The following is a 57,361-nucleotide window of genomic DNA, read 5'->3' as shown; positions in this document are numbered from 1 at the left end:
GGCGGGGGCCGCCGGGGCGGCGGAGCCGGTCTTGCCGAGTTCGGCGAGCTGGTTCTCCAGGTAGCTGGTGAGACGGCTGCGGTAGTCCTTCTCGAACGTCCGCAACTGGTCGATCCGGCTCTCCAGCACACCGCGCTGCTGGTTGATGGTCGCCATGATCTCGGTGTGCTTGCGCTCGGCGTCGGCCTGCAGGGCGTCGGCCTTGGCCTGCGCCTCCTTGACCTGCTGCTCGGACCGGGCCTGGGCATCCTTGACGATGCCGTCGGACTTGCTCTTGGCCTCGGCGAGAAGCTTGTCCGCCTCGCGGCGCGCGTCGCCGACCATCTTCTCGGCCTGCGACTTGGCGTCGTTGACCAGCTTCTCGGACTGCGTCCGGGCGTCGCCGACCAGCCGGTCCGACTCGCTGCGGGCCTTGGCCATGAGCCCGTCGGACTCCTTCTTGGCCTCGCCGGTCAGGCGGTCCGCCATCTCCTGGGCCATGGCCAGGACGCGGGCGGCGCGCAGGTGCGTCTCGTTGTTGGCGGCGCCGTCGTCCTCGCCCTTGCCGAGCGACGGGGTCGCGGCGGCGGGAGCGGGAGTGGTGGGCGCCGGGGCCGGCGTCGGCGCGGGCGCCGGGGCCTGCGCGGCGGGAGCGGCGGCACCCGATCCACCGCCGGAGGACTTGCCGGCCTCGTCAGCGGCCTTGCGCGCCTTCTCGAGGTCGCGGGTCAGCTCCTCGACCCGCTGCCGGAGGTCCTCGTTGTCCGAGACGAGTTCCGCGAGCTCCGTCTCGACCAGGTCCAGGAACTGGTCGACTTCGTCCTCGTTGTAGCCACGCTTGCCGATCGGTGGCTTGGAGAACGCGACGTTGTGCACATCGGCTGGTGTCAACGGCATGGGATACCCCTCGTGGTCGTCTCGGGTGCCGGTCCGGCGTTCACGCACCGGACCCACGACTTCATTTCTACCTTAACTGTGGCCAATCTAGTCACAACCGGCCCGCGCGTCACCAGCGGCCGTGGTCCGGGTCGGTGAACCGGGGCCGCTCTGCCGGCCGCAGCGCGGCCCCATCGCTCAGATGAAGGCCAGAATGACGACCCGCAGCACCATGAGGATGATGAACAGGACCAGGACGGACAGGTCCAGGGAGACCTGGCCGAGACGGACCGGCTTGATGACCTTGCGCAACGCCTTGACCGGCGGGTCCGTGATGGTGAACAGCCACTCCAGCACCACCGCGAGGACACCCTTCGGCGTCCAGCTACGGGAGAACGAGGCGATCATCTCCACCACGATCCGGCCCAGGAGCAGGAACCAGAAGACCTCGACCAGGTAATAGAGGATCAGCAGAATCAACGTCACGCTTCAACTCTACTTCCCCGGGCCACCGCGGTGCCCGAGGGCACCCGGTCCCCGCCGACGGGCGGACCGGTCAGCGGCGAAAGGCGCCGTTGACGGCGTCGCGGACCTCGGCCTCGGTGAGGTCCATGCCGGCGGGCTGCAGGAGGAACGTGCGCTCGCGGTCGGCGACCTTCTCCATGTGGCCGTCGAGGCCGAAGACGAGGCCGGCGGCGAAGTCGACCATGCGTCGGGCGTCTCCGGAGGCCATCGTGGACAGGTCCAGGACGACCGCGCGTCCGGCGCGGAAGTGCTCGCCGAGACTCTTGCCGTCGCCGAAGCCGCGGGGGCGCTCCACGACGGTCTCGGGAACGGTGACGAGCCCGTCCTCGACGAAGTCCTCCTCCGGCGCGAGGGCGACGGCACCGCGGGTGGCGGGCACACCGCGGAGGTTGGCGCGCGCGCCGGCCTCGGCCGCGTGGTAGCGGCGGGGGCGCGGAGCCGGCTCCTCGACGGGCGCACGGCGGGCGGCGGCACGCTCGTCGACGGGGTCGAGGTCGGCGACGCGGGAGCGGGGCGCGGGCTCGTCGAGGTACCGGTCGGCGGCGTAGCCGTAGTCGTCCCGGCGGTCGCGGGCGACCGGACCGAGGTCGTCCGTGTCGTGCATTCCGCGACCGACGCGCGCGTCGTGGTGGACGGGGCGGTCGTAGTCGTCCAGGTACTCGTCCTCGTACGCCGCGACGGGCGCCATTCCGAAGTACTCCTTGAACCGGGCGATTGCGCTCATCTTCCGGGACCTTCCTGGTAACGGGGTCGTCGCGGGCGTGTGTTCTTCGCGGGCGGGTGTCCCCGCGAGGCTGGATCTCAAACTACTGGTCGGGGGCCGAGGATCGCCGTTCCGACACGCACGCAGGTGGAACCTGCCGCGATCGCCTCCTCGATGTCCCCGGACATGCCCGCGGAGAACTCGACGGCGTCGGGGTGCCGGCGCCGCAGGTCGGCGGCGACGTCGGCGGCGTCGGCGAAGTGGGCGGCGGGCTCGCCGGAGAGCGGGGGCACCACCATGAGCCCGGCCAGACGGAGGTGCCCGAGTCCGGCGACGTGGTCGGCCAGAGCGGGCAGGTCCTCGCGGGTGACCCCGCCGCGGGAGGTGTCGCCGTCGAGGCTCAGCTGGAGCAGGACGGGCAGGGGCGTGACGCCGTCGCGCTCGTCGGCGGCGCGGGCGCGGCCACGCTCGAGCCCGTTCGCGACCTTCACGGAGTCCACCGAGTGGACCCTGTCGGCCCACCCGGCCACGGCGGCGGCCTTGTTGGACTGGATGTGCCCGACCATGTTCCACCGCACGGACGCCGCCAACTCGGCGTCGGCGGCGGCGAGGTCGCCGACCTTGGCCGCCGCCTCCTGGACCCGGTTCTCGCCGACGTCACGCACCCCGAGGCGGGCGAGGTGGACGACGTCGGTGACGGGATGGAATTTGGTGACGACGACGAGGTCGACCTCGTCGGTCCGGCCCGCCGCCGCCCGGGCCGCGTCCACGCGTTCGCGGGTCTCTGCCAGCCGCGCGGCGAGTTCTGTGGCCCTGGTGTCGGTCATGTCCGCCCTTTCGTCTCCCGGTCCGGCGGGTCGGCCGGCCCGGCCTGCTACACCTGCCGCCAGATCACGCTGGCCTGGCGCCCGGTCCGCCCCTGTCGACGATAGGAGAACAGAGACTCCTCGGCGATCGTGCAGCGGGGGTCGGAGTCGACGCGCGTCACGCCGAGCCCGGCGAGCTGGCGGGTGATGCCCTTGCGCAGGTCCACGCCCGCGGTTCCGGCGACGGTCCGGGTGCGACTGCCGGGCAGGGCCGCCTCGACCTCGTCGGCGAGGTCGTCGGGCAGCTCGTAGTGCTCCCCTGCCGCCGCCGGTCCGAGGAGCACGGTGATCCGTTCCGGACGCGCCCCGAGCGAGGTCATCGCGCCGATGAGGTGGGGGACGATCCCGCCGACCGCGCCGACGCGTCCCGCGTGCACGGCCCCGATCACGCCGGCCTGCTCGTCCGCGGCGAGCACCGGGACGCAGTCGGCGGTGAGCACCGCCAGCGCGAGGCCGGGCCGGTCGGTCACGAGTCCGTCCGTGGCGGGGACGGGCCCGCCGGTCGGCCTGGTGACGCGGGCGATCCGGGTGCCGTGGACCTGGTCCATCCACACGATGTCGGTCGCGGGCAGGCCGAGTCGGCGGGCCAGCCGCGCGCGGTTGGCTGCCACGGCGGCGGGGGCGTCACCGACGTGGTCGCCGAGGTTGAACGAGTCGAAGTCTCCGGTCGACGCGCCGCCGCGGCGGTCGGTGACCACCCGGCGGACGCGCCCCGTGCCGTCGGGCGTCACGGGGTGCCCGGTCAGTGCCGCATGAAGGGCGGGACGTCGATGTCGTCGTCCTCGTCGCGGCGACGGGACGAGGACGAGGACGAGGACGTGCCCGCCGAGCTCGCGGACGACCCGCCGGAGCCCGGGTAGGCCGACTCCTCGCGACCGCGGCCGCCGAGGGGCGTCGATCCGAGCTCCGAGGCCCCGCCGGTGTCGCCGGAGGCGCCGGGGACCGACTCGTCGTCGTCGAGGTGGTGGCGGCCGCGGCGCGGCTGGGCCGCGCCGGCGGCGACCGGCCGGGACCCGCCCTCGAACCCGGCGGCGATGACCGTCACGCGGACCTCGTCGCCGAGGGAGTCGTCGACGACCGTGCCGAAGATGATGTTGGCGTCGGGGTGCGCCTCCTCCTGCACGAGGGAGGCGGCCTCGTTGATCTCGAACAGGCCCAGGTCGCTGCCACCGGCGATGGACATGAGCACGCCCTTGGCGCCCTCCATCGTGGTCTCGAGCAGCGGCGAGTTGATGGCGGCCTCGGCAGCCTTGAACGCGCGCCCCTCTCCCCGGGAGGAGCCGATGCCCATGAGCGCGCTGCCGGCGCCGGACATGACGCCCTTGACGTCGGCGAAGTCGACGTTGATGACGCCGGGCGTGGTGATGAGGTCGGTGATGCCCTGGACACCGTTGAGCAGCACCTCGTCGGCGGTCTTGAACGCCTCCATCATCGACACCCCCGCGTCGCCCAGCTGCAGGAGGCGGTCGTTGGGGATCACGATGAGCGTGTCGCAGGCCTCGCGCAGGGCGTCGATGCCGGCGTCGGCCTGGCCGCCGCGGCGCTTGCCCTCGAACGAGAACGGGCGCGTGACCACGCCCACGGTGAGGGCGCCGAGCTTGCGGGCGATGGCCGCCACGACGGGCGCGCCGCCGGTGCCGGTGCCGCCGCCCTCGCCGGCGGTGACGAAGACCATGTCGGCGCCCTTGAGCACCTCCTCGATCTCGTCCTTGTGGTCCTCGGCGGCCTTACGGCCCACCTCGGGGTCGGCGCCCGCGCCGAGTCCTCGGGTGAGCTCGCGGCCCACGTCGAGCTTGACGTCGGCGTCCGACATGAGGAGGGCCTGCGCGTCGGTGTTCACGGCGATGAACTCGACGCCCTTGAGCCCCTCGTCGATCATCCGGTTGACCGCGTTCACGCCGCCGCCGCCGATGCCGACGACCTTGATGACTGCGAGGTAGTTGTGGGGTGAGCTCATCGAGGCCCGGCCTTCCTATGGGGGTGTCGTGCTCGGTTGCGTGCTGTCTCGACGAAACGTTCCGTGGACCCTGAAGTCTCACCCTCTAGTTGAGGGTTAAACTTGCTGGTCAGAGGCGGTTTCGGCCGTCGGAACACCACGGTAGGGCTAGCGGCCCCGCGCGTCCACGAGGCTCGCGGGCGTGTCGGGTGTACCGGGCCGTCGACGGTGCTCCGCCGGGGTGCGGACGTGGCGCCGGCGGGGCCCTAGCGGGACGTCGGCAGGGCCGGGTTGGACACGTTCCAGATCTGTCCCGGCTGCTCGAGAACCATCTGCAAAGCCACGGCCTTCTCCCGGTCGCGGCCGGCCGCTCCCCACTCGACGATCCGCCCGTCGGCGAGGGTGAGCACGATCGACGCGCGGGTGTCGACCTCCACGGCGGTGATCTCCTGACCGGCCGTGCCCCGCACCTCGGCGAAGACCGTCGCCAGGTCGCGGACGACCGCCGGCAGCTCGCCGCGGGCGTTTTCTCCCACCGTGAGCACAGGAGTCCCGGGCGGCACCTCGCCCGGGCCGAAGTCGATGCCCTGGGCGTCCACGAGATGCTGCTCGCCGTCGACCTCCACCACCACCAGCGCGGTGCGCTCGACGAGCTCGATCCGCAGTCCCGACGGGTAGTCCCGCTTGACCGTCACCTGATCCACGCGCGGGATGCCCGCCACGCGCCGGGCGACCGCGTGGGTGTCGACCTGGAGCAGCGGCGTGCCCGGTGCGACCGCCGCGCGCTCGGTGACGACCTCCGCGGGGATCGTCCGTGTGCCCTCGACGCTCACCTCACGGACGGCGAACACCGGCAGGAAGTACAGCGCGATGTAGCCGAGCAGCACCACGACCAATGCGATGCCCAGCCCGGCGTAGATCCGGTTGGTCCGCCGGCGGCGGCGCCGCAGGCGTGCGCGCACCGCCGGGTCGGAATGACGGACCCGCTCGTCGGAGCGGCGCAGGTCGGCCGCGGCGCGCCGGCGATCGGGGTCGTCGGTCGGCGGGGTGTCCCACGCCGGCACCTCGGTGGACGCCTCGGTGGGCGGTGGCCCGGGGTCGGGCCCCGGTCGCTCCGCGGCGGGATCGACGTCCGGCGCACCGGGGACGTCGTGCTCCTCGGGGAGGTCGGGCTCGTTGGTCACCGCGCGGCCCTCCTCACGGCTCCCCGCCGGTAACGATCCGCGGGCCGAGAGTGGTGATGTCGCCGGCGCCGAGGGTGAACACGACGTCGCCGGGCCGCAGGATCCCGGTGACCGTCGTCAGCGCGCTGTCGAGGTCGGGCACGTGGTGGACGGCCGCGGTGACGTTCCGGGCGATCAGCCCGCCGTCGACGCCGGGTTCGGGTCGCTCGCGCGCGCCGTAGACGTCGAGGACCACCACCTCGTCGGCGAGCGACAGTGCGCGGCCGAACTCCTCGGCGAAGATCCTGGTGCGCGAGTACAGGTGGGGCTGGAAGACGGCGACGAGCCGCCCCCCGTCCGCCTCGACGATCTCCCGCGCGGCGCCGAGCACCGCGGCGACCTCCGTGGGGTGGTGGGCGTAGTCGTCGTAGACGCGCGCCCGCCCGTCGCCGACCACGGCCTCGCCCTTGGGCTCGAAGCGTCGTCCGACGCCGCCGAACCCGGACAGGCCGGCGAGGAACCCGTCCGCGTCGAAGCCGCCGGACCCGGCCACCTCGCGGGCGGCGAGCAGGGCGGCCAGGGCGTTGAGCGCCATGTGCTCGCCCGGGGTGCCCACGTGCAGTTCGCCGTGCGACCCGCCGTCGAGGGTGAGCCGGGCCCGCGTGCCGTCGGAGTCGACGGTGATCCCCGCGAGCTCCCCCGCCACCGGCAGGTCGGTCGTCGGACCGTCAACGGTGCGGTACCCCACCACGCGGACGCCCGCGGCCGCGGCCCGACGCGCGCGCTCGGCCGCGCCCTCGTCATCGACGCACACCACGAGCGCGCCGGTGTCGGGGATACGGGCGAGGAAGGTGTCGAAGACCTCGTAGTACGCCTCGGCGGTGCCGAAGTGGTCGAGGTGGTCGGGTTCGGCGTTGGTGAGGATCACGACGTCGGGCTCGTAGTGCACGAGGGAGCCGTCGGACTCGTCGGCCTCGGCCACGAACACGGGGTCGGCGCCGCCGCGAGCGTTGGTCCCGAACTGCAGGACGGTGCCGCCCACCGCGAAGGACGGGTCGGACCCGGCGGCGAGCATGCCCGCGATGAGCATCGAGGTGGTGGAGGTCTTCCCGTGGGTGCCGCACACCATGATCGAGCGGCCCGCCCGGGCGAGGTGCCCGAGCACCTGCGACCTGGTGACGACCGGGATGCCCGCGGCCCGCGCCGCGACGAGCTCGGGGTTGTCGGCGGGGATCGCCGCCTTGGACACCACGACGATCTGCGGGGGCGAGCCGAGGGCCTCGAGGGCGTCGGCGTGGTGGCCGACGCGCACGACGGCGCCGCGGTCGGCCAGCGCGCGCAGGTCGGCCGAGTCGCGGGCGTCGCTGCCGGAGACCGCCACGCCGTGGTCGAGCAGGATCCGCGCGACGCCGGACATGCCCGCGCCGCCGATCCCGATCATGTGGACGCGCTCGAGCGTGGCCGGCACGGAGTCGGAGCCGGGGGTGGTGGTGGTCAACGCGGGGCCTTTCCGGCGGCGTCCAGCGCGATGCGCGCCACGACCTCCGCCGCGTCTCGGGAGCCGCCGCGGACGGCGGCCTCGGACATCATCTGGAGCCGGTCGGGGTCCAGCGCGAGCGGCAGGACCTCCGAGCGGAGGTGGTCGGGCGTGAGGTCGGAGTCCTCCACGAGCAGGGCCGCGCCGCCGGCGACGAGGTCGCGGGCGTTGAGGGCCTGCTCGCCGTTGCCGTGGGGTAGCGGGACGAACACCGCGGGCAGCCCGACTGCGGAGACCTCGGCGACGGTGATGGCACCCGACCGACACAGGATGAGGTCGGCGGCGGCGTACGCCAGGTCCATGCGGTCGAGGTAGGGCACGGTCACGTAGGGCGCGCCGCCGGCCGGTACGACCGGGGCGTCGTCGAGGTTCTTCGGACCGACCGCGTGCAGGACGCCCACGCCGGCCCGGGAGAACTCCTCGGCGACCTCCGCCATGGCGGTGTTGAGCGACCGCGCGCCCTGGGAGCCGCCCACGACGAGCAGGACGGGCCCGTCGGGGTCCAGCCCGAATGTCGCGCGGGCCTGCGACCGCAGGGCCGCGCGGTCGAGGGTCGCGACGGCGCGGCGGACGGGGTTGCCCACGACGCGGGCGTCGAGCCCCGACCCGGTGACCGCGGCGAGGGTCGCGACGGCGAACCGCGCGCCGAGCTTGTTGGCGATCCCCGCGCGCGAGTTGGCCTCGTGGACGACGATCGGCACGCGGCGACGCGCGCCCCCGGACGCGGGCCGCAGCGGCGCCGCCGCGGCGAGGTACACGGGCACACACGCGTATCCGCCGAAGCCCACGACGACGTCCGCGTCCGTGCGTCGCAGCACCTCGCGTGCCCCGCGCACGGCCCGGACGAGACGCCCGGGCAGGCGGAACAGGTCGCCGCCGACACTGCGCGGCAGCGGGACCGGATCCACCAGTTCGAGTGGCACGCCCCGCTTGGGGACGAGGTCGGTCTCCAGGCCGCGCGGGGTGCCCACGGCCGTGACGCGTGCGGTCGGGTCGAGGGCGGTGACGGCCTCCCCCACCGCGAGCGCGGGCTCGATGTGGCCGGCGGTGCCGCCGCCGACCACGAGGACCGAGGGACCGCCGGCGGATGCCGCGCTCATCGCTCGCGTCCCCGGTGGATGGGGCTGGGCCGGCCGGCGCCGGGGCTCTGGCGGCCCCCCGCGTCGGGGGCCGGGCGGCGCGGCTGGCGGCGCTCGGCCTCGCGTCCGCGGACGGGCCGGGCGGTGCGGCCGGTCATCGCGGTCGCCCCACGCCGACGATCGCGGGCGGCGTCGGCCGGGATCGGCATGGTCTCGTACGCCGGTGGCCGTGGTCCGCCGCGCGGCGGACGCGGCACGGGGGCGGGCTGGGCCGTGCGCCGGGCGCCGGCGGCCCGGTCACGCGGCGCGGGACCGCCGGGGCGGGTCGGCTGGCGGCGGGTGACGGGGTCGCCGTACCGCCGGGCGCCCTCGCTCGAGCGACCGGGCGCCGACGAGGCGGGGACGGGGCGCTCGGGCCGGTAGGGGCGCGGGTCGGGCAGGGAGAACCACCGATGCCGGCGACGGCTCGGGGAGCTGAGGATCGCGGAGATGGCCTCGGGCTCGTGCCGGGCGCAGTTGGCGAGCAGCCCGAGCGAGGTGAGCGTGACGACCGCGGAGGTACCGCCGTTGGAGATGAGCGGCAGCTGCAGGCCGGTCACCGGCAGCAGGCCCACGACGTAACCGATGTTGATGAACGCCTGCAGGACGATCGTCGCGGAGATGGTGCCCGCGAGCAGGCGGCGGAACGGGTCCACCGAGCGCATGGCGATCCGCATGCCGACCCAGCCGAGGGTGAGGTAGAGCGAGACGACGACCGCGGCACCGAACCAACCGAGCTCCTCGCCGATGATGGCGAAGATGAAGTCGTTGGTGGCCTCCGGCAGGTAGAACCACTTGGCGCTGGACTGCCCCAGGCCGACGCCGAACAGTCCGCCGTCGGCCAGGGAGAGCATGCCCTGGTACGACTGGTACGCCGCGCCCTGGGGGTTGGAGAAGTCACCGCGGAACGTGTCGAGGTAGGTCCGGATCCGCTCGAAGCGGTAGGCGAACGCCACCGCGAGGACGCCGAAGACGACGACGCCGACGGCGATCACCCACGCGAAGTGCCGCGCCGGGTAGCCGGAGAACCACAGGATGCACAGGAACGCGATGGTCACCGCGGTGGCCATGCCCAGGTCGGGGGCGACGACGACGAGGACCGCCACGATGAGGTACCCGACGACCGCCGGGAAGAGCAGGTCCAGCCAGTAGCCCGTCCGAACGCGCTTGGCGACCACGGACGACGCCCAGATGATGAGGGCGAACTTGGCGATCTCGGCGGGCTGGATCGAGAAGATGCCGAGGTCGATCCAGCCACGGGAGCCGTTGACCTCGGAGCCGATGCCGGGGATGAGCACCGCGACGAGCAAACCGATGGACACGAGCAGCAGCGGGAACGCCGCGGCGCGCAGCAGCTCGATGCGCAGGCGCAGGGCCAGGACGAAGCCCATCCAGCCGATGAGCACGAACATCGCCTGGCGCAGGAAGATGTCGAACGGCGTGCCACCGCCGGAGAAGGCCAGCACGTTGGAGCTGGACAGCACCATGCCCAGTCCGATGACCGTGAGCAGGGCCGTAACCACCATGACCACGTGGTACGACGTCAGGGGTGCCCGGTTGATCGCGGCCAGTGGCGCGGCGATACGCCCGAGCAGGTCGGGCCGATCGGCCCGGTCGCCGCTCTCGGCCGCGTCGGGTCCGCCGGCCGTGACGGCCCGGTCGTGAGGTGCCTTGTCTCGCAGTGCCATAGCCTCTACCTCCCGGCCACGCGGCCCACGGCGAGGACGAAGCTGCGCCCCCGGTGGCCGTAGTCGGTGAACATGTCCATCGACGCGGCAGCCGGGGCGAGCAACACGGTGTCGCCTCCGGTGGCCATCCGCGCGGCCTCGGCGACCGCGCGGTCCATCGTCTGCTGCGGCTCGTCGGGACCCGCAGCGTCGTCATCGTCTCCCGAGGCCAGCTCCACGACGGGCACCGTCGGCGCGTGTCGTGCCAATGCCCCGGCGATCCGCCCGCGGTCGCGGCCGATGAGGACCACCCCGCGCAGGACATCGGCGACCTCGGCGACCAGTGGCTCGACGTCGGCGCCCTTGAGCAGTCCGCCGGCGATCCACACCATCGGCCCGCCCGCGAGCAGCGAGGTGCGGGCGGCGTGCGGATTGGTGGCCTTCGAGTCGTCGATGTAGGTGACCCCGTCGACGACTCCGACCGGTTCGGCGCGATGGGCGCCCACCGTGAACGAACGCAGGGCCGCGGCGACGTGCTCGGCCCGCGCGCCCACGGACATGGCCACGGCCGAGGCGGCGAGTGCGTCGAGGACGCCCGCGGGCCCGGCCGGGCGCACGTCCGCGGCCGGCATCAGCGCCACCTCGTCGTCGTCGTCACCACCGCCGATCCGCGCGGTGAGCACGCCGTCGACCACGCCACACTCCCCCGCGGCGGGCGCGCCGAGGCGCACCCCGATACGCGTCGCGGCGGGCGCGTCGGCGAGCAGTCGGGCGGCGATCTCGTCGTCGGCACCGGCCACGGCCACCCGGCCGGTGAGGACCTGCGCCTTGGCCGCGGCGTACGCCTCCATGGACCCGTGCCAGTCGAGATGGTCCTCGGCGACGTTGAGGACCACGCCCACGTCCGGCCGGCAGCTCGGCGCCCAGTGCAGCTGGAAACTCGACAGTTCGGCCGCGAGCACCTCCACGCGCGGCTCGGCCAGCAGCACGTCGGTCACCGGCAGCCCGATGTTCCCGCACGCGCGCGCCGCCATGCCCGCCTCGAGGCAGATCGCCTCGAGCATCGAGGTGGTGGTGGTCTTTCCGTTGGTACCGGTCACCGCGAGCCACGTGCGGCGGGGGCCGAACAACTCGGCGGCATCTGCGCGCCACGCCAGCTCCACGTCGCCCCACACGGCGATCCCGGCGTCGGCCGCGGCGACCAGCAGAGGCGAGTCGGGGCGCCATCCCGGGCTGGTCACGACCAGGTCGATACCGATCCGGTCGACCGCCCCGGCTGGACCGGCCCCGCCGGCTCCACCGGCCCGGCCGACCGGTCCGCGCGAGGCGGCCAGGAGTTCGGCAGCGCGGTCGAGATCGACGCCCTCGCACGCGACACCGTCCGGCAGCGCCTCCCGCAGGCGTGCGATCGCCTCGGGTCGCGAGTCGGCGACCACGGGCTCGGCGCCCAGCGCGTCGAGGATGCGTACCGCGCCCGGCCCGGACACACCCGCGCCCAGGACCAACACCCGCAGCCCGTGCAGCGCCCGGACGTCCGGCCCCGGCCGCTCGGTCGACGCGGTGGTCTCGGTCATATCGGTCATGTCGGTCATCCCGCCGAGCTCGCGAGCCAGTCGCCGTAGAACAACGCGATCGCCAGGCCACACGAGATGGCCACCAGCAGCCAGAACCGGATGGTCACCGTGGTCTCGGCCCAGCCGCCGTTCTCGAAGTGGTGGTGGATGGGGGTCATGCGGAACGGCCGACGGCCCGTGGTGCGGAACGCGGCCACCTGGATGAGCACGGAGACGAACTCGATGACGAACACGGCGCCCACGACGACCATGAGCAGCTCGGTGCGAGAGACCACGGACACGCCCGCGACGATGCCGCCGAGGAACATCGACCCGGTGTCCCCCATGAAGATCTTCGCGGGGGCCGCGTTCCACCACAGGAAGCCCAGGCAGGCGCCGAGCGCCGCCGAACAGACCACCGCGATGTCGAGGGGGTCACGGACCTGGTAGCAGCCCGACAGGTCGACTCCCTCCGCGGTGGAGAAGCAGGAGTAGCGGAACTGCCAGAAGGTGAACACCACGTAGGTGCCCATCACCATCGCCATGGACCCGGCGGCGAGGCCGTCAAGGCCGTCGGTGAAGTTGACGGCGTTGGACCAGCCGTAGACGAGGACGACGATGAAGACGAGGAAGACGACGACGGGGAAGCTCACCGCGACGAAGTCCCGCACGTAGCTCAATGACGTGCTGGCGGGGGTGAGCCCGTCGTTGTTGCGGAACTGCAGCACGAGGACGCCGAACGCGAGGGCCGCGAGGACCTGGCCGGCGGTCTTGGACAGGATGCCCAGGCCCTTGTTGTGGCGCTTGAATACCTTGAGCCCGTCGTCGACCATCCCCACCACCGCCAGCGCGGTGGCCAGGCCGAGCACGAGCACGCCCGAGGCGGTGAAGCCGCCCCCACCGACCGTGACCTGCCCGATCACCCCGGCGACGATGTACCCGAGCCACACGGCGGTGAGGATCGCGACGCCACCCATGTTGGGCGTGCCGCGCTTGCTCATGTGGGACTGCGGTCCCTCGAGACGGATCTCCTGGCCGTAGCCCTTGCGCCGGAAATAGATGATGAGCAGGGGTGTGAGGAAGATGCTCACGACGAAGGCGACGATGCCTGCGATCATGATCTGGGTCATGACTGGTTCTCCTCACCACGCGACGCGAGCAGGTGCTCGGCGACGCTCCACAAACCGACGGCAGCAGAGGCCTTGACCAGGACGATGTCGCCGGGCTCCACGCGCTCGTCCAGGATCGCCACGGCCTCCTCGGCGGTGGCGACGTGCTCCGCCTCGGAACCCCACGAGCCCTCCTGGATCGCGCCCTGGAACAGCGCCCGCTGGGGACGGCCCAGGCCCACGACCACGAGCTGGGACACGTCCAGGCGGACGAGGAAACGCCCGATGAGGTCGTGCTCGATGACCGCGTCCTCGCCGAGCTCGGCCATTTCCCCCAGCACCGCCCAGGTCCGCCGGTGGCCGCCGCCGGAGCGGGCCATGACGGCCAGGGACTTCAGCGCGGCCCGCATCGAATCGGGGTTGGCGTTGTACGAGTCGTTGATGACGGTGACGCCGTCGACGGTCATCCGCACGTCCATCCGGCGTACGGAGGCGGCCTCGGCGGTACCCAGCGCCGCCGCGATCCGCTCGACGTCCATCCCGCACGCGAGGCCCACCGCGGCCGCCGACAGGGCGTTGCCCACCTGGTGTTCGCCGTGCACCCGGAGCGCGACCTCCGCCTCACCCCGCGGGGTGACCAACGTGAACGAGGCGCGCACCTCGTCGTCGAGCCTCACCCGCTCCGCACGGACGTCCGCGGACCCACCCAGCCCCACCGTGACGACCTCGGCGGAGGTCCGGCCGGCCATGGCGGCGACCCGGTCGTCGTCGGCGTTGAGGACGGCGACCCCGCCGTGCGCGGCGTCCGGCAGCGCCTCGACGAGCTCACCCTTGGTGGCGGCGATGACCTCTCGCGAACCGAACTCGCCCAGGTGCGCGGTGCCGACGTTGAGGACCACCCCGACGCGCGGGGGCGCGAGGGCCGCGAGCTCGCGGATGTTGCCGGGTGCGCGGGCGCTGAGCTCGAGGACGAGGAAGTCGGTGTCCTCGTCCGCGCGCAGCGCGGTCCACGGGTGGCCGATCTCGTTGTTGAACGAGCCCGGGGGTGCGACGACCGTGCCGGCCGCCGACAGTACGGCGCCGATGAGGTCCTTGGTGCTGGTCTTGCCCGACGACCCGGTGACCCCCACGACGACGAGCCCGTGGTCGGCGACCAGCCGGTCGACGCTGGCGCGCGCGAGGGCGCCGAGCGCGGTGAGCACGGCGGCCCCGAAGCCGTCGGTGTCGGCGGCCAGCGCCATGGCGTTGGTCTCGCGACGGTCGACCGCGGGCACGACGATCTGCGCACCGTCCACGCCGTCGACCTCGTGCGCGACGAGCGCACCGGCCGCCCCCGCGTCGAGCGCGCGGGCGACGAAGTCGTGGCCGTCGACGCGTTCGCCGGGCAGGGCGAGGAACAACCCGCCCGGGGTGAGGCGGCGGGAGTCGAACTCCACGGTGCCGGTCACGGCCGTCGACGGGTCACCACCGACCAACCGACCGCCGACTATCCCCGCGATCTCGCCGAGGGTGAGGTCGATCATGGTGTGCTGTCCTCCGTCTCGCCCGTGGGGGCGCGGTATCCGAGTCGTCTGACGAGTTCTTCCGCGGCCCTGGCCCGGTCGTCGAACGGGTGCACGACGCCGGCGACCTCCTGACCGGTCTCGTGTCCCTTCCCGGCGATCACGACGACGTCGCCGGCGCGGGCCCAGTCGATCGCGGTGGCGATCGCGGCGCCGCGGTCGCCGACCTCCTCGACGCGGGTGTCGGGCCCGGCGGCCTGTTCGGCCCCCGCGCGGACGGCGGCGCGGATGGCGGCGGGGTCCTCGCTGCGGGGGTTGTCGTCGGTCACCACCACGAGGTCGGCGATCTCGGCCGCGGCGGCCCCCATCTTGGGGCGCTTACCCGGGTCGCGGTCGCCCCCGGCGCCGAGGACCACGGCCACACGGCCCTCGGTCTGCGCGCGGACGGAGCGCAGGACCGCGGCGACCGCGCCCGGCTTGTGGGCGTAGTCCACGAGGACGCGGAAGTCCTGGCCGCGCACGACCGGCTCGAGGCGGCCGGGCACCCGCACCCGCATGAGTCCGGCCGCGGCTGCGGCGACGTCCCCGCCCAGGGCGTCGACGATCGCCAGCGCCACGAGCGCGTTGGCGACGTTGAACCGACCCATCAGCGGGAGCTCGACGTCCACGGCCAGCCCGCGGGGCCCGTGGACGGTGAACTCCTGGGTGTCGCGGTCGGTCGGGGTGGACTCCCCGGCCGTCCAGTCGGCGTCGGCGTCGGGCTCGGCGGACACGGTTACCGCGTCCGGGCGCATCCCCACCAGGCGGCGGCCCCACTCGTCGTCGATCACCACGACCGCGCGCTCGGCCGGCCACACCGCCGAGCCGGGATCCGCCTCGACGTCGAACAGCCGCGCCTTGGCGCGGAAGTAGTCGTCCATGCTCGGGTGGAAGTCCAGGTGGTCCTGCGACAGGTTGAGGAACGCGCCCACGGCGAACCGGACGCCGTCCACCCGGCCGAGCCGCAGGGCGTGGCTGGAGACCTCCGCCGCGACGGCGCGTGCCCCCGCGGCCCTCATCCGGGCGAGCAGGGCCTGGAACTCGGGTGCCTCGGGGGTGGTGAGCCGGCTGGGCAGGGCGCGGCCGTCCACGCGGCTGCCGGTGGTGCCGATGAGACCGGCGACGTGCCCGCAGCCCTCGAGGGCGGCCTCGACGAGGTAGGTGGTGGTGGTCTTGCCGGAGGTGCCGGTGATGCCGACGACGTCGAGGTCGGCGGACGGGTCTCCGGTCACCGCCGCGGACACCGCGCCGAGAACCGCGCGCGGGGCGGGGTGGACGAGGACGGGCAGGCGCCCGGCGACGGCGGCCATCAGCTCGATGCCCTCGGGGTCGGTGAGCACCGCGGATGCGCCCGCCTCGACGGCGGTGGCCCCGAACGAGGCGCCGTGGACGCGGGTTCCGGGCAGGGCGGCGAAGAGGATGCCCGGGCCGCAGTCCTGGGCCCGGATGGTCGCCCCGGTGAGGTCGAGGTCGGCCCCGGACCTGTCGCCGAGGAGCCTGGCCCCCACCGCATCTGCCAGCTGTCGCGCCGTGGTCATCGCCTGTCCTCGCCCCGCCTTCCTCGCTCGATCCCTCCCGTGAACCCGCTACACGCTACCCTGCCGGGCGCCGGTCACCGCGCCTGCAGGACCAGTTCCGGCGCGGGGGCGGACGGCGGGATGTTGTCCCTGTTGACCAGCCATGACGCGATGTCGTGGAACAGCGGGGCGGCGGACGCGCCGAGCACGCCGCGGGAGGGCGCGTCGAGCATGACGGCGATCACGTAGCGCGGGTCGTCGGCCGGCAGGATGCCGGCGAAGGTGATCCAGTAGCGCGAGTTGGAGTAGCAGGAGCAACCCGGGTCGATCTGCTGCGCGGTGCCGGTTTTGCCGCTGATCTGGTAGCCGGCGACCGCGGCCTGGGGGCCGGTGCCGGCCTGCGCCCCGGGCCCGGACTGCACGACCGCGCGGAACATGTCGCGCACGGTGCGGGCGGTCTCGGTGCTGACCACTCGTTCGCCCTCGGGGCGTTCGGTGGGGTGGCTCTCGCCGTCCGGGCCGACCCGCTCGGCGACGATCCGGGGCGGCACGCGGACGCCGTCGTTGGCGATGGTCTGGTAGATCCCGGCCATCTGCAGGGTGGTCATGGACAGGCCCTGCCCTATCGGCAGGTTGGCGAACGTGCCGCCCTGCCAGTTCTGCAGGTCGGGCACGAGGCCCTCCGACTCCCCCGCCAGTTCGATGCCGGTGCGCTGGCCGAGGCCGAACTTCTCCAGGTACTGCGAGAACGGCTCCTTGCCCACCCGCTGGGCGAGCATGAGAGTGCCGACGTTGGAGGACTTCCCGAAGATGCCGGTCGTGGTGTACGGCGTGGGCCCGTGCTGCCACGCGTCGGAGACCGTGACTCCCTCCATGCGGATGCTGCCGTCGACCGAGTGCACCTCGTCCGGGTGGGTCAGTCCGGCCTCGATGGCGGCGGCCGCGGTGATGATCTTCTGCACGGAGCCCGGCTCGAACGGGGAGGTGATGGCCGGGTTGCCGAGGTCCGCGCCACGCTCGAGCTCGGCGCCCACTCCGACGGCCGGGTTGAACGTGTTGTCGTTGGCCATCGCCCGGACCTCGCCGGTCCGCGCGTCCAGGACGACGGCAGAGGCGCTCTTCGCGCCCGAGGTGTCCTTGGCGGACTGGATCGCCTTCTGGACGTGCCACTGCAGGTCGGCGTCGAGGGTGAGGCGGATCGTGTCGCCGTCGCGCGGTTCGGTGACGTTGCGCAGGGTGCCGGGGATGACCGTGTTGTCCTGGGCCCGGTCGAAGGTCTGCCGGCCGTCCTCGCCGTCGAGCTGGTCGTTGAAGTGGGACTCGATGCCCTGCAGGCCGATCAGCTTGCCCTCGTCGCTCTTGGTGGTGGCGCCGACGACATTGGCGGCGAGCGCGCCGCCCGGGTATTCGCGGATGTCGACGCGCTCGGCGCCGATCATCGGGAACTTTCGGACGATCGCGTTGGCCTGGGTGACGTCGACGTTGCGGACGAGGTAGGTGAAGCCGCCACCGGAGGAGAGCTTGGCCTCGATCTCGTCGCGGTCGACGGCGTCGCCGAGCACGGCCTCGAACTCGTCGGCGATCTCCACGACGAGCTCGTCCCACGTCGGCTTGGTGCTGTCGAGCTCGCGGCGGGCCTCGGCGTTCTGCTGTTCGACGAGCGGCTGGATCGACAGGTCGCGGGCCTCGCGGGTGAAGGCGATGGGGTCGCCGTCCAGGTCGACGATCGCCCCGCGGGCGGCCGGCAGGACCTGGTGGACCTGCCGCTGGCTCTCGGCGCGGGCCGCGAGTTCGGTGCCCCCGATGGTCTGCACCCAGAAGAGTTTGACGAGGGCGATCACCATGATCAGCGCGAACGCGGACCGCATGAAGGTGAACCGGCGCTCGGTCGAGTTGGTGGTGAGAACCCGCCCGAACCGGTTCGGTGGCCGTCCGACGCGCGGTTCGGTGGCGCGCGGGTCACCCGAGGTAGCCCGGCGTCCCGCTTCCGGGGTGCGTCGTTCGGTCATCTCGGGGGCCTTTCGGGTGGGGTGCTAGAAGGGTTGTCCGGGCACCGGGGCGAGCGTCGCGGCACCGTCACCAGGCGCCGCCGGGGCGGGCGGCGCGGCCGGGGACACCGGGTCGGGGGCGGGGCCCGCGTCGGCGCCGGGGGCCGGCGGCGCCGGTTCGACCATGGGGGACGGCGGCGCCACCGGGGACGGCGGGCCGGCGAGCGGCGGATAAGGAACGGGGGCGACGCCGCGGGGGGTCCGGTCCTGCGGCACCTGTGCGGGCGGCGCATCGAACGCGTCCCGGTCGGACGACCTCGACGGCTCGGACGCTACCGGAGCGGGTTGGAGCGGCTTGATCGGCGCGCCGAGCTTGGCTTCCGGCTCCCCCACGATCTCGATGACGCCGTCGGATCCCCGGGTCAGGATGGGTGCGCTGGCGACGCCGACCATGCCCAGCTTCTCGGCGCGCTGCGCGAGCACCTCGGCAGAGCGGGCGCGCTCGTTGGACGCGCGGAGCGCCTCCATCCGCTCGACCAGTTCGACGTTGGCGTCGCGTGCGTTCTTGAGGTCGTAGGTGTCCTGGGTGGTCTGGGCCGACAGTAGGAGGGTGCCGCCGACGCCTGCGCCGATGAGGAGGAGCAGGACGACGAGGAAGGGCACCCTCGCGGCCAGTTCCGCGGGGCTCAGACGTTCCGCGGGGACGACCACGGTGCGACGGCCACGGACGGAGCGCGTGACCGGCCTGCGTCGGAGGCCGACGGCCCGTCCCGCCCCGGCCGGGGCGTCGGCGTCCGCGCCGGGGGCCGGGTGGGTGTCGAGCCCGTCAACGGTGCCGGGCGTGTCGATCGTGCTCGTCATGGGGTTCTCCCGTCGATACGCCGGACGCATCGCACCCGGACCGAGGCCGAGCGCGGGTTGTGGTCGATCTCCTCCTGAGAGGCCTTCTCCGCTCCCCTGGTGACGGCCTCGAACTCGGGGCCGTGGCCGGGCAGCTCCACCGGCAGGCCCGCCGGGGTGCGGGAGGCGGTGCGGGTCGCGAGTTCGCGCTTGACGATCTTGTCCTCGAGGGAGTGGTACGCCATGAAGACCGCGCGACCGCCGAACCGCAGGAGGTCGAGGTAGCCGGGCACGGCGTTCTCGACGGCCTCGAGTTCGGCGTTGACCTCGATGCGCAGGGCCTGGAACACTCGCTTGCCCGGATGCCCACCGGTCCGGCGGGCGCCCTGGGGGATCGTGTCGTAGAGCAGTTCGACCAGCTGGGAGCTGGTGACGATGGGATCGGTGTCGCGTCGGCGGACGATCGCGGCCGCGATCTGCCGGGCGAAGCGCTCCTCGCCGTACACCCGGAGGACCCGGGCGATGTCGTCGCGCGGATAGTCGGCGAGGATGTCGGCGGCGGTCGGGCCGGTGGTGGGGTCCATCCTCATGTCGAGCGGCGCGTCCACCGAGTACGCGAATCCGCGCTCGGCGACGTCGAGCTGCATCGAGGAGACGCCGAAGTCGAGGAGGATGCCGTCGATCGCCGGGCCGGCGTCGTCACGCGCATCCGGAGGTAGCGCCGCGGTGACGCTGTCGAAGTCGTCGAAGCGGGCGTGGACGGGAGTGAAGCGGCCGCGATAGGCGGTGAGCCGGCGGGTCGCCATGTCGAGCGCCTCGGGGTCGCGGTCCACGCCGAGTACACGCAGCTCGCCGAACTCGGCCAGCAGGTGCGAGGAATGCCCACCGAGACCGAGGGTGCCGTCCACGATGACGGGTGCGCGCCCCTCCTCCGCGGCGGCCTCGACGACGGGACGGAAGAGCTCGATGGTGCGCTCGAGGAAGACGGGGATGTGCCCGGAGCGCGTGGCGTCGCGGTCGGCATCGGGCCGTTCTGCCATCTCGCCTCCTCGCGTCCGGTCGTCGGTGCTCCGGCGGTTGTGGTGGAGCCCCCTGGTCCCCGTCCGGTACCCACCTGGCGTCGGGGAAGTACGTCAGGGTGGTGCCGGGCAGGGGCCGGGGGGCTCCGTCCGTCGTGCTCTCGTGTGCGTTCTCGTCCTTCCTCTCCCGGGATCAGAACTCGATCCCGAGCGAGGTGCCCTCCATCTCGGAGAACACGGGTAGGTTCTCCGCGCTGTAGCGGTCCCACGCCTCGGCGTCCCAGACCTCGAGACGCTCCCCGAGGCCGTTGACGACGCAGTCCTTGTCCAGACCCGCGTAGTTCCGCTGACTCGCGGGGATGGAGATCCGTCCCTGCGAGTCCAGTTGCTGGACTTCCGCGCCGCTCACCAGGAGCCGGAAGAACGCCATGTGCCTCTCGCTGAGGTTGGCGGTCGGCCGGACCTTTCTGACCAGCGCGTCGAACTCGCCCTCAGGGAAGACCGACAGCGTGTTGGTGAACCACCCACACACCACCACCCCGTCCGCCAGGCCTGGCCTGAATCTGGCGGGGATCGTCAGCCGCCCCTTGTCGTCGAGCTTGGGACGGTGGGTCCCGTACCCGACGAAGGCTCGTTCGCGTCCGGAGTCGACGGGATCGGTGTCGGTCACCCGCCACCTCCTGGGGTCCAGGCCCATCGAGCTCCTTGCGTGCCCCACTGTACCCCACTACGCCCCACAAACAAGGCGTGCGCCCCACTTCTCCCCACTGTCTTACATCACTGCACTTCAGACGGTTTCCGCCTCGTCGACACGGACGACCCCCTGCTGTCGAGCCCTCGTCACGAACCGCACATTCAGCGACTTACTGAGGCCGATGTGACTGAAGTAGCTCATGAGGCGGCCCTGAGGGCGGCCGGTGGGGAGTGGTGGGGCGTCGGGGTGGGGCGTGGTGGGGCTCCGGGGCGGGGAGGGGTCGGGCGCGCAGCCGCCCAGCTCGCTCAGCCGCCCGGCCCGCTCAGCCGAAGCCGCCCAGCTCGCTCAGCCGCAGCCGCCCGGCCCGCTCAGCCGCAGCCGCAGCCGCACGCCAAGATGGCGTCTCGCGCGCACCGCGGTGGGTGCGAGACGCCATCCCCGGGAGCGGCTGCATGCTCGGCGCACATCCGCGCGAGCGAGACGCCATCCGAGGGAGCGGCTGTGGACTCGGCGTTGAGCCCCGCCGGCGAGACGCCGACTGCGCGAGTGGATGCCGGAGGACCCGTGGCGTCCCCGCGAGCGTGGCGTGAATGCGAGAAGCCGTACCCCGGCGGGCCGGCGGGCCGGTGGGCCGGTGGACCGATGGGCCTCGGGCCGGTGGGCCGGTGGGCCGGTGGGCCGGGAAATGGGTGAAGGGGTGAGCGCTGGTGCGCTCACCCCTTCATCTGAAGCGTGGTGGTCGGCCCGGAGGCAGTCGATCGATCAGGGCCCCTGCTCGAAGCGACGGCGGAACCGGTCCTCCATCCTCGAGGAGTAGGACCGACCATCGGAGGACTTGGAGGAGGCCCGCCCGGCCCCGGGGACACGCGGCCCGCCCGGGTTCTTGACCCCCGGCGCACCCGCTGACGGCGTCGAACGTAGCGCGAGCACCCCGGCCGCGAACATGACCAGGAACCCGACGAGGCTCAGCACGGGGAAACCGCCCGGCTTGACGTCGAGGGCCAGACCACCGATGAGAAGTGCCACACCGAGGACGGCGAGCGCCACGACCAGGCCCGCGGGACGCCGGGCGCCACTCGCGCCGGTCTTACGGACGGACGACGCGAACTTGGGGTCGTCGGCGTAGAGCGCGCTCTCGATCTCCTTGAGCATGCGCTGCTCGTGCTCGGACAGGGGCACTTCGACCTCCTTCAGATGCTCGTGATGACGAGCGTGGCCGGCTCGGTCGGTTCGCACCGACCGCGGACGGTGATCAGCCGGTCATGGTTCTCCCCATCATACGAGGGCAACGCGGCCGGGACCACCGGGATTCCCCTGGACGGGCCAGGGGGACGGCGGGTCCGCGGCCGGACGGGTCAGGCCGCGGGGCCCAGGACGCCCAGGCGCCGGTCCACCAGGTCCATGAAGCGGCCCACCGCCCACAGGAAATCGTCCGCCATGCGGGCTGAGATCGTCCGCGGGAGCCCGTCCTCGACGGCGGCAGCTAGAGCGGAATACCCGGCGAAGGCGGTCGCCCACTCCCCCAGTTCAGGCGCCTCCGCCGCGAGCCGGTGCCAGACATCGACCGGACCGCGACGCCGGGGCCCCGGGGCCAGCAACGCGCCGGCAGCGCACCGCGCGGCGCGGTACGCCTCGACGAAGCGCTCCGACGGGTCGGCCGCCGCGACCGCGCGACCACGATGCACCTCGGCGCGCCCGGCGCGGCCGAGTGACCCCGCGGCACCCCCGCGGGACGACCGCGTCCTGCTCGTGGTCCGCGTCCTCCTCGTGTCCATCTGCTGCACCTCCGCCTCCTGCACCTCCGCGTCTGCGCGCACGGTATCGCCGGGGTACGACACATCCCGGCGCCCCGGATCCGCGCCCGTGATCAAATGGGGTGGATGGACACCGTGATCACCCGGCTGGACGCCGCCGACTTCCGAGACCGACTGCCCGAGGCTCTGGGGGTCTACGTCGACGCCATGGGCTACCCGTCGCAGGTGATCCGCTCCCGGGCGGCCGCCTGGATGGAGCACAGCTACCGCGACGGCTGGTCCGGGGTGGCCGCGTTCGAGGCCCCGCGCCGGCGCCTGCTCGGACAGTCGAGGGGCCCGCTGGTCGCGATCTGTTACGGCTACCACGGCGCGCCCGGCCAGTGGTGGTACGAGCAGGTCTCCCGGGGGTTGCGCGACCGGGAGCGCGAACTCCCGTCCGACTACGTCGAGCTGACCGAACTGCACGTCTCGCCCACCCACCAGGGCCGCGGTATCGGCGGGACACTGCTGCGCAGGTTCCTGGCGGACCGTCCGGAGAGCAGGGTCCTGTTGTCCACACCCGAGGTCGAGGGCGAGGACAACAGCGCGTGGCGGCTGTACCGGTCGCTAGGCTTCACCGATGTGCTGCGGTCGTACCGCTTCGAGGGCGATGCACGGCCGTTCGCGGTCCTCGAGCGCACGTTGCCGCTCCCCGTCCCGGGGACCGACGAGTGAGCCGGCGTCATGACGTGGTGGTGATCGGCTCCGGCCACAACGGGCTGGTCTGCGCCGCCTATCTCGCCCGCGCCGGGCACGACGTCCACGTGGTGGAGAAGGACACCGTGATCGGCGGCGCCACCTCGACGGTCGAACGGTACCCCGGTCACCTGACCGATCGCGGGTCGTCGGCGCACCTCATGATCCGGCACACCGGCATCCCGGAGGAGCTCGACCTCGCGGCCCACGGACTGCGCTACATCGACTGCGATCCGTGGGGGTTCGCGCCCGCTCCGCCCGGATCCGGGGAGCCGCCGATCGTCTTCCACCGGGACCTCGACGCGACGTGCGCCAGCATCGCCGCCGCCTGCGGGGACGCCGATGCCGACGCGTACCGCGAGTTCGTCCGGCGGTGGGACGTCCTCGCGGGACGCATGATGAAGGGCTTCTCGGTGCGGCCGACCGCGCCGGGGCTCGGGTCGGCGTTCCTCGGGGCCGAGGACCTGCGCGACCCGTTCGGCGCGGTCCAGACGTTCCTGTCCTCCGGCGACGCGCTCCTGGACTCGATGTTCGACTCCGAGCGGCTCAAGGCCGCGCTCTCGTGGTTCGGGGCCCAGTCCGGTCCGCCGATGTCGCACCCCGCCACCGCCCCGATGATCGGCTTCGCGGCACTGATGCACCGGATCCCGCCCGGGCGCGCGGTGGGCGGGTCCGGGGCGCTGGCTGACGCGCTGACGTCGGCGATCCGGGCGCACGGCGGCACGGTCACCGCCGGCGCCGGGGCAACCGCGATCCGCCGCTCGGGTCCGGGCTGGCGGGTCGACACCGAGGGCGGCGACTCCCTCCACTGCTCGACGGTGGTGGCGGCGTGCCACGTCCACACGACCCTCGACCTCCTCGAGCACGAGTTGCCGGCGACGACGGTGGACGGGTGGCGGCGGCGGATCCGGCCCGGCTTCGGCCTGGGGATGGTCGTCCGGCTGGGCACCACCGACCTGCCGTGCTATCCGGACGTGCCCACCGAGACCAGTGCCCACGGGCTGCAGCTGCTCGTCACGGACCGGCGACACCTCGACCGGCGCTACGGCGTGGCCGCGGCCGGGGGGCTGGACGCGGACCCCGCCGTCCTGGCCATGAGCTTCAGCTCGCTCGACCCCTCCCTCGCGCCGGAGGGCCGACACGAGCTCACCCTCTGGTCGCAGTGGCACCCGCGCCACCTCGCCGACGGGCGGGGCTGGGCCGAGGCCGGGCCCGGGGAGGCCGACCGCATCATCGCAGCGGCGGACCGGTTCGCCCCTGGTCTGGCGGACTCGATCGTCCACCGACACATCCAGACTCCGGAGGACCTGGAGACCGAGCTCGGGCTGCTCGGCGGGAACGTCATGCACGTGGAGATGTCGCTGGACCAGATGCTGCCGATGCGCCCGCACCCCGACCTGCGCGGCCACGCGGTCCCGGGCGCCGACGGGGTGTTCCTCGCCGGAGCGTCCACCCACCCCGGCGGAGGCGTCATCGGCGCCAGCGGCAGGACGGTGGCGCGACTCGTCGGCCGCAGGCTCGGCAGGTCGGCGCTACGGCGTCGGGGGATCCGGGCAGAATGACCGCCGTGACCGTGCCCCGACCGCTCCGGCGTCCCACGACCGTGCCCTCCACGACCGTGCGCCGCTCAGCCGCCTCCGGCCGCTCGCGGCTGTCCCGACGGGTCGCTGGCCTCACCACGCTGGCCGCCCTGCTGGTCGTGCTCACCGGGTGTCTGCAGCTCAACGCGCAGATGAGCGTCCGTAAGGACGACACCGTCTCCGGACGCATCCTCGTCGCCGGGGACCAGCTGGAACAGGCGGCGGCGCTCGAGCGGCTCGGCGCGCCGTCCGGCCTCGAGCAGAAGGTCCGGATCACGCCCTACTCTGCGGACGGGTTCACCGGTCGCGAGATCTACTTCACCCAGTTGACGTTCGCGGAGATGGACGCGCTCTCCCTGGCGATCGACATCGAGGGCGCCCGCCCGTACACGCTCGGATTCCGCCGCAGCGGCGACACCGTGTCGTTCAGCGGCTCGATCGACCTGTCGATGCTCCCGGCTGATCGCGCCGGATCGACGACGACGCGGGTCGACCTGACGTTCCCCAACCGCATCAGCGAGACCAACGGGACCGTCGGCGCGGGGAACTCCGTGAGCTGGACGCCCGCACCGGGGTCCATCACCCGGATGCAGGCCTCGTCCTCGTACCCGGACCCTGCCACCCGCGGCTTCGCCGTGTGGATGATCGTGGGCGTCGGCGCAGCCCTGCTGGTGTCCATCGGGACGATCCTGGCCGCGCGGACCTCGAGGGCCCGCGCGGACCGGCTGGTGCGCTGAGGCGGTCAGATCCGGCTGGCCGCCACCCCGGGCGCGGGCGCCATCGACAGGTTTGTGAGGACCTCGCGGGTGGCCCGCGAGAAGTTGAGGGTGTTGAAGTGCAGACACGGCACGCCCTCGGAGATCAGCCGCTCACACATCCGAGTGGTCAGGTCGATCCCCACCTCGCGCACCGCCTCGCGGTTCTCCTCCGGCCCGTCCCCCGCCGCGGTGCGCAGGCGCTCGGCCAGGTCGTCGGGCAGCGCGCACCCCGACAGCTCGACCATCCGCTTGACCTGACGCAGGCTGGTGACCGGCATGAGACCCGGGATTATCGGCTTGGCGCCCTGCTCCGGATCGGCCGCGACGGCTCGGTCCCGCAGCCGGAGGTAGTGCTCGACGTCCCAGAACATCTGCGTGATGGAGTACTCGGCCCCCGCGCGCAGCTTGCCGACCAGGACCTCGGTGTCGTGGTCGAGGTCGCGGGCCCGGTAGTGCCCCTCGGGGAAGGAGGCCACGCCCACGTGGTACTCACCCACCTCGTGGATCAGCCGCACGAGCTCCTCGGCGTAGTGCAGCCCCTCCGGGTGGGCCGTCCACTCACCCAGCGGGTCCCCGGGCGGGTCGCCGCGGAGCGCGAGGATGTTGGAGACCCCCGCCTCGCCGTACATCCGGACCATGTCGGTGAGCTCGGCCACCGTGTGCCCGACCGCCGTGAGGTGGGCGATGGGGACGAGGTCGGTCTCGCGGACGATGCGCTCCACGACCCGGACGGTCCGGTCCCGCGTCGACCCGCCCGCCCCGTAGGTCACGGAGACGAACGCCGCACCGAGCTCGGAGAACACGGAGGCCGCACGCCAGAGACGCTCCTCGGCGGCCTCGTCGCGGGGCGGGTAGAACTCGACGGAGAACGGCACCCTCGGGGTGGTGGACGTCTCGATCCGCTCCACGATGCTGGGGTGCCGGCCACCGCCCGTCTGGTCGGAGTCGGGTAGCTGGGTCACCCGACCAGGGTAGCCCGACACGCGTCCGGTCCGGCCGTCGCCCGACGACTAGGATCGTCGGCGACGAGGGCGACCGGACCGGGCGCCCGGAAGGGATGGTGCCCGTGGTCATGGCGACCCGCCCCGACGACGGAGAACGCGTCCTCGCCACGCTCCGCCGCCACATCGAGGGACGGCGCACGGTCGTCGCCGCGGTCGACGAGCGGGTGGACCGGCTGGCCGGGCTCCTGTCGGACTTCGTGCTCGACGGCGGCAAGCGGATGCGGCCCCGCTTCGCACTGGCCGGGTGGGCCGCGTCCCGGCCCGACGCCGGCCCGGCGCCCGAGGAGGTCGTGACCGCCTGCGCCGCCCTCGAGCTGATCCAGGCGTGCGCCCTCGTCCACGACGACATCGTCGACGCCTCCGACACCCGCCGCGGCCGACCCACCGTGCACCGCGCTATCGAGTCGGCGCACCGCCGGGACGGGTGGGACGGCGACGCCGCCCGCTACGGGGTGTCCCAGGCGATCCTCGTCGGCGATCTGGCCCTGAGCTGGGCCGACGAGATGTTCGTGACGTCAGGCGTCGATCCGGCCGCGCTGGGCCGGGCGCTCGGCCCGTGGCACGCCATGAAGACCGAGGTCCTGTCCGGCCAGATGCTCGACATCCTCGCCGAGGCGTCGGGGGCCACGGACGAGCAGACCCCCGCCCGGGTGAACCGCTTCAAGACCGCGGCCTACACCGTCGAGAGGCCCCTGCACATCGGGGCCGAGCTCGCCGGCGCGACCGACGAGACGGTCGCCACGCTGAGGGAGTTCGGCGTCGCCGTGGGCCAGGCGTTCCAGCTGCGTGACGACCTGCTCGGGGTGTTCGGCGACCCGGAGGTCACCGGGAAGCCGTCCGGGGACGACCTACGTGAGGGCAAGCGCACCCTCCTGCTCGCACGCGCGATGACCCTCGCGCCCGGCGAGGACGCGCGCTTCCTCGCCGGAGTCCTGGGAACCGAACCCGACGGCCCGACGCTCGAACGGGCCCGCGCCGTCCTCGTGGACTCCGGAGCGGTCGCCTCCGTCGAGACCGAGATCGAGGAGCTGACCGCCCGCGCGCTGGACGCGATCGCCTCGGAGGCGATCAGCGCACACGGGCGGGACATGCTGCGGGACCTCGCGGAGGCCGCGACCCGCCGACGGGCCTGACCCGTGCCCGCTGCCACGGGACGCCGACCTGAGCGGAACTCCTCGTCGTCGTCACGCCCGCCCACCCGGACCACCTCGGCGGTGGGCTCCGCCCGCGCCGCCCTCACCGGCCCGTCCGGCCCCGCGCTGTGGCGGGGCGTCCTCGGTTCCGCACTGCTCACCGTCTCCGGCTTCGGCGCCGGCGCGCTGCCGGTCGACGGCGGCCCCGCGGTCGCGATAGGCCTGCCCGGTTTCACGTTCGGCCACGGTGAGGTCCTGGCCCTCGTCCTGTGCTGGGCGGGCGTCGCGCTCCTGGTCACGTCGTGGCTCTCGCTCGGCCCCCGAGCGGTCTCCGGACGGCTCCCCACACGCGACGCCGCGTGGGCCACCGCGCTGTGGTCGCTGCCGCTGCTGCCCGCGGTCCCCCTGTTCAGCCGCGACGCGTGGTCGTACCTGGCTCAGGGCGCGATGACCGCCGCGGGCGTCGACCCGTACGAGTACGGGCCCGAGGCCAACCCCGGCCCGTTCACCACCGAGGTCAGCTCCGACTGGCAGTCCACCGCCACCCCCTACGGCCCCCTGCACCTGCTCCTCATGCGCGGCGTCGTGGCCCTGTCGGGCGGGCATCCCGCGGTGGGCGTGCTGATCCTGCGTGTGCTGGTGCTGGTCGCGCTGGCCGGGCTCGTCGCGCTCGTGGCGGCGGCTGCTCGCCGCGCCGGGGTCGACGCGGGCGCGGCCGTGTGGATGGCCGGCGCGTCACCACTGACCGTCATCCACCTCGCGGGCGGCCTGCACAACGAGATCTTCCCCCTGGTGGCGTGCCTCGCGGCGGTCGTGCTCACCCTCGACCGGCGCTACGCGTGGGCGGGGGCCGCGATCGGCCTCGCCGTGGCGTTCAAGGCCACCGCCGTGATCGTCGCGCCGTTCCTGCTGTGGATCGCCCTCGACCGGCGCCGACGCCCGCAGGACTCCACGCGGCCTCTCGCGCGGTCGCACCGGAGTCCCCTCGTGGGCGCGGTCCTCGACACGGTCGTCGCAGCGGGCGCGGCGGTCGTCGTGTTCGCGCTGGCCACTCTGGCCGCCGGCACGGGCCTCGGCTGGGTGGACGCCATCTCCGTCTCCGACCGGGTCATCAACTACCTGAGCGCGCCTACTGCTGTGGCCCACCTCATCCACGCCGCGTTCGACACCCCCGGCTTCGAGGACGTCCTCGCCGTGACCCGGCGGGTGGGACGTGTAGTGCTCGCGGTGGCGCTGGTGGCGGTGTGGTGGCGGTACCGCCGGGACACCCGGTCGGCGCTGCGCGGCATCATGGTCGCGCTGCTGACCTTCGTGGTGCTCAACTCGCTGTCCTGGCCGTGGTACCACGTGTGGGTGGCCGCGTTCTGGTTTGTCGCCCGGCCGGGCCCGCGCGCGACGACCGCGGCGGTCGGAGTGACCGTCTTCCTCGTCCTGGGGATCGGCCCGAACGGCTCGACCAGCCTCTACAGCCCCGCGCTAGTCGGCGCGGCCCTCGTGGCGTCCGCTGCCGCGGTCTGGTGGTGGTGGCGTGCGACCGCAGCAGCGCGCACCGGCCCCGACTCCGTCAGAACGCCATCGCCTGAGCGCGACGCATGACCTCCCGTGCGCGGTGGCCGTGGAGCGCGTCGGCCGGGCGGCCGGGCAGGCTGTCGTCCTCGGTGAACAGCCACCGCAGAATCTCCTCGTCCCGATAACCCCCGTCCCGCAGGACGGCGATCAGTCCCGGAAGGAAACGCACGACCTCGTCGTCGTCCAGAAAGACGGCCGGCACCACGACGACGCCCGCCCGGCGGACGGCGAGCAGTGTCCCGTCGCGCAGCAGATCGTGCACACGGGTCACCGGGATGCCGAGGCGCTCGGACACCTCGGGCAGGTTGATGGTCTCGGCCCCGGCGGGCAGGACGTCGTCGCAGTGCGGAACGGTACTCACGCCTCCCACGTTAGACCCCGGGCCGCGTCAGGACGTCTCCGGACGTACCGCGGACGGGGCGGGAGGGGCAGAATGGACGCTATGAGCACTTACGACGGGCAGCCCCCCGGACCAGGCACCCTGCTCGACGGGCGCTACCGGCTCGACGCCGTGATCGCCCGCGGTGGCATGTCCACGGTCCACCTGGCCACGGACGAGCGGCTCGACCGTCACGTCGCCGTCAAACTGCTCGACCCCACCCTCGCCGGCGACCGCGCGTTCGTGGACCGGTTCACGCTCGAGGCCCGGTCCGCCGCGCGCCTGTCCGATCCCGGCATCGTCCAGGTCTTCGACCAGGGCGTCGAGGCGGGGACCGCGTTCCTGGTCATGGAACTGGTGCCCGGCGGCACGCTGCGCGAACTCCTCGACGAGCGCGGGCCGATGCCGCCGTACGCCGCGGCCGCCGTACTGCGCCCGCTGCTCGGCGCGCTCCGCGAGGCCCATGCCGCCGGCCTCGTCCACCGGGACATCAAACCCGAGAACGTCCTGATCTCGACGACCGGCGCGGTCAAGCTGGCCGACTTCGGCCTGGTCCGCGCGGTCGCCGAGTCGCGCGCCACCTCCAGCAGCGTGGTCATGGGCACCGCCGCTTATCTCTCCCCCGAGCAGATCTCCGGCGCCGACACGGACCCGCGCTCCGACCTGTACTCCCTGGGCGTGCTGACCTACGAGATGCTCACCGGGGAGCCGCCGTTCAGCGGTGACAACAACATCGCGGTGGCCTACCGTCGCCTCGACACCGACGTCCCCGCGCCGTCCGACCAGTCCGACACCGTCGCCGAGGACCTCGACCACCTGGTCCTGCGCGCCACCCGCCGTAGCCGCGAGGACCGCTACGCCGACGCCGACGAGATGCTGCGCGACCTCGATCGCGCCGCCAAGATCGGGCGGTTCCCCGACTACGTCGTCCCGGCGCCGAGGCAGTCCTCGTGGACGCGGGCCCGGGCGAACGCCGCGCGCGCCACCCCGGGCGGTGAATCCGAGTTCGACGCCGCCGACCGCGAGAGCGGCGAGGCCCTGCGCCGCGGCGACGGTCCGACGCCCACCCGGGTCCAGACACGCGCCGACCTCGCCCCGGCGCCCCCGGCCGGCGGGCACGCCGAGCCCGCCCGCGCGCCGCGCGGTGAGATGGAGGCCGCGCCCGACCGCGACATCATCCGGCCGCGCCGACAGCGCGGCATGTTATGGCTCATCGTGGTGCTCGCCGCCGCGATCGGACTGGCCGTCGCCGGCTGGTGGCTCGGCTCGGGGCGGTTCGTGGAGGTGCCCTCCGTCCAGGGGATGTCGGTGGGCCAGGCCACCGACGCGGTCAACGCCGTGGGGCTCGCGGCCGCGACGCGCGACGCCTTCAGCAACGACGTCCCCCCCTCCGGCCTGGTGGGCACCGACCCCGCGGCGGGTGAGAAGGTGCCCCGCGGGGACACCGTCGCCGTGTTGGTGTCGGTGGGGCGCCCGGTGGTGCCCGAGGTGGGTGCGAACCGCACCGTCGACGCCGTCTCGGCCGCCCTCCGTGAGAACTCGCTGGAGCCGGTGCGCGGCGGCACCGAGTACTCCGACTCGGTGCCAGTCGGCCAGGTGGTGTCGCTGCAGCCCGGCGCGGGCACGACCGTCGACGTGGGCACGCGCGTGGCCATGATCACCAGCTCCGGGCCGGCGCCGGTGGCCGTGCCGGAGGTGGTGGGCCTGGCCGAGGACCAGGCGCGCGCCGCCATCGAGGGCGCCGGGCTCGCCGTCTCGCAGGTCAGGAGGGTGTACGACGACGAGGTGGATGGTGGCCTGGCCGTGGGCACCGACCCGGACGCCGGGACCGACGTGTCCCGCGGCGACGGGGTCGTCCTGCTGGTCTCCAACGCACTGACCGTGCCCGACATCAGGGACGTGCCCGTCGACGAGGCGACCGACGTGCTCGAGAAGGCCGGGTTCACGGTCGTCCTCGAGTCGCCCGTCACCGATCGTCAGGTCGCCGACGGTCGGGTGGTCCGTACCGAGCCGCCCGCCGGGACCCGCCTCGACCCGTCGGGCGCTGTGCTGCGGATCGTGCCGTCCGACGCGGTGACCGTCCCGGTCGTGCTGGGCTCCCGCGCGTCCGACGCCCGCCAGCGTCTGCAGGAGGCCGGACTGCGCGCCACGATCGACGCGGGGACGTCGAGCGGCATCGTCTACGGCCAGACCCCGCTGCCCGGCCGGGTGGTGGCCAGGGGCAGCGAGGTCGAGATCGACGCCCTCGGCTGACGCGGCCCTGGGCTGACGCGGCACTGGGCTGACGCGTCGCGCCGGCGGCCGGGCCCGACGCGTCAGTGGCGCAGCATCTCCGCGACCAGGTAGGCCAGCTCGAGCGACTGCTGGGTGTTGAGCCGCGGGTCGCAGGCCGTCTCGTACCGGCCCGCCAGATCCAGGTCGGAGATGTCCTGGGCGCCGCCGAGGCACTCCGTGACGTCCTCGCCGGTCAACTCGATGTGGATCCCGCCGGGATGCGACCCGAGCGCGTGGTGCACCTCGAAGAAGCCCTGGACCTCGTCGATGATCCGGTCGAAATGGCGGGTCTTGTACCCGTTCGACGTGGAGTGGGTGTTGCCGTGCATCGGGTCGCACTGCCAGATGACCTTGTGCCCGGTGGCCTCCACCGCACGGACGATCGGCGGCAGGGCCTCGCGGACCTTGTCGTTGCCCATGCGGGAGACCAGGGTCAGTCGGCCCGGCCGGTTGTGAGGGTCGAGCTTCTCGACGTACTCGACCGCGAGCTCGGGCGTCGTGGTGGGCCCGATCTTCAGTCCGATGGGGTTCTGGATGAGCGAGGCGAACGCCACGTGGGCGTCGTCGATGCCGCGGGTGCGCTCCCCGATCCACAGGAAGTGGGCCGACAGGTCGTACAGGCCCTGCTCGGCGTCACCGGTGAGTCCCGTCCCGTCATCGGCCAGGCGCAGCATCGCCCGCTCGTAGTCCAGGACGAGGGCCTCGTGGGAGGAGAAGATGTCGGCGGACCGCAGGTTCGCGTCGGAGACGCCGCACGCGTCCATGAAGCGCAGGCCCCGGTCGACCTCCGCGGCCAGGGCCTCGTAGCGAGCGCCGGCCGGCGAACCGGCGACGAACTCCATGTTCCACTCGTGCACGCGGTGCAGGTCGGCGGTGCCCGACGCCGTCAGGGACCGGACGAGGTTCATCGCCGCGGCCGCGTTGGCGTAGGCGCGGACCAGGCGGGACGGGTCGTGCTCACGTGCCGCCTCGTCCGCCTCGATGCTGTTGACCATGTCACCCCGGTAGGACAGCAGTCCGCTGCCGTCGCGGTCGGCGGACCGGGGCTTGGCGTACTGGCCGGCGATGCGACCGACCTTGACCACGGGCATCGAGGCACCGTAGGTCAGCACGACCGACATCTGCAGGAGCGTGCGGATCACGCCCTTGATGTGGGGCTCGGTGTTGGCCTCGAACGTCTCGGCGCAGTCACCGCCCTGCAGCAGGAACGCCCGACCGTGGGCCACGTCGGCCAGGCGGTCTGAGAGGTGCTCGACCTCGGAGGCCACGCAGATCGGCGGGACGCTCTCGAGGACCTTGCGCATGGCGGCGGCGTGCTGCGGGTCCCACGACGGCTGCTGCAGCGCCGGCCGGGAGAGCGCATCGGCCAACTGCCTGTCGAGGTCCGCGGAGAGCGGCGGCAGGTCGGGGAGTTGCGCGATGTCGACGTCGACTGTCCAGTTGCTCACCCCGGCGACGATACGCCACCGCGCGCGGGCGAGGCCTCAGAGACCCAGGTGGGGCGCCTGCTCGGCGATGGCCCGGAACCGCATCGCCACATGGCGGGCGTCACCGAGTGCGTCGTGTGCGCCCCCGGGGTGCGCCGGCAGCTCCGGCCGGCCGGCGAGCTCCCACAGTTGGCGGACGTCGCGGGTGAACTTGGGCATCGCCGCCGGGAGCTTCGTCATGTCGCCCCACAGCTGGCACACCGCGACGTGGTCGTAGGCGCCGATCCACGCCCACATCTCGACCGGGCCGGTGGGCGGGGCCGTGAGGAAGTCGTAGAGCTCGTCGCGGATCCGGGCCCTCGACATCCACGCCGCGGACGACGGGTTGGGGAGTTTGGGCAGGACGTTGCGGCGGACCCACGGGCCGGCCGTCGACGAGTCGAACTCGGTGGACACCGCGTAGAACTCGCGACCGTCCTCGGCGACGACCCCCACCGACACCAGGTCGATGGTCGTGCCGTCCTCAATGAACTCGCAGTCGTAGAAGTACCGCACCTCGTCAGCGCTGTCCGTCGACGGGCTGGTCGAGCAGGTTGTGCCCTGACTCGCGGACCGCCTGGTAGCGCTTCTTCATGTCCGCGCCGTAGATGTCGTGGACGTACTCCTGGCCGGTGAGTGCCTGGATGCGACGCATGAGCTCGTCGGTGACCTCGCGCTCGGCCGCCCGGTCGCCTTCACGGCCGGCCCACGGCGAGAGGTCGAGCGGCTCGCCGAGCATAACGCGGACCTCGGTGCGCGGGAAGAAGCGGAACCTGGTCGCCTTGCGGACGTACTCGCCGGTGCCGGAGACCCCGACGGGGATGATCGGCACGCCCGCGCGCAGCGCCAGCCGGGCCGGCCCGGTCTTGCCCCGGTAGAGCCGTCCGTCCGGGGAACGGGTGCCCTCGGGATAGATGCACAGGATGCGCCCGGACGACAAGACCTCGAGACCGGCGTCCAGCGCCGCCTGTGCGGCGTCGGCGTTGGTGCGGTCGATCGGGTACTGCCCGGAGCCGGCGAAGAACCACCGGCTGAGCATCCCGCGGATGCCGGTTCCCGTGAAGTAGTCACTCTTGGCCAGGAACGTCACCCGGCGCGGCAGGAGCAGCGGGGTGAACAGCCAGTCCGCGACCGACTGGTGGTTGCCGACGAGGAGAGCGGCCCCCCGGGCCGGGAAGTGCTCGCGTCCCGTCACGACCCGCCGACTCGTCACCCGGAGGAACGGGCCGATGAGCACGTACTTGAACAGGTAGTACAGCAACGCGGTCCCCGGTCCTCTCGTGGTGCCAATCGACGAATGCGGATACTACCTGGCCGTGTCGGCGGAACCGGTCGGCACGAGGTTCTGCGGCCACAGATCGGGGTCCGGGAGAAAGCGTAGCCGGACCCGCCCGGCGCCGGCGTCGAAGGTCGAGTCGACGAGGACGCAGCGGGTCAGCAGCGGCGGCAGGCCGAGAACGGCGCGGAAACCGTCGTGTTCGAGGCGGAGCCGGTCGCCCTCGACGGACGCCGGCGTGGAGGGCGCGGTCGGGACGGGGTATTCGACGCGGTATCCCCCGTCGCCGTCAGGCGCCACCTCGGGCCGGACGGCGCCGCGCGCCAGCGCCGCCATCGCGGCCGTCCGCTCCGGTGCGCGGCCGACGACGATCACCTCGAGAGGGCCCGAGAGGAAACCGGCCACGTCACCGGCGAGCAGCGCGAGCCGGTGCGCCTCCCGGACACGGGCGTCCGCACGGGCGCCGGCGGCCATGGACGCGAAGCGCACGTTCGCCGGCCACTGCGACTCGACGAAGGCGGCCAGTTCCCCGGCCGCGGCGATGCGGCGGACGGCGGCCAGGTCCCCGTCGAGTTCAACCACGACGACGTCCCAGTAACCGGACGCCGCCGCGCGGCGCGCGTACTCCCATCCGAGCACGGCCGCCAGCGGCGTGTCGCCGCCTGCCGAGAGGGCGGCCAGGACGTCGTCATCCGGGTCGGCGGCACCGGATCGGTACGCCTCCAGCCTCGCGGTCGGGTCGTCGGCGCGGACCTCGACCGGGCCCTCGTCGGAGGTGTCGAGACGGGGGTCGACGGCATCAGGGTGCCCGGTCAGGACCAGGGCGGTCCGCCCGGACTCCGCGAGTAGCCCGCCGGTGACGCCGGCGCGTTCGGCAGGGTCGCCGCCGAGGACGACGACCACACGGGTGTGGTTCACCGGGACTCGGCCCGTCGTTTGAGCTCACTGAGCGCGTCGCCCAGGATGCGTCGCTGGGCACGACTGCGCAGACTGCCGATCACCGGCACCGTCAGTTCGATCTCCAGTTCGTAGTCCACCCGGGTGCCGGCTTCCACGGGTTCCAGACGATACGACCCGCGCTGGTCCCGCTGCAGCGTCGAGCTCTCGAGGCGCCACTCCACCGAGCGGTGATCCGCCGACCAGGAGTACACGAGCACGTACTCGTCGACGATCGCGCCCGCTCGCAGCTGGAACCGCACTCTGTCCGGGCGGCCGTCCGCGCCCGTCGACAGCACCTCGGCGGCGTCGATCGACGCGGACCACTCCGGATAGGCCGCGAAGTCGGCGATGACCGCCATGACGTCCGCCACCGACGCGTCGACCACGGTGGAGTCTCTGGTCGGCCAGACCTCGGGGGCGCCGTCGTGCTCGCTCATGCCCTCCAGCTTCACACATCCCGACCCGGGATGCGCCCACGCCGAGTCCTGAGGGTGCCGGTCGCCGTGGTCGCCGTGCCGGGGCGGCGATAGTGTGTGGTCACCGACATACGACGAACGTCACCACCGGGAGGACCCTTTGCGCGAATACGTCGCGGCACCCGCCACCTTCACCGTCCCCGACGACTGGTCCTGCGTTCAGTCGGCCTACGACCGAGCGGAACAGACTCCGGAGAACGTGGCGTTCCTCAAGCCCGTCGGCGGGCGGTGGACGGACGTCACCAACCGTGAGTTCGCCGAGGAGGTCCGCACGGTCGCCCGCGGCCTCGTGGCCCTGGGCGTCCAGGCGGGCGACAGGGTCGCCCTGCTCAGCGCCACGCGCTACGAGTGGAACCTGATCGACTTCGCCATCTGGGCGGTCGGGGCGGTCACGGTGCCGGTGTACGACAGCTCGAGCGCTGACCAGATCCGGTGGATCATGGAGGACTCCGGCGCGAAGCTGATCATCGTCGAGAACGACACCCACGCGGCGACGGCCCGCGAGGGCATCGAGGGGCTCGAGGTCTCCGACGTCCTCGTGATCGACGGCGCCGAACCGGTTCTGGAGACTCTCACCGCCCAGGGCGCCTCGGTCGACGCCTCCGTCCTGGACGAGCGCCGAGCCACGGTGCGGGCCGACTCGCCCGCGACACTCATCTACACCTCCGGCACGACGGGGCGCCCCAAGGGCGTCATGCTCAGCCACCACAACTTCATGTCCGAGACGCTCGCCGTGCTCGAGACGCCCTTCAGCCAGATCCTGCGCATCGACGCGACCTCGGTGATGTTCCTCCCGTTGGCGCACGTGCTGGCCCGCGCGATCACCTATGCCGGCTTCCACGCCGGTGTGACGATCGCGCACTCCTCCGACCTCACCAACCTCGTCGACACCTTCGGCGAGATGAAGCCGCACTACATCCTGGCGGTCCCCCGCGTCTTCCAGAAGGTCTTCAACAAGGCCCGGGCGACCGCCCAGGACGGCGGCACGGTCAAGGCGTGGATGTTCGACAAGGCGGCCGACACCGCCGTGGCGTACTCCAAGGCCAACCGGGGCGACGGCCGCGTGGGTCCGCTCCTCCGGCTGCGCCACGCCCTCTTCTCGAAGCTCGTCTACGCCAAGCTCGTCAACGCCCTCGGTGGACGCTGTGAGGTCGCCATCTCCGGCGGCGCGGCCCTCGGTGACCGGCTGACCCACTTCTTCGACGGCATCGGGGTCAACATCTTCGAGGGTTACGGCCTGACGGAGACGTGCGCCGCGATCACGGTGAACACCCCGGGCCACATGCGCATCGGCAGCGTCGGCCAGCCGCTGCCCGGGTGCGCCGTCCGTATCGCCCAGGACGGCGAGGTCGAGGTGAGCGGCCCCGTGGTGGCCTCCGGCTACTGGCAGAACGAGAAGGCGACCGCCGAGTCCTTCACGGACGGCTGGTTCCGGACCGGCGACCTCGGCTCGCTGGACGAGGACGGCTACCTGTCGATCACCGGCCGCAAGAAGGAGATCATCGTCACGGCCGGCGGCAAGAACGTGGCTCCCAACCAGCTGGAGGACGCCCTGCGCGCCGATCCCCTGGTCGCGGAGGCGGTCTGTGTGGGCGACGGCAAGCCGTTCGTCTCCGTCCTGCTGACCCTCGATCCGGAGGCCCTGGAGCGCTGGAAGTCCCACCACGACAAGTCGGGGTCACTGTACGAGCTGCTCAAGGACGCCGACATGATCGAGCACCTCGATCAGGCGTTGGCGCGGGCGAACCGCAGCGTGTCGCACTCGGAGTCGATCAAGAAGTACCACGTCCTGCCGGACCAGTTCACCGAGGAGACCGGCGAGCTCACCGCGTCTCTCAAGGTCAAGCGCAACGTGGTGCACCAGAAGTACGCCGAGCAGATCGAGGCCCTCTACGCCTGACGGCGCGGCCTGACGGTCGGGCCGAGCCGGACGGCACGACGGCCCGGACGCGTGCTCTCGCGGGTCACTCCCCCGAGAGCACGCGTTGCATGTCCCGCGCCAGGTCCTCCCACCGCCAGTTCTCGAGGACCCAACGGCGGCCACTGAGCCCCATCGAGGACGCCCGCGGACGGTCCTCGAGCAGCCCGGCCACCGCGTCGACGATCTCGCGCCGCGAGGTCCCGTCCACCACGAGTCCGGTCCGCCCATCCCGGACCGTCTCCGGTGCTCCCCCGCTACGCCCCGCCACCACCGGTACGCCACACGCCGAGGCCTCGAGGTAGACGATCCCCAGTCCCTCCACGTCCAGCCCGCCGCCGCGCGTGCGGCACGGCATCGCGAAGACGTCGGCCATGCGGTGGTGGTCGACGATCTCGTCCGCGGGGATCCGGCCGGAGAAGATGACCCGGTCCGCCACGCCGTACCGGCGTGCGAGCCCCTCGAGCGTCCGTCTGTACGGCCCCCCGCCGACGACGACGAGGACGGCCCCGGGCACCCGGCGGGCGATCTCCGGCATCGCGCGGATGAGCGCATCCTGACCTTTCCGCGGCACGAGACGGGACAAGCACACGATCACGTCGCGGTCCGCGACCCCGTAGCGGTCCCGGATCGCCCGGCGCCTGACCGGGTCCGGGCGGAACCGTTCCGTGTCGACACCGCCCGGTTGACGCACCAGCCGTGCCCGGGGGCCGAAGGCCGCGGAGACGCGCCTTCGCGTGTAGTCACTGACGTAGGTGATCGCGTCGGTCGACTCCCCGATCACGCGCAGGACCTGACGCGACCCGGGGAGCATCGACCATCCCACCTCGTGCCCGTGGGTACTCGCCACGATCCGCTCCACGGGACCCTCACGCAGGACCGGGGCCATGGCCGCGAGCGGGGCGGCCGCCCCGAACCAGATCGTCGTCGCCCCGAAATCCGAGGCGAGGCGGCGCGCCCGGGCCGCCAGGTCCGGCGTCGGCAGCAACATCTCGGTGGGCACGCGCTCCACGAGATAGGGCTTCGACGCGTCGTACTCGGCGGACTCGGCACCGCGGAACGTCGACGCGAGGACCGCGACCTCGGCGGGGTCGAGGTGGCTCAGGTACGTCTCGAGATAGGACTGGATCCCGCCGGGGCGCGGCGGGTAGTCGTTGGTGATCAGCAGGGTCTTGGTCATCGACTCCGAGCCTGCCACAGCACCTACACCGGCCCCGCGCGACCCGGCACGACCCGTGCGCCCCGGAAACGTCACGGGGCCGTTGGCGCGCGGTCAGTACCGCCGGATCGAGTGGATCGGCATAGCGTCGACCCTCTCCAGTCTGACGGGGACGCCGTAGGTCGGGGCGTGCAGCACCAGGCCGTCGCCGGCGTACATCCCCACGTGGGTTGCCTCCGGGTAGTAGATGACGAGATCGCCGGGACGGGCGTCCCGCATCGCCACGGGCGCCCCGGAGACCGCCTGCGCCTGGCTCGATCGTGGCAGGGTCTTGCCCTCCCGGGCGTACGACCACACCATGAGCCCGGAGCAGTCGAACTCGTCGGGACCGGTGGCGCCCCACGAGTACGGAGCGCCGAGCCGGGTCAGTGCCACGCGGAGCGCGGCCGAGTTGGTGTCGTCCACGGGCGGGGCGACGTAACCGGCGGGCATCACCGGCCCGCCGACCCACAGGGCCCGCTGCCCGTCCGACAGGGAGTCCACGCGGCGACGTACCTCGTCCATGAGTTCGCGCATCTCGGCCATGCGCCGGTCGAGGTGATCGGCGTGCTCTCGCGCCGCGCGAGCGGAGGCCCGCGCCGTATCCGCGGCCCTGGTGGCGTCATCCCGGAGGCGTGCGGCCGTCTCGGAAGCCGCCCGCGAGGCGTCCAGTGCGCTCGTGGTCGCGCCGGACAGCCGGCGTAGCGCGTCCAATCTGTGCACGAGGTCCCGTGGGCTCTCGGCCAGCATCGCGGCCCGGGTCGCGCCCGGGTCGCCACCTCGGTACCTCATGGCGGCGAGGTGGTCGACGAGGGACTGATCCCTCACGGCCGCACCGTCGGCCACCGCGGCTCGGCCGGCGGCTGCCCCGGCGGCCAGCTCGAGGCGATCGCGCTCCCGCTCGGCGCGGTCGAGTTCCGCGCGGGCCAGGTGGAGTTCCTCGCCGAGAGCCCCCGCCTCCTCGGACAGCCGCGCCAACTCGGCCAGGTCCTCGCCCGCCGCGGACACGGAGCCCTCCGGAGCACCGCGCGAGGCGGAGGCCGGCGCATGGACCGCGCTCTCGCTCAGAGTGGGGGGAGCGTCAGCCGCGGGGGCCGCGGTCGTCGTGGAGGCGGCGACGGGAACGGTGGGCTGAGCAGTGGCGGTGGGTTGAGCGGTGACACCGGCGACGGCCAGCAGCACCACGACCGCCGCGGCGGCGGCGAGCCTGTTCGCGCGGGCACGGGGCTTCATCTGCTCTCGTCGGTCTCTCGGATCCGGGGTTCGCCTGGGCGGGGCCGATCCGGACACCTGCGAAGGCATCCGGCACCCGAGAGGGGATGTTACATACGACACACCCCGCCCGGGTCCGGTACACGACCGGTCACAGGCGGGGTGCGTAGAAGTCGGAGACCCGACCCGCTCAGTAGTAGCGGGTGGCGCCGTAGAACGGCATCGAGTCGACCGGCGCGTAGCTCACGGAGGTACCGGAGTACGGGGCGTGGACGACCTGACCGTTGCCGGCGTAGATGCCGACGTGGGACGCGCCGCTGTAGAAGGCGACGATGTCACCGGGCTGCAGGTCGGACTTGGCCACCTGCGTGCCGCCGCCGATCTGGGCCTGGCTCGTGCGCGGGATCGAGATCCCCGCCTCCTTGTAGGCCCACGAGGTCAGGCCGGAGCAGTCGAACGAGCTGGGGCCGGTCGCTCCCCAGGCGTAAGGCGAGCCGACACGAGTGGTGGCCGCGTCCAGAATGCGCTGGCCGGTGGAGACCTCGGGCGCCGGGGTGGCGAACTCGACCGGAGCGGCCGGGGCCGCCTGGGCGGCCTGCTGGAGGCCGGCCGGAAGGGCGATGCCCTCCGGGACGTCGATGGTGACCTGGGCCGGAACACCCGGCAGCCGCAGCTCGACGGGGACGTCGACGGTCACGGGCGCGGCGGACGCGGTCCCGGAGCCCGCGACAGCGGCTCCGGCGGCGAGCAGTCCGGCGGCGGCCACGCGGCGGCCGGTCGAGCTGGTCTTGATGCTGTGGGCTCCCACGAGAGACTTTACCTCTTTCTTCCTGCGACACCGACCGGGTTAGCTGACGGGTTCGGACACGGAAGTCTGTCCTACGCTCGCCGACCTCCCGGTCGTCGAGCGATTCACCCCAGTGGAACGTGGTTCCCCGGCGCGCCCTCGGGCGCTTAGGCGTGACCCCGGCTCCCCACCGGCGGGCGGGGAATGACTTCCGAGGTCTCGAAAAGGTTACGAAACCATCTCGCCGAAGTCCAGTTCCCCGCTCACGCGGCGGTTTCCGCGGCCAGGATGTCGATGGACGTCACCATGCCCGCGGCTCGGAGGACGTCGATCGCCGTCCGCACCTCCGGGTCCAGCACGTACCCGCAGGACTCCGGAGAAAGCTCGTCTACCTGGTCCTTCTCGCCGAGCAGCAGGGAGACGATGCAGCCTTCACAGTCGCCCGCCACCGCCGGGCAGCGAGCGCAATCCATTGACACCATGATCTACCTCACATTCCGTCCTGGGCGTGTTGCCCGTTCGTTATCGCGCCGCGATCCGGCCGCGGCGGTCGGCCCGGGAGGCACCCTAGGAACCGGGTACGACACACTCCCCCGGACCGTGACCCGGACGCCGCCCCCGGACGGCGATGTCCGACCCCGCCGCTACCGTCTCCGCCATGCCCCCCTCCACCTCACCGGCACCCGTCGGCGCGCAGGGCGCGTTCGACGAGCTCGAGCCGCTGCTGTCCGAGGTGACCTTCGTCGTCGTCGACCTCGAGACCACCGGCACCAAGCCGGGCGGCGACGAGATCACCGAGATCGGCGCCGTCCGGATCCGGGGAGGCGAGGTGCAGGCGGAGCTGTCCACCTTCGTCTCGATCGACGGCGTACTGCCGGGGCACATCAGCAGGCTGACGGGGATCGCCCCGGAGGACCTCGTCGGCGCACCGTCCCTCGGCGAGGTGATGGCGACGTTCCTCGAGTTCTCGCGCGGCGCTGTCCTGGTGGCACACAACGCCAGATTCGACCTCGGCTTCCTCCGCGCCGCCGCAGCCGCGACGGGCCACCGGTGGCCGGATCCCCCGTCCGTGTGCACCCTCGCACTCGCCCGGCGGGTGCTGCACCGCGGCGAGACGCGTGGCCACCGGCTCGGGGTCCTGGCCGCACACCTGGGCGCCACGGTCGAGCCCAATCACCGCGCCCTACAGGACGCGCGCGCCACGGTGGACGTGCTGCACGCCCTCATCTCGCGGGTGGGTGACTGCGGGGTGTCCACCCTCTCCGAACTGCTGGCGTACGACGGCCGCCTGGCTCCCGAGATCCGACGTCGCGCGACCCTCACCGAGGCGCTCACCGACGGCCCCGGGGTCTACGTCTTCCGCGACGAGGCCGGCGGGCCGCTGTACGTCGGGTCATCCGGCTCGGTGCGTCGTCGCGCGCGCTCCTATTACTCCGGCGGGGACACCCGCGGGCGGATGCGCACCATGGTCGGCCTGGCCGCCTCGGTGGAGTCGGTGCCGTGCGCCCACCTCCTCGAGGCGTGGACCGTCGAGGAACAACTCATCGACTCACTGCAGCCCCCGTTCAACAGACGGTCCCGCAGCCCTCGCCGAGGCTGGTGGCTCTCCCCTCCCACCGGCCGCGCCAGCCGTCCGACGATCGTCCGGATCCCGGACGACCCCACGGCGATCGGGCCGTTCCGTCGCACCGAGGACGCACGCGCCGCGTGGGAGGACCTCCTCGAGGCGTTCGGCGGTCGGCCCACGCCCGAGCGCTGGGCGGCGCTCGCCGACGGGCGGGACCAGGCCCCGCTGCACGCGCTCGTCGAGCAGATCGACCGACTCGCCGCCGACGGCGCCTTCGAGCGCGGGGCGAGACTGCGTGACAGGCCCGCCGCCCTCATCCGGGTACTCGCCCGCCGGCAGGAGCTGGCCGCCACCGCCGCGCTCGCGGAGATCGTGCTCGTCCAACCGGCGCCCCGACGGGCCTGGGCGGTGGCGATCGTCCGCCACGGCCGGCTCGCCGGATCCGGCACGGTCCCACCCGGAGCCGCGCCGATGCCGGTCATCGACGGCCTACGGGCCGCCGCGACCACCGTGCGGCCCGCGCCCGGGCCGTTCGCCGGGGCGACCCAGGCTCAGATCCGGAACGTCCACCGGTGGATCGACTCCACGCAGACCCGCATCGTCTCGGTCGACGGCTGCTGGACGCTCCCCGTCCAGGGTGCGCACACCCTGACGGACTGGGCTGACCGGGCCGAACGCGCGGCCGCCGATCACCGCCACGCCTGACTCACCGGTTCGCGCTGAAACCGACCCACTTCTCGAGCAGACGCGCCGCCTCGCCGTCGTCGATCGCCGTCGCCGCCCGGTCCACGGCCGCACGCATCGCGGTCACCAGGTCCGCATCTCTGTCGAGCCCGTCGAACGCCACCAGGGCCGCCGCGGAGTTGAGCAGGACCGCGTCACGCACCGGCCCGGTCTTCCCCGCCAGGAGATCCCGGGCGACCCCGGCGTTGTGCACCCCGTCGCCGCCACGGAGATCCTCGATCGAGCACGTGCTCATCCCGAAGTCGGCGGGCTCGATCCGGTCCTCGTCGACCTGACCGTCGGACACCCGCAGGACCCGGGTCGGACCCGTCATCGTGATCTCGTCCAGCCCGTCCGTACCGCGGACGACCAGAGCCGATCGGCCGCGCAGCGCGAACACCTCCGCCATCACCGAGAGGAGATTCTCGAAGGCGCAGCCGATGAGGTTCGCCGTCGGAGCGGCCGGGTTCGTCAACGGCCCCAGGATGTTGAAGACGGTCGGGATGCCGATCTCCCGCCGCGGCGTCGCGGCGAAGCGCAGAGCGGGGTGGAACACGGGGGCAAAGCAGAAGGCCACCCCCACCTCGTCGAGACAACGCCCCACGTCCTCGGGCCCCAGATCGATCGCCACGCCGAGCGCCTCGAGGACGTCCGCCCCTCCGCTCTTGGAGGACGCCGCCCGGTTGCCGTGCTTGACGACGGGCACACCGCACGCGCTGACCACCAATGACGACATCGTCGAGATGTTCACGGTGCCCTGCCGGTCGCCGCCGGTGCCGACGATGTCCACGCAGGCGCGGTCCGTGGGCACGCGGCGGGAGTAGTCGAGCATCGTCGAGGCGAGCGCCTCGAGCTCGGGTCCGGTGACACCCTTCATCTTCAGGGCCACTCCGAACGCGGCGATCTGCGCATCGGTCGCGACGCCCTCCATGATCCGCGACATCGCCCACCGCGCGTCCGCCGGATCGAGGTCCACCTCCGCCGTGAGGGTGCCGAGTACTCCGGGCCAGGACCGGCCCCCGTCGATCGCCGCCGAACTGCCCACGTGTCCCGACCTCCTCTGGTCTCATAGAAAGGAACCGGCACTCGAAGGGGCCGGCCACACGGGATCAATCGTGCCACCCCGGTAGCGTCGCCGCCCGCGCCGTCCCCTGCCACGGCGGCCGCGACCGCCCGGGGAGACCAGCCTGAGAGCCCCCTGATAGCCCCTGCAAGGGGGGCGATTTCCGACCCCTGACCGTGACGTATCTGAGGCGACCTGCGGAAACGCTGAGCGGACACGCCGATTTCGGGGGTCCATGCAGACTCGCCCCACCTCAGGGGTCATACTTGGCCACGTGACGAGCGCAGTAGATAACTCAGGATCGGCCATGGCCCAGCGTGTTCATTCGCTGAATCGGCCGAACATGGTCAGTGTGGGCACCATCATCTGGCTGTCCCAGGAGCTGATGTTCTTCGCGGGCCTGTTCGCGATGTACTTCGTCTCCAAGGCGAACTCGGGAGGTGACTGGCCCTCCTACCCGACGCATCTGAACGTGCCGTTCGCCCTGACGATCACGGTGATCCTCGTGGCATCGTCGTTCACCTGCCAGCTGGGCGTGTTCGCCGCGGAGCAGGGCGATGTCTTCGGACTGCGGCGGTGGTACGTCATCTCCGCAGTCATGGGCACCGTCTTCCTCATCGGCCAGGCGTACGAGTACGTGATGCTGTACCTCGAGGGGACCACCATCTCCTCCAGCGTCTACGGGTCCGTCTTCTTCATCACCACCGGCTTCCACGGGCTCCACGTCGCCGCGGGCGTCATCGCCTTCGTCGTTCTCGTGATGCGTACGACGATGTCGCGGTTCACCCCGGCGCAGGCCACCGCCGCCATCGTGGTGTCCTACTACTGGCACTTCGTCGACGTGGTCTGGATCGGCCTCTTCGTCACCATCTACTTCATTCAGTAGTCAGCTGGCCGCAGGACGCTGTGTCCAGCAGGTCCCAACACCAAAGGGAACTCACAATGAACTCACCTCACCCAGCCGCTGCGGATACGCCGTCGCCCGACCCGGCGACGACCCCGACGCGGTCGGTCTCCACCAAGCGGCGCCGTAAGGCGACCGGCGCGCTCGTCATCGCTGCCGGCCTCCTCGGAGCGGGAGCCATCGCCACCGCCGTCGTCCCGGAGCCGCAGGTGGCGACGGCCCAGCAGGACCAGGCCGCACTCATCGCCGAGGGCAAGTCGATCTACGACGTCGCCTGCATCACCTGCCACGGGCAGAATCTGCAGGGTGTCGAGGACCGCGGCCCCTCGCTCGTAGGCGTCGGCGCGGGTTCGGTCTACTTCCAGGTGCACTCCGGTCGCATGCCGGCCGCGGACAACGAGGCGCAGGCCGAGCGGAAGAAGCCCCGCTACAGCGAGCAGCAGATCATGGCTCTCGCGGCGTACGTCCACCTCTTCGGCGGCGGTCCCGAGATCGTCACCGATCCCGACGGCACGATCGCGCAGGAGTCGCTGCGGGGCGCTTCCGGGCAGAGCACCGCCGAGGAGATCGCCCGCGGTTCCGAGCTGTTCCGGCTCAACTGCGCGTCCTGTCACAACTTCACCGGCCGCGGCGGAGCACTCTCCGGCGGTAAGTACGCGCCGGTTCTGGACCCTGCCAACGAGCAGGAGATCTACCAGGCCATGCTCACCGGCCCGCAGAACATGCCCAAGTTCTCGGACCGGCAGCTCACGCCTGACGAGAAGAAGGACATCATCGCCTACATCAAGGCCACGGATAACAAGGTCTCGCCCGGTGGCTACGGCCTCGGCGGTCTCGGCCCGGTGACCGAGGGCGTGGCTATCTGGCTTGTCGGCATCGTCGCCCTCATCGGTGCGACCCTGTGGATCGGATCCCGTTCATGAGTGAGACCCCGAAGAACCCGTCACCGGCGGACCTGGACCGCATGAGCGAGGCCGAGCTCGTCGAGCTGGGCACCCGGCTCGACGGAGTCGAGATCCGGCACCGCGAGAGCCGCTGGCCCGAGGGCGTGACCACCCGCGCCGAGAAGCGCGCCGCGCGCACCGTCACCACCTGGTTCGCGCTGTCGGCACTGTTCGCCCTCGCCTTCGCCGTCGTCTACATCTTCTGGCCGTGGGAGTACCGCGGTGAGGGTGAGGACGGCTACTGGCTGTACATGGCGTACACGCCGCTGCTCGGCGGCACGATCGGCCTGTCGATCCTGTTCCTGGGCTTCGGCGCCGTGCAGTTCACCAAGAAGTTCGTCCCCGAGGAGATCTCGGTCCAGACGCGCCACGACGGCCCGTCCGACGAGGTCGACCGCCGCACGATCGTCGCCGAGCTCAACGACTCGTGGAAGACCTCCACCCTCGGCCGCCGCAAGGTCATGGGCGGCTTCCTCGGCGCGAGCGTCGGTCTCATCGGCCTGTCCGCGATCCTGCCCCTCGGCGGCATGATCAAGAACCCGTGGAAGCGCGGAGAGATGACCCTCTCCGGTGACGGCACCCTCCACACCACCGGCTGGACCCTCGCCTCCGAGAACCGCCCCGACGGCCTGCCGCCGGAGAAGGTGTACCTCGGCCGCGACACCGGCAAGGTCTACCCCGACGGGCATCCCCCCGCCGGTGAGGGCCGCCTCGAGCGCATCCGCGTCGACGACCTCGCCGCCGGTGGCCTCGAGTCCGTCTTCCCGCTGCCCGCGAGCGCCCTGGGCAACTTCGAGGAGCACATGCACTCGATCCACGGTTCGCGTAACTCGGTCATGCTGATCCGTTTCCGCCCCGAGGACGCGGCCCGCGTCGTCAAGCGCAAGGGCCAGGAGAACTTCAACTACGGCGACCTGTACGCCTACTCGAAGATCTGCACCCACCTCGGCTGCCCCACCTCGCTGTACGAGCAGCAGACCCATCGATTCCTCTGCCCGTGCCATCAGTCGCAGTTCGACGCGCTCGAGTACGCGAAGCCGGTCTTCGGCCCCGCCGCCCGCGCGCTTCCGCAGCTGCCCATCGCCGTGGACAGCGAGGGTTACCTCGTCGCCAACGGTGACTTCGTCGAGCCGGTCGGACCCGCCTTCTGGGAGCGTCGTTCATGAGCACTAACACAAGACTCGCGTCCCTGGGCGACGGCCTCGACGCGCGGTACACCATGGCCAAGGGTCTGCGCCGGCAGATCAACAAGGTCTTCCCGACCCACTGGTCCTTCCTGCTGGGCGAGATCGCCCTGTACAGCTTCATCATCCTGCTGATCTCGGGTGTCTACCTCACCCTGTTCTTCGACCCCTCCATGTCGAAGGTGATCTACCAGGGTGCGTACGCTCCGCTCAACGGCATCGAGATGTCTCGTGCCTACGAGACCGCGCTGGACATCTCGTTCGAGGTCCGTGGCGGACTCTTCGTGCGACAGATCCACCACTGGGCGGCCCTGCTGTTCGTGGCCTCGATGGTCGTCCACATGATCCGCATCTTCTTCACCGGCGCGTTCCGCCGCCCGCGTGAGGCCAACTGGACCATCGGTTGCGTGCTGCTGCTCCTGGGCATCGTCGAGGGCTTCCTCGGCTACGGTCTGCCGGACGACGTGCTCTCGGGCACCGGCCTCCGCATCACCTCCGCGATCATCGTGGGTCTGCCCGTGATCGGAACCTGGATGCACTGGATGATCTTCGGCGGGGACTTCCCCGGCGAGATCATGATCCCCCGCTTCTACGTCCTGCACGTGCTGATCATCCCGGCCATCATCCTCGCGCTGATCGCCGCTCACCTCGCGCTGGTGTGGTACCAGAAGCACACGCAGTTCCCCGGGCCCGGCCGCACGGAGAAGAACGTCGTCGGCGTCCGGATCCTCCCGGTCTTCGCCGTCAAGTCGATCGCGTTCGGTGCCATCACCGTCGGCATGCTCATGCTCTTCTCGGGCTTGTTCACGATCAACGCGATATGGAATCTCGGGCCATACAACCCGTCGCACATCTCCGCCGGTTCGCAACCCGACTGGTACATGCTGTGGACCGAGGGCGGCGCCCGTGTGATGCCGGCCTGGGAGCTCTACCTCGGCCCGTACACGATCCCGGCGACCACGTGGGTGGCCGTCATGCTCGGCGCCATGGTCGTGCTGATGTTCCTGTACCCGCAGATCGAGGCCAAGATCACGGGCGACAAGGCGCACCACAACCTGCTCCAGCGCCCGCGTGACGTGCCGGTTCGTACCGCCTCCGGCATGATGGCGATCACCTTCTACGTGATCCTGGTCCTGATGGGTTCCAATGACCTCATCGCGTACCACTTCGCCATCTCGCTCAACGCGACGACGTGGGCCGGACGTATCGGGCTCATCCTGCTCCCGCCGCTGGTGTACTTCTTCACCTACCGTCTGTGCCTGGGCCTCCAGCGCTCGGACCGCGAGGTGCTGGAACACGGCATCGAGACCGGCATCATCATGCGGATGCCGCAGGGCGAGTTCATCGAGGTCCACCAGCCCCTCGGCGAGATCGACGAGCACGGCCACGCCGTCCCGCTCGAGTACGCCGGCGCCAAGGTGCCCACCAAGATGAACCAGCTCGGCGTCGCGGGTCGGCCCCCGCGCGGTGCGCTCACCCCCGACCCCGTCGAGGAGGCGCGTCTGCTCGACGAGGCCGAGCACGACAAGCACCACCGTGAGCACTCGATGCTCACGACGCTGCAGGAGGAGAACCGTACTCGTCGCGACGACGAGCACTGATCCCCGACTGCACCCGACCGCGGGCCGGATCTCCTTCTCCGAGGAGGTCCGGCCCGCGGTCGTCGTCCACCACACCCTCGACCCGCGGGACAGGAATGATCGAGCAGTCACACTCGTCCGGAGCGGACGGTGCGATCGTGCTCACCGATGAGTTCGACCACGCCCTCGAACTCCTCCACGGGGGGCACGACCTCTTCCTCACGGGCAAGGCGGGCACCGGTAAGTCGACCCTCATCCGTCGCTTCCTGTCGGAGACGCGCCGCCCCACCCTGGTCGCCGCCCCGACCGGCATCGCCGCACTCAACGTGGGCGGCTACACGATCCACCGACTGTTCGGCTTCCACCCCGGGTCCACCGTCGACCACGTCCGCGGTTCCTCGTACCGCCCGGGGCGCTTCGCCGGGGCCCTCGCCGGCGTCCGCACACTGATCGTGGACGAGGCGTCGATGATCCGCGCCGACCTGTTCGACATGATGGCGATCGCCCTCGAGCGATTCGGTCCGGACCCCACGAGGCCGTTCGGCGGCGTCCAGCTCGTCCTGGTGGGCGATCTCTTCCAACTCCCACCGGTCGTCACCGACGCCGAGCGACCCGACTTCGACGCGGCGTACACGACCCCCTACTTCTTCTCCGCCGAGCGCTTCGACCGCGGCCGCTTCCCCACCGTCGATCTCACCCGCGTCTTCCGACAGTCCGGCGACCCGGAACTGACCGCCATCCTCAACTCGATCCGCGAGGGCACGCTCGTCGGCACCGCGCTGGAGCGGCTCAACTCACGGACCGACCCGGCCTTCACGCCTCCGGACGACGCGCCGTGGCTGACACTGACGACCACCAACCGGATGGCCGCCGCCCACAATCGCCGACGTCTCGACCGTCTTCTCGGGGCGGAGCTGACGACGGAGGCGGCCGTCACCGGCGACCTCACCGGGTTCGAGCCCCCGAACGAGGCGAAGCTCGTGTACAAGGTCGGTGCCCAGGTCATGATGCTCACCAACGACCCGGCGGACCGCTGGGTCAACGGCTCTATCGGAAGTGTGCTCGACGCGTCGCCGGGGAGACGGGAGGGGCGGGGCGAGGACGGACCCGTCGTCGTCGTCGGATTCTCCGATGGGGAGGTGGCCGAGGTCGTCCCACACACCTGGGACGTCACCCGACCCGACGGCTCCAACGGCGCGGTCCGCCACGAGGTCATCGGCTCCTTCAGGCAGCTGCCGTTCACCCTCGCCTGGGCCATCACCATCCACAAGAGCCAGGGTCAGACGCTGGACAGGCTCATCGTGGATCTCGGCGGCGGCACCTTCGCGCCCGGCCAGTTGTACGTCGCGTTGAGCCGGTCGCGGTCCCTGGACGGTCTCGTCCTCACCCGGCCGGTCAGGCCGGGGGACCTCAGAACCGACCGCCGGATCCTCCGGTTCCTCCGCGACCCCGAGGGAGATGTCCACGGCCACCGCTATTGTGCTGTCGCGGCGCTCACCGTCGGGGGCGACAGCGCCCGTTCCCGTCCGCGGCCGGTGGAGCTCGCGGTGGTGTTCCCGGACGGTAGCGCGGTGACCACGCTGGTCAATCCGCAGCGCGATCTGGGCCAGGCGCGGGCGGACTACGGGATCTCCGCCTCCGACGTGCTGCTCGCGCCGACCTTGCCCGAGGCGTGGGCGTTGATCGCACCGCTCGTGGACGGCTACACGCCGATAGGCGTGAACCTGGACGCCACGTTGGAGTGTCTCGACTCGGAGCTCGAGCGTCTGGGCAGCCCGGTGGCGATGCCGCTCGGGGTGGATATCCCCTCCGGCGCGCTCATCCCCGGCGAGCGTGCGCGTCATCGGGCCGGCTCGGCGATCCGCCGTGCGCGGGTCGCTCTCGAAGTCCGGGACCGGCTGTGGCTCGACGAGGCCGGCGCCGGGGTGTTCGATGTGGTCGGCGCCGGGTCGCAGCGGGTCGACCCGCACGGCGACGAGGCCGGCCCGGGCGCGGTGGGTCCGGCGGAGCCGGCGCGGGGCGGGTACCTTCTCACCCGCGACGGCGACGTCCACCCACCTTCCCCGGCGTCACTCCCCCAGTTGTCGGCGATGCTGCGCATCAGCGCGGAGGTGTCGGCGGCACTACTCGACCCACCGCACCGCGGTGGCCACCCGGGTGCTGGCGACGACGACGAGGTGGTCAACACCGGCGACCGCGACCTCGTGGTCGGGGCGCGCGGGCTCGTGGCCGACCAGATCCGTCGCGCCGCGCAGCGGGTGCCGATGACCGCTGCACTGCTCGACAGGCTTCGGCTGGCCTCCGAGGTGGTGGGCTCGGATCTCACGCGCGGGCTGGAGGCCGCGCCGGCGGTCGACGTGGCCGAGGTGCTGCGCCCCGGGGCGCGCGTGTGCTTCAGCGGCAGTGCCCTCGACCGGGACGGTACGGTGGTGGCTCGGAACGAGATGGAGGGCATGGCTCGCCGACGCGGCCTCGAACTGGTGTCCGCGGTGACCAAGTCCCGCTGCGACGCGCTGGTGATCGCCGAACCGGGCAGCCAGTCGACCAAGTCACGGGCCGCCCAGCGGTGGGGTACGCCGGTCATCCCGGTCGCTGACTTCCTCCGCTGGGCCGGCCGCTGACGCTGGCCGGACCCGGCTCGGCGGCCGCGGAGAGCAGCCCCGCGGGGGCCGGCCGGCCCCCGCGGCCCGCCCGCGCGACTCGCCCCCGCGTCCCGATTCAGGGCGCGATCTGCAGCGGCTCCCCGGCCATGTCGGCCACGGCGCGGAACGCCATCGTCATCCCGGAGCCGAGCGGGACGCCCGGCCCGGGGTAGGCCTCCCCGGACACCGACGCGGACGAGTTGCCGGCGGCGTAGAGACCCGGGATGGGACGTCCGTCCGCGTCGAGCGCGGCGCCGTTCGCGTCGATCACCGCACCGCCCTTGGTGCCGAGGTCACCGAGGACCAGGCGGACGGCGTGGAGTCGGTCCCCGCCCACGGGACGCAGGCACTGCTCGGCCGTGGAGGCACCCAGGAAAAAGCGACCGTACGGGTCCTCCCCGCGGGCGAAGTCGGCGTCGCGGCCCCGCTCGGCGAAGCCGTTGAACCGGTCCACGCTCTCGCGCAACGCGGCGGGATCGAGTCCGGTGGCCTCGGCCAGTTCCTCGACGGATCCCGCGGTGTGCCACAGGCCGGCACCGCGCAACGCGTCGGGCTCGGGTGCGGGGATACAGATGGCCGGGTAGCCGCCGGCCTCGGCGTCGTCGAACACCAGCCAGAAGTCGTCACCGGCCCCGTCGGCCATGCGGGCGTGCATCTTGCGCCCCATCTGGTCGTACGGCAGCAGTTCGTTGGCGAATCGCCGGCCGGTGCCGTCGACGATGATCCCGGAGCGGAAGCCCAGGGTGAAAGCGGCGTGCCCGTTGGGGAACAGCGTGGCGGGGCACCACCAGGACTGGTCGAGCAGGTCCAGCTCCGCGCCGACCTGCTCGAACATGCGGACGGCGTCTCCCGAGCCCGTGGCGGGGTGCGACGAGGACCAGTCGGCGGTGGGCATGTCCTGCCAGCGGCGGCGGAGGTCCGCCGACCGTTCGAAACCGCCGGCGGCGACCAGTACCCCACGGCGTGCGCCCAGCACCTGCCGGCCGGAGGCACCGTTCACGACCACCCCGACGACACGTCCGTCGTCGTCACGGACCAGTTCCTCGGCGGCGGTGTTCAGTCGGGTCTCCGCGGTGCCCATCGCGTCGAGTGCGAGTACGAGTCGCGCCACCCAGGCCCTGCCGCCCTCGAGCTTCGTGGTGTCCTCGTCCGCGCCGAACTGGTCAGCCGGAACCGGCGGACGGATGTCGGTCGCCCGGTCGCCGACCTCCTCGCCCTTGATGGGCTTGGGGTAGATGCTCCGGCCGAGTTCCTGGCGCCCCGGGGCGTCGAAGTAGTCGGGGAAGGCCTGGAAGCGGGTCGGGATGCCCAGCTCGTCCTGCAGGAACTCGACGACCTGCGGCCCGGTGTTGAGGAACGCGTCCTGGACGTCGGCGGCGGTGCGGTCCCCCACCACGGCGCGGAAGTAGGTGCGCCCCCGCTCGACGGAGTCCTCGACCCCGTCCCGGGCGAGGACGGAGTTTCCAGGGAGCCACACGGCGCCGCCGGAGTACGCGGAGGTCCCCCCGAAGCGGTCGGTCTTCTCGATCAGGCAGGTCGACAGACCCCGGGCGGCGGCGGTCGCGGCACCGAAGAGGGCTGCCACCCCCGACCCCACGACCACCACGTCGAATTCCGCGTCGAATGTGTTGTCCTGCGCCGTCACGGCAGCCCCTCATCATCATCCAGCTCTGGTGGAACACGTTCCAGTTCCTGCCGTGACCCTAACACCGGCGCGGTGTGCGACACCCTCGATCGCCGATCGGTGGGGAAGGAGGGGGAGGCGGTGCAGGATCTGGGTGTGACCGATCGAGACGACAGCACCGGCGCCGGCGTGGAGCACACCGAGGACGGTCGACACATCGTGGTCGGGGGCCGGCGGTGGCGCGCGACGGATCCGTCCATCCCCGATAAGCTCCGCTCGGAGCTCGTCCGGGCACTGATGACCGGTCGCCGGCTGGTCAAGACCGAAGGCGATGCCGCCCGGGTGATGGTGCACGACGCCAAGGTCGCGCTCGGTGAGCGCGGCGACCCGTGGTGGGCACCCACCCGGGAGGGGACACGCGATCGACTGGCCGCGACGATCAGGACGCTCCTGCGCTCGCGCGGCCAGGGGTCGATCTGCCCGTCGGATGCGGCCCGGGTGGCGGGTGGGGATCATTGGCGCGACCTCATGCCCGTCGCCCGGGAGGTCGCGTTCGACCTCCGCGAGGAGGGCGTGGTGGCGGTGACCCAGCGTGGCGAGCGGGTCACCGGACGTGAGGTGACCGGGCCGATCAGGCTGATCGCCGACGACGGCCTGGAATTCACTCCGCCGACGGGGTGACGTCGCGGCGTCGGATGGGCCGGCGGACGGGTCAGAGAGTTCGAATTCTTGTAGGCTACTCACCAGTAGGAGTACACCAACCCGACGCTCCGCTCCCCTCCACGGTGGCCTGCCACCGGAGCAGAACGTCCAACGGAAAGGCACGCCCTTGCGCCGCACTGTGTTCAACGAAGACCACGAGGCCTTCCGCCAGACCCTCCGTGACTTCATCGAGTCCGAGGTGACCCCCCACTTCCAGGAGTGGTTCGAGGCCGGCATCGTCCCGCGTGAGTTCTACTACAAGCTCGCCGACCTCGGCCTGTTCGGCATCAACGTCGACGAGGAGTACGGCGGCGCGGGGATCAATTCCCACAAGTTCGAGGCCATCCAGTCCGAGGAGACCGCCCGCGCCGGCGTGGACTTCGGCGGCTCGGGTGTCCACGTACTGCTCGGGCTCCCCTACATCAAGGCCCTGGCGACCGAGGAGCAGAAGCAGCGCTACCTGCCCAAGTTCGTCTCGGGCGAGGAGATGTGGGCGCTGGCCATGACCGAGCCCGGCACCGGGTCGGACCTGGCCGGCATGAAGAGCACCGCCAAGCTCTCGGAGGACGGCACCCACTACGTTCTCAACGGTGCCAAGACGTTCATCACCGGCGGCGTCCACGCCGACCGCGTGATCGTGGCCTGCCGTACCGCTCCCCCGCGTGAGGACGACCGCCGCTTCGGCATCTCGCTGCTCGCCGTCGACACCAAGCTCGAGGGCTACGCGGTGGGCCGCAAGCTCGACAAGGTCGGACTCAAGACCTCCGACACAGCCGAGCTGTCCTTCACCGACGTCAAGGTCCCGGTCGAGGACCTGCTCGGCGAAGAGAACCGCGGCTTCTACTACCTCGGGCAGAACCTGCCGTCCGAGCGCTGGGGCATCGCCTACGGTGCGTACGCCCAGGCCGCGGCCGCCGTGCGGTTCGCCAAGGAGTACACGCAGCAGCGCACGGTCTTCGGCAAGGAGGTGGCCTCGTTCCAGAACACCAAGTTCGAGCTGGCCGCGTGCCAGGCCAAGGTCGACGCCGCGCAGGCCGTCGCGGACCGCGCCCTCGAGGCGCTGGACGAGGGCGAGCTCACCGCCGCCGAGGCGGCCTCGGCCAAGCTGTTCTGCACCGAGGTCGCCGCCGAGGTCATCGACCGTTGCCTCCAGCTGCACGGCGGCTACGGCTTCATGAACGAGTATCCGATCGCCCGCCTGTACTCGGACAACCGCGTCAACCGCATCTACGGTGGCACCAACGAGGTCATGAAGTCCATCATCGCCAAGGACATGGGCCTGTAGGTCCCACGACCCCCCTGGCTCCGTCGGGCCCCGTCCGCCCCCCGCGGACGGGGCCCGAGTCGTCCGACGGACTCCCTCTGCCCGTCAGTCCCCGGGTGCGGCCTCGTAGTCGGCGTACCCCTCGACCCCGTATCTGTATGTGATGGGATCGATAAAGACGTCGGGTTCGGCGGGGGGCCTCAGGGTGAACACCACGTAGGCGGCGACGATGCCCACCAGGTAGAAAACCGAGAGGACGACGACGAGGACGTCCGCCTCCAGTCCGCTGAGCAGGCACACGAAGATCACCTGGGCGAGCGCAATGCACAGGCCGAACACGGCGATGTCCACCCACAGCACATTGCGACCTGCGACGGCCTTGTAGACGAAGACCACCCCGATCATCGTCACCGGGATCGAATAGAGGGCGACAGTGGCCGCGGGCACGAAAGACGGCTGCGAGGCGCCGCCGAGCACGAAGAGGGCCGCGTACAACACCATGGTCGGCCAGGCGGCGATCTTGATGTGCTCCCAGTAACTCTCGTTGACCGCGGCGAACACGGCCACGACCCGGTTGTGCCCGCTCCAGTCGTAGACGAAGTGGAGCACCGAGCCGACGACGATGAGCGGGATGATCGCCCACCAACTCACCGAGACGACGGCACCCGTGTCCAACACGGTCTCACCCTCCCACCGACCAGCGCCGGTCGCCGGTCTTCCCAGTTGAGAGCCTCATGTCGGACCCCCTTGCTAGTGTTCCCTCAATCGAACACACGAGCGATACGGGGTGCGGCACTCGCCCGCCCGAGGGGGTGCACATGCGGGAGACGACTACCGGGGATGATGCCGGAGCGGTGGCCGGCAGTCCCGCCGTCACCGCCGCCAGCTCCGCAGCCCTGGCGGCACTGCACGCCGAGAATCGCGCGGCCGCTGCCCGACTGCGCGCCTGCCACGACCTGTGGGCCACCTGCCGCGAGGAACAGGAACTGCGCGACATCGCCGCCGGCTACGGCCCCGGCCTGGACCAACGCCCCGAACACGCCGTCATCGACCCGCTGACCATCGCCACAAGTGAGATCGTCGCCGCCTACGGCGTGCACCACAACCGCGCCCGCAGCCTGCTCACCCTGGCCATCACCCTGGTCACCAAGTTCCCCGGTCTCGTCGAGGCCATGGACACCGGCCACCTCGACGAAGCCACCGCCACCCTGCTCGCACGCCACATGCGCACCGTGGACTCACTGCACCGCGACGCCGTTCACCGCGAGGTCATCGACTGGCTCCTGGCCGCCCTCGCCGCCGGCAGGCGCCCCGGACGCGACGCGATCCTGTCCCGCACCGACCGCATCATCGCCGCCCACGACCCCCACGGCGTACGCCTGCGCCGCACCGCCGCGGTCCGCGAACGCCGCGTCACCCTGCGCCGCGGCCCAGACGGCATGGCCGACCTCACCGCCCACCTCACCGCCACCGAAGCCTTCGCCATCCACACCCTGCTGCAGACCAGGGCCACCGACCAACGCCACCGCGACACCCGCACCCGCGTCGAGACCACCCGCCGCCACGGCGCCCACACCCTCGACACCGACACCATCCGCAGCATGGACGAACTACGCGCCGACGCCCTCGTCGCCGCCCTCCTCGGCCACCCCGACACCGACACCGACATAGACGCACGCAGGGGCGCGGGTACGAGCGCGGGCGCAGGCACTGCCGCGGGCGCCGGTCACCGCCCGCCGGCCACCCAGATCCGCCCCACCATCACCGTGCTCGCACCCCCCGGCCCCGACGGCGAACCCGAGGTCTACCTCCCCCGAGGCGGCCCGGCCACCATCGACGCCCTCATCGAACTACTCACCCGCAGCACCGGCGCGACCATCACCGTGCCCGACACCGCGCCCGGCGCCACAGACAACCCCCACCACGCCCACCGCTACCGCATCAGCGACCGACTGGCCCACCGCATCCGCCTACGCGACGGCACCTGCCGCCACCCCGGCTGCTCCGTCCCCGCCGACGCCTGCGACATCGACCACGTCCGCCCCTTCAACCACACAGACCCCACCGCCGGCGGA

Annotated in this window: 50 protein-coding genes and 1 riboswitch; of the genes, 16 read left to right on the top strand and 34 right to left on the bottom strand. The window is 72.1% G+C overall.

All coding sequences use genetic code 11. The annotated features are described in order from the left end of the window. From DCI01S_RS09205 to DCI01S_RS09110, 20 genes are all read right to left on the bottom strand, one after another. Positions 1–876, bottom strand: an 876-nt coding sequence (locus tag DCI01S_RS09205) for a DivIVA domain-containing protein (RefSeq protein WP_061228945.1), incomplete at its 3' end; no start/stop codon positions are given. 177 nt (positions 877–1,053) lie between these two features. Beyond that, complete coding sequence (locus tag DCI01S_RS09200; RefSeq protein ID WP_061228934.1) at positions 1,054–1,341, bottom strand: YggT family protein; 288 nt, start codon at positions 1,339–1,341, stop codon at positions 1,054–1,056. A gap of 70 nt (positions 1,342–1,411) precedes the next feature. Further along, positions 1,412–2,104 (bottom strand): cell division protein SepF, encoded by a 693-nt coding sequence (locus tag DCI01S_RS09195; RefSeq protein WP_061228933.1) that lies wholly within the window; start codon positions 2,102–2,104, stop codon positions 1,412–1,414. Between the two features lie 77 nt (positions 2,105–2,181). Further along, the gene (locus DCI01S_RS09190; RefSeq protein WP_061228932.1) at positions 2,182–2,910 is read right to left on the bottom strand and encodes a YggS family pyridoxal phosphate-dependent enzyme; all 729 of its coding nucleotides are present in this window, start codon (positions 2,908–2,910) and stop codon (positions 2,182–2,184) included. A 47-nt stretch (positions 2,911–2,957) separates the two neighbouring features. Then, a complete protein-coding gene (pgeF, locus tag DCI01S_RS09185; RefSeq protein WP_061228931.1) occupies positions 2,958–3,680 on the bottom strand; it encodes a peptidoglycan editing factor PgeF in 723 nt (240 codons plus the stop codon). An 11-nt stretch (positions 3,681–3,691) separates the two neighbouring features. Then, positions 3,692–4,906 carry a cell division protein FtsZ gene (ftsZ, locus tag DCI01S_RS09180; protein WP_061228930.1) on the bottom strand — a complete coding sequence of 405 codons (1,215 nt, stop codon included), beginning with the start codon at positions 4,904–4,906 and terminating at the stop codon, positions 3,692–3,694. A 245-nt stretch (positions 4,907–5,151) separates the two neighbouring features. Further along, a complete protein-coding gene (locus DCI01S_RS09175) occupies positions 5,152–6,069 on the bottom strand; it encodes a cell division protein FtsQ/DivIB (protein WP_061228929.1) in 918 nt (305 codons plus the stop codon). A 13-nt stretch (positions 6,070–6,082) separates the two neighbouring features. Further along, the gene (gene murC, locus DCI01S_RS09170; protein WP_061228944.1) at positions 6,083–7,489 is read right to left on the bottom strand and encodes a UDP-N-acetylmuramate--L-alanine ligase; all 1,407 of its coding nucleotides are present in this window, start codon (positions 7,487–7,489) and stop codon (positions 6,083–6,085) included. Between the two features lie 53 nt (positions 7,490–7,542). Then, positions 7,543–8,685: an undecaprenyldiphospho-muramoylpentapeptide beta-N-acetylglucosaminyltransferase gene (gene murG / locus DCI01S_RS09165; protein WP_061228928.1), complete on the bottom strand. Its 1,143-nt coding sequence runs from the start codon at positions 8,683–8,685 to the stop codon at positions 7,543–7,545. Beyond that, positions 8,682–10,391 carry a putative lipid II flippase FtsW gene (gene ftsW / locus DCI01S_RS09160; protein ID WP_061228927.1) on the bottom strand — a complete coding sequence of 570 codons (1,710 nt, stop codon included), beginning with the start codon at positions 10,389–10,391 and terminating at the stop codon, positions 8,682–8,684. The genes murG and ftsW overlap by 4 nt, the downstream gene beginning before the upstream one ends. A 5-nt stretch (positions 10,392–10,396) precedes the next feature. Next, entirely contained in the window at positions 10,397–11,953 is a 1,557-nt protein-coding gene (gene murD, locus DCI01S_RS09155; protein WP_082767720.1) for a UDP-N-acetylmuramoyl-L-alanine--D-glutamate ligase, read from the bottom strand. A 5-nt stretch (positions 11,954–11,958) separates the two neighbouring features. After that, positions 11,959–13,053, bottom strand: coding sequence for a phospho-N-acetylmuramoyl-pentapeptide-transferase (gene mraY, locus DCI01S_RS09150; protein ID WP_061228926.1), 1,095 nt, complete (start codon positions 13,051–13,053; stop codon positions 11,959–11,961). After that, positions 13,050–14,555: a UDP-N-acetylmuramoyl-tripeptide--D-alanyl-D-alanine ligase gene (locus DCI01S_RS09145; protein WP_061228925.1), complete on the bottom strand. Its 1,506-nt coding sequence runs from the start codon at positions 14,553–14,555 to the stop codon at positions 13,050–13,052. The genes mraY and DCI01S_RS09145 overlap by 4 nt, the downstream gene beginning before the upstream one ends. Continuing rightward, entirely contained in the window at positions 14,552–16,111 is a 1,560-nt protein-coding gene (locus DCI01S_RS09140; protein WP_061228924.1) for a UDP-N-acetylmuramoyl-L-alanyl-D-glutamate--2,6-diaminopimelate ligase, read from the bottom strand. Before DCI01S_RS09140 ends, DCI01S_RS09145 begins: the two co-directional genes overlap by 4 nt. 74 nt (positions 16,112–16,185) lie before the next feature. After that, on the bottom strand, positions 16,186–18,099 hold the full coding sequence (locus DCI01S_RS09135) for a peptidoglycan D,D-transpeptidase FtsI family protein (RefSeq protein ID WP_082767717.1): 1,914 nt from the start codon (positions 18,097–18,099) through the stop codon (positions 16,186–16,188). 24 nt (positions 18,100–18,123) lie between these two features. Continuing rightward, positions 18,124–18,939: a cell division protein FtsL gene (gene ftsL / locus DCI01S_RS09130; protein WP_061228923.1), complete on the bottom strand. Its 816-nt coding sequence runs from the start codon at positions 18,937–18,939 to the stop codon at positions 18,124–18,126. Further along, positions 18,936–19,958 carry a 16S rRNA (cytosine(1402)-N(4))-methyltransferase RsmH gene (rsmH, locus tag DCI01S_RS09125; RefSeq protein WP_061228922.1) on the bottom strand — a complete coding sequence of 341 codons (1,023 nt, stop codon included), beginning with the start codon at positions 19,956–19,958 and terminating at the stop codon, positions 18,936–18,938. Before rsmH ends, ftsL begins: the two co-directional genes overlap by 4 nt. A 172-nt stretch (positions 19,959–20,130) precedes the next feature. After that, positions 20,131–20,607: a division/cell wall cluster transcriptional repressor MraZ gene (locus DCI01S_RS09120; protein ID WP_061228921.1), complete on the bottom strand. Its 477-nt coding sequence runs from the start codon at positions 20,605–20,607 to the stop codon at positions 20,131–20,133. A gap of 786 nt (positions 20,608–21,393) precedes the next feature. Continuing rightward, the gene (locus tag DCI01S_RS09115) at positions 21,394–21,810 is read right to left on the bottom strand and encodes an SCO2097 family morphological protein (protein ID WP_061228920.1); all 417 of its coding nucleotides are present in this window, start codon (positions 21,808–21,810) and stop codon (positions 21,394–21,396) included. A gap of 176 nt (positions 21,811–21,986) precedes the next feature. Further along, positions 21,987–22,448 (bottom strand): SAV_6107 family HEPN domain-containing protein, encoded by a 462-nt coding sequence (locus DCI01S_RS09110; RefSeq protein WP_244881691.1) that lies wholly within the window; start codon positions 22,446–22,448, stop codon positions 21,987–21,989. Between the two features lie 63 nt (positions 22,449–22,511). On the opposite strand from DCI01S_RS09110, the gene DCI01S_RS09105 reads away from it, so the two are divergent. The 3 genes from DCI01S_RS09105 to DCI01S_RS09095 are packed head-to-tail and all read left to right on the top strand — an operon-like array spanning position 22,512 to position 25,437. After that, positions 22,512–23,099, top strand: coding sequence for a GNAT family N-acetyltransferase (locus tag DCI01S_RS09105; protein ID WP_061228940.1), 588 nt, complete (start codon positions 22,512–22,514; stop codon positions 23,097–23,099). Next, complete coding sequence (locus DCI01S_RS09100; protein ID WP_061228919.1) at positions 23,096–24,682, top strand: phytoene desaturase family protein; 1,587 nt, start codon at positions 23,096–23,098, stop codon at positions 24,680–24,682. The genes DCI01S_RS09105 and DCI01S_RS09100 overlap by 4 nt, the downstream gene beginning before the upstream one ends. Next, positions 24,679–25,437 carry an LppM family (lipo)protein gene (locus tag DCI01S_RS09095; RefSeq protein WP_061228918.1) on the top strand — a complete coding sequence of 253 codons (759 nt, stop codon included), beginning with the start codon at positions 24,679–24,681 and terminating at the stop codon, positions 25,435–25,437. Before DCI01S_RS09100 ends, DCI01S_RS09095 begins: the two co-directional genes overlap by 4 nt. A gap of 5 nt (positions 25,438–25,442) precedes the next feature. Here the strand turns inward: DCI01S_RS09095 and metF are convergent, their stop codons facing one another. Further along, positions 25,443–26,420, bottom strand: coding sequence for a methylenetetrahydrofolate reductase [NAD(P)H] (metF, locus tag DCI01S_RS09090; RefSeq protein WP_061228917.1), 978 nt, complete (start codon positions 26,418–26,420; stop codon positions 25,443–25,445). Between the two features lie 95 nt (positions 26,421–26,515). Between metF and DCI01S_RS09085 the strand changes: the two genes are divergently transcribed. Further along, positions 26,516–27,595, top strand: coding sequence for a polyprenyl synthetase family protein (locus DCI01S_RS09085; RefSeq protein ID WP_109149223.1), 1,080 nt, complete (start codon positions 26,516–26,518; stop codon positions 27,593–27,595). Positions 27,596–27,598: 3 nt separating this feature from the next. Next, complete coding sequence (gene mptB / locus DCI01S_RS09080) at positions 27,599–29,191, top strand: polyprenol phosphomannose-dependent alpha 1,6 mannosyltransferase MptB (protein WP_232302964.1); 1,593 nt, start codon at positions 27,599–27,601, stop codon at positions 29,189–29,191. On the opposite strand, the gene DCI01S_RS09075 is transcribed toward mptB, so the two are convergent. After that, a complete protein-coding gene (locus DCI01S_RS09075) occupies positions 29,160–29,525 on the bottom strand; it encodes an Rv2175c family DNA-binding protein (protein ID WP_007630648.1) in 366 nt (121 codons plus the stop codon). The two genes, mptB and DCI01S_RS09075, sit on opposite strands and share 32 nt — an antisense overlap. 81 nt (positions 29,526–29,606) lie before the next feature. On the opposite strand from DCI01S_RS09075, the gene pknB reads away from it, so the two are divergent. Beyond that, positions 29,607–31,796, top strand: a complete 2,190-nt coding sequence (gene pknB, locus DCI01S_RS09070) for a Stk1 family PASTA domain-containing Ser/Thr kinase (RefSeq protein WP_244881690.1) — start codon at positions 29,607–29,609, stop codon at positions 31,794–31,796. A 62-nt stretch (positions 31,797–31,858) separates the two neighbouring features. On the opposite strand, the gene DCI01S_RS09065 is transcribed toward pknB, so the two are convergent. Genes DCI01S_RS09065 through DCI01S_RS09045 form a run of 5 tightly spaced genes read right to left on the bottom strand, consistent with a single transcriptional unit; the run spans position 31,859 to position 35,935 of the window. After that, positions 31,859–33,265 carry a class II 3-deoxy-7-phosphoheptulonate synthase gene (locus DCI01S_RS09065; protein ID WP_061228914.1) on the bottom strand — a complete coding sequence of 469 codons (1,407 nt, stop codon included), beginning with the start codon at positions 33,263–33,265 and terminating at the stop codon, positions 31,859–31,861. Positions 33,266–33,301: 36 nt separating this feature from the next. Next, positions 33,302–33,799: a polyadenylate-specific 3'-exoribonuclease AS gene (locus tag DCI01S_RS09060; protein ID WP_061228913.1), complete on the bottom strand. Its 498-nt coding sequence runs from the start codon at positions 33,797–33,799 to the stop codon at positions 33,302–33,304. Positions 33,800–33,803: 4 nt separating this feature from the next. Then, the gene (locus tag DCI01S_RS09055; RefSeq protein ID WP_007632181.1) at positions 33,804–34,544 is read right to left on the bottom strand and encodes a lysophospholipid acyltransferase family protein; all 741 of its coding nucleotides are present in this window, start codon (positions 34,542–34,544) and stop codon (positions 33,804–33,806) included. A 45-nt stretch (positions 34,545–34,589) separates the two neighbouring features. Beyond that, positions 34,590–35,477: a hypothetical protein gene (locus tag DCI01S_RS09050; RefSeq protein ID WP_061228912.1), complete on the bottom strand. Its 888-nt coding sequence runs from the start codon at positions 35,475–35,477 to the stop codon at positions 34,590–34,592. Next, entirely contained in the window at positions 35,474–35,935 is a 462-nt protein-coding gene (locus DCI01S_RS09045) for an SRPBCC family protein (RefSeq protein ID WP_007632184.1), read from the bottom strand. The genes DCI01S_RS09050 and DCI01S_RS09045 overlap by 4 nt, the downstream gene beginning before the upstream one ends. 139 nt (positions 35,936–36,074) lie before the next feature. Between DCI01S_RS09045 and DCI01S_RS09040 the strand changes: the two genes are divergently transcribed. Further along, positions 36,075–37,874 carry an AMP-dependent synthetase/ligase gene (locus tag DCI01S_RS09040; protein ID WP_007632186.1) on the top strand — a complete coding sequence of 600 codons (1,800 nt, stop codon included), beginning with the start codon at positions 36,075–36,077 and terminating at the stop codon, positions 37,872–37,874. Positions 37,875–37,938: 64 nt separating this feature from the next. Here the strand turns inward: DCI01S_RS09040 and DCI01S_RS09035 are convergent, their stop codons facing one another. The 4 genes from DCI01S_RS09035 to DCI01S_RS09020 form a co-directional block, all read right to left on the bottom strand. Next, positions 37,939–39,072: a glycosyltransferase family 4 protein gene (locus DCI01S_RS09035; protein WP_007632189.1), complete on the bottom strand. Its 1,134-nt coding sequence runs from the start codon at positions 39,070–39,072 to the stop codon at positions 37,939–37,941. 93 nt (positions 39,073–39,165) lie between these two features. Next, positions 39,166–40,323 carry an NlpC/P60 family protein gene (locus tag DCI01S_RS09030; RefSeq protein ID WP_061228911.1) on the bottom strand — a complete coding sequence of 386 codons (1,158 nt, stop codon included), beginning with the start codon at positions 40,321–40,323 and terminating at the stop codon, positions 39,166–39,168. Positions 40,324–40,492: 169 nt separating this feature from the next. After that, positions 40,493–41,110, bottom strand: a complete 618-nt coding sequence (locus tag DCI01S_RS09025) for a C40 family peptidase (RefSeq protein WP_061228910.1) — start codon at positions 41,108–41,110, stop codon at positions 40,493–40,495. 13 nt (positions 41,111–41,123) lie between these two features. After that, a riboswitch (cyclic di-AMP (ydaO/yuaA leader) is annotated at positions 41,124–41,273 on the bottom strand. Positions 41,274–41,352: 79 nt separating this feature from the next. Further along, positions 41,353–41,562, bottom strand: coding sequence for a hypothetical protein (locus DCI01S_RS09020; RefSeq protein WP_232302962.1), 210 nt, complete (start codon positions 41,560–41,562; stop codon positions 41,353–41,355). Positions 41,563–41,747: 185 nt separating this feature from the next. Here DCI01S_RS09020 and DCI01S_RS09015 point away from each other — a divergent pair, with 185 nt between their 5' ends. Continuing rightward, entirely contained in the window at positions 41,748–43,361 is a 1,614-nt protein-coding gene (locus tag DCI01S_RS09015; RefSeq protein ID WP_244881689.1) for a DEDD exonuclease domain-containing protein, read from the top strand. Position 43,362: 1 nt separating this feature from the next. On the opposite strand, the gene trpD is transcribed toward DCI01S_RS09015, so the two are convergent. Next, the gene (trpD, locus tag DCI01S_RS09010) at positions 43,363–44,424 is read right to left on the bottom strand and encodes an anthranilate phosphoribosyltransferase (protein ID WP_061228907.1); all 1,062 of its coding nucleotides are present in this window, start codon (positions 44,422–44,424) and stop codon (positions 43,363–43,365) included. 292 nt (positions 44,425–44,716) lie between these two features. Here trpD and ctaE point away from each other — a divergent pair, with 292 nt between their 5' ends. From ctaE to DCI01S_RS08985, 5 genes are all read left to right on the top strand, one after another. Next, the gene (ctaE, locus tag DCI01S_RS09005; protein WP_007632198.1) at positions 44,717–45,328 is read left to right on the top strand and encodes an aa3-type cytochrome oxidase subunit III; all 612 of its coding nucleotides are present in this window, start codon (positions 44,717–44,719) and stop codon (positions 45,326–45,328) included. Between the two features lie 56 nt (positions 45,329–45,384). Continuing rightward, positions 45,385–46,269 (top strand): cytochrome bc1 complex diheme cytochrome c subunit, encoded by an 885-nt coding sequence (qcrC, locus tag DCI01S_RS09000; protein ID WP_061228906.1) that lies wholly within the window; start codon positions 45,385–45,387, stop codon positions 46,267–46,269. Beyond that, positions 46,266–47,456 carry a cytochrome bc1 complex Rieske iron-sulfur subunit gene (gene qcrA, locus DCI01S_RS08995; RefSeq protein ID WP_061228938.1) on the top strand — a complete coding sequence of 397 codons (1,191 nt, stop codon included), beginning with the start codon at positions 46,266–46,268 and terminating at the stop codon, positions 47,454–47,456. The genes qcrC and qcrA overlap by 4 nt, the downstream gene beginning before the upstream one ends. Beyond that, positions 47,453–49,075, top strand: a complete 1,623-nt coding sequence (gene qcrB, locus DCI01S_RS08990) for a cytochrome bc1 complex cytochrome b subunit (protein WP_061228905.1) — start codon at positions 47,453–47,455, stop codon at positions 49,073–49,075. The genes qcrA and qcrB overlap by 4 nt, the downstream gene beginning before the upstream one ends. 95 nt (positions 49,076–49,170) lie before the next feature. Continuing rightward, the gene (locus DCI01S_RS08985) at positions 49,171–51,675 is read left to right on the top strand and encodes an AAA family ATPase (protein WP_174521544.1); all 2,505 of its coding nucleotides are present in this window, start codon (positions 49,171–49,173) and stop codon (positions 51,673–51,675) included. 97 nt (positions 51,676–51,772) lie between these two features. Here the strand turns inward: DCI01S_RS08985 and DCI01S_RS08980 are convergent, their stop codons facing one another. After that, positions 51,773–53,341 carry an FAD-dependent oxidoreductase gene (locus tag DCI01S_RS08980; RefSeq protein ID WP_061228904.1) on the bottom strand — a complete coding sequence of 523 codons (1,569 nt, stop codon included), beginning with the start codon at positions 53,339–53,341 and terminating at the stop codon, positions 51,773–51,775. Positions 53,342–53,476: 135 nt separating this feature from the next. Here DCI01S_RS08980 and DCI01S_RS08975 point away from each other — a divergent pair, with 135 nt between their 5' ends. Together DCI01S_RS08975 and DCI01S_RS08970 are read left to right on the top strand one after the other, a co-directional pair. Then, a complete protein-coding gene (locus DCI01S_RS08975) occupies positions 53,477–54,001 on the top strand; it encodes a DUF3253 domain-containing protein (RefSeq protein ID WP_061228936.1) in 525 nt (174 codons plus the stop codon). 148 nt (positions 54,002–54,149) lie between these two features. Continuing rightward, positions 54,150–55,307, top strand: a complete 1,158-nt coding sequence (locus DCI01S_RS08970) for an acyl-CoA dehydrogenase family protein (protein ID WP_061228903.1) — start codon at positions 54,150–54,152, stop codon at positions 55,305–55,307. 84 nt (positions 55,308–55,391) lie between these two features. Here the strand turns inward: DCI01S_RS08970 and DCI01S_RS08965 are convergent, their stop codons facing one another. Then, positions 55,392–55,964, bottom strand: a complete 573-nt coding sequence (locus DCI01S_RS08965) for a DUF6512 family protein (protein WP_198150705.1) — start codon at positions 55,962–55,964, stop codon at positions 55,392–55,394. A 140-nt stretch (positions 55,965–56,104) separates the two neighbouring features. Between DCI01S_RS08965 and DCI01S_RS08960 the strand changes: the two genes are divergently transcribed. Continuing rightward, positions 56,105–57,361: HNH endonuclease signature motif containing protein (locus DCI01S_RS08960; RefSeq protein ID WP_167349554.1), on the top strand; the 1,257-nt coding region annotated here is incomplete at its 3' end.

The organism is Dietzia cinnamea NBRC 102147, assembly GCF_001571065.1.
Classification (GTDB): Bacteria; Actinomycetota; Actinomycetes; order Mycobacteriales; family Mycobacteriaceae; genus Dietzia; species Dietzia cinnamea.
Note: the sequence above shows the minus strand (reverse complement) of the source record. Positions and strands in the feature narration are given on the sequence as shown.

Excerpts from the sequence above, each read along its gene's own strand:
- DCI01S_RS09135 (WP_082767717.1), bottom strand. The coding sequence starts at position 18,099 with ATGACCGAACGACGCACCCCGGAAGCGGGACGCCGGGCTACCTCGGGT.
- DCI01S_RS09030 (WP_061228911.1), bottom strand. The coding sequence starts at position 40,323 with ATGAAGCCCCGTGCCCGCGCGAACAGGCTCGCCGCCGCCGCGGCGGTC.
- rsmH (WP_061228922.1), bottom strand. The coding sequence starts at position 19,958 with ATGGCAGAACGGCCCGATGCCGACCGCGACGCCACGCGCTCCGGGCAC.
- DCI01S_RS09015 (WP_244881689.1), top strand. The coding sequence starts at position 41,748 with ATGCCCCCCTCCACCTCACCGGCACCCGTCGGCGCGCAGGGCGCGTTC.
- ftsL (WP_061228923.1), bottom strand. The coding sequence starts at position 18,939 with ATGACGAGCACGATCGACACGCCCGGCACCGTTGACGGGCTCGACACC.
- DCI01S_RS08985 (WP_174521544.1), top strand. The coding sequence starts at position 49,171 with ATGATCGAGCAGTCACACTCGTCCGGAGCGGACGGTGCGATCGTGCTC.
- DCI01S_RS09145 (WP_061228925.1), bottom strand. The coding sequence starts at position 14,555 with ATGATCGACCTCACCCTCGGCGAGATCGCGGGGATAGTCGGCGGTCGG.
- DCI01S_RS09095 (WP_061228918.1), top strand. The coding sequence starts at position 24,679 with ATGACCGCCGTGACCGTGCCCCGACCGCTCCGGCGTCCCACGACCGTG.
- DCI01S_RS09105 (WP_061228940.1), top strand. The coding sequence starts at position 22,512 with ATGGACACCGTGATCACCCGGCTGGACGCCGCCGACTTCCGAGACCGA.
- qcrC (WP_061228906.1), top strand. The coding sequence starts at position 45,385 with ATGAACTCACCTCACCCAGCCGCTGCGGATACGCCGTCGCCCGACCCG.
- pknB (WP_244881690.1), top strand. The coding sequence starts at position 29,607 with ATGAGCACTTACGACGGGCAGCCCCCCGGACCAGGCACCCTGCTCGAC.
- murG (WP_061228928.1), bottom strand. The coding sequence starts at position 8,685 with ATGAGCGCGGCATCCGCCGGCGGTCCCTCGGTCCTCGTGGTCGGCGGC.
- ftsZ (WP_061228930.1), bottom strand. The coding sequence starts at position 4,906 with ATGAGCTCACCCCACAACTACCTCGCAGTCATCAAGGTCGTCGGCATC.
- qcrB (WP_061228905.1), top strand. The coding sequence starts at position 47,453 with ATGAGCACTAACACAAGACTCGCGTCCCTGGGCGACGGCCTCGACGCG.
- DCI01S_RS09190 (WP_061228932.1), bottom strand. The coding sequence starts at position 2,910 with ATGACCGACACCAGGGCCACAGAACTCGCCGCGCGGCTGGCAGAGACC.
- DCI01S_RS09085 (WP_109149223.1), top strand. The coding sequence starts at position 26,516 with ATGGTGCCCGTGGTCATGGCGACCCGCCCCGACGACGGAGAACGCGTC.
- qcrA (WP_061228938.1), top strand. The coding sequence starts at position 46,266 with ATGAGTGAGACCCCGAAGAACCCGTCACCGGCGGACCTGGACCGCATG.
- DCI01S_RS09035 (WP_007632189.1), bottom strand. The coding sequence starts at position 39,072 with ATGACCAAGACCCTGCTGATCACCAACGACTACCCGCCGCGCCCCGGC.
- DCI01S_RS09045 (WP_007632184.1), bottom strand. The coding sequence starts at position 35,935 with ATGAGCGAGCACGACGGCGCCCCCGAGGTCTGGCCGACCAGAGACTCC.
- murD (WP_082767720.1), bottom strand. The coding sequence starts at position 11,953 with ATGACCGATATGACCGAGACCACCGCGTCGACCGAGCGGCCGGGGCCG.
- ftsW (WP_061228927.1), bottom strand. The coding sequence starts at position 10,391 with ATGGCACTGCGAGACAAGGCACCTCACGACCGGGCCGTCACGGCCGGC.
- DCI01S_RS09020 (WP_232302962.1), bottom strand. The coding sequence starts at position 41,562 with ATGGATTGCGCTCGCTGCCCGGCGGTGGCGGGCGACTGTGAAGGCTGC.
- DCI01S_RS09140 (WP_061228924.1), bottom strand. The coding sequence starts at position 16,111 with ATGACCACGGCGCGACAGCTGGCAGATGCGGTGGGGGCCAGGCTCCTC.
- murC (WP_061228944.1), bottom strand. The coding sequence starts at position 7,489 with ATGATCGGGATCGGCGGCGCGGGCATGTCCGGCGTCGCGCGGATCCTG.
- DCI01S_RS09195 (WP_061228933.1), bottom strand. The coding sequence starts at position 2,104 with ATGAGCGCAATCGCCCGGTTCAAGGAGTACTTCGGAATGGCGCCCGTC.
- mraY (WP_061228926.1), bottom strand. The coding sequence starts at position 13,053 with ATGACCCAGATCATGATCGCAGGCATCGTCGCCTTCGTCGTGAGCATC.